This window comes from Cytobacillus sp. Bac17 (genome assembly GCF_024519925.1).
GTDB classification, from domain to species: Bacteria; Bacillota; Bacilli; order Bacillales; family Cytobacillaceae; genus Cytobacillus; species Cytobacillus pseudoceanisediminis.
In genome coordinates this window covers 1-57,671 of the sequence record NZ_JALJRC010000001.1, presented here as the reverse complement: position 1 = coordinate 57,671, position 57,671 = coordinate 1, and the positions used below count along the sequence as shown (strand labels likewise).

The window sequence follows — 57,671 nt, the reverse complement described above, 5'->3', positions numbered from 1 at the left end:
GGCTTTTGTTTGCTTTTACACTGATAATTTCAAGCATTTTCATGATTTTATATCCTTTTGCTTCAAAGGAAAAGGTGTCTTACTTTAAAGGAGAACATCCGATATTGTTTATGGGCAAACAGGCGGGCAATGCTTATATAGAAGGTGAATCGATCTACCTGCCATTAACGTTTTTGCAGGAATTTGTCGATGAAGGCATTATTCTTGATGAACACTCACAATCCATCATTATCGCCACAAAAAATAAAGTAGTGCAGATGCCATTGGAATCTTTGAGCTATTATGTGAATGATAAGCCTATGAAACTGGATTTTACAGCTGCTAAACAGATAGGAAAAGACAGATATTTGGCTATCGAGCCGCTTTTGGCTTTCTATCCTATTACTTATTCAATTCTCTCTGATACAGGTGCAATATGGGTTCACAAAGATGGAGAGTCAATGGTTTCCGGCAAGGTGAAGGAAAAAGATATTCATGAAGAATTGCTTCGGCTGAGGACGAAAGACAGTCTGGAATCTCCGTACACGGCTTCAGTATCTCCAAATGAAGAAGTTTTAGTAGAACAAGAAAAAGGAGACTACTATTTTATTAGAAAAGAAGACGGTACAGCTGGTTATTTGAAGAAACAATACATAAAAAAGGGTGAGAACAAACAGATTGCTATTTCCCTTGAAGAATCTGCGTATACAGTGCCGGAACTGGAAGGTCCTATACAGCTGACCTGGGAAGCGGTATATACAAAGAACCCTAATACTTCAAAAATACCGAAGATGCCGGGTATTAATGTCATTTCTCCAACATGGTTTGAGCTTGCGGACGGAAAAGGTTCCATCAAAAACCTGGGATCGAAAGAATATTCAATGTGGGCAAGAAAACAGGGATACCAAATATGGGGCTTGTTTTCAAATGCATTTGACCCTGATTTAACACATGAAGCATTTGGTTCTTTTGAATCAAGGAAGAATATGATTCGGCAGCTTATGCATTTCAGTCAAATGTATGAATTAAATGGGGTGAATCTGGACATTGAAAATGTTAATCCGGAGGATGGGCCATTAATAACACAGTTTGTGAGGGAAGCCACTCCGTACTTTCATGAAGCAGGTTTAGTTGTGTCTATGGATATTACATTCATTTCATCGAGCGGTAATTGGTCGGCTTTTTATGAAAGGGATAAACTTGCCGGGATAGCAGATTATTTGGTTGTCATGGCTTATGATGAACATTGGGGAAGCTCGCAGGTTGCAGGAAGCGTAGCGAGCCTGCCGTGGGTTGAAGAAAACCTGAAACATCTGCTGGAGATTGTTCCTAATGAAAAATTAATATTGGGAGTGCCTTTATATACAAGACTGTGGGAACAAAAATCAAACGGGGATGTTTCTTCTAAAGCACTTTCTATGAGCAAAGTAAAAGAGTGGCTCAGTCAGAATAACGTTACTCCAGTATATGATCCGGAAAGCGGGCAAAATTATGCGGAGCATTTCTCAGAAAAAGATAAAATCACATATAAAGTGTGGCTTGAAGATGAACTATCATTAACCAAACGGACTGAATTGGCAAAGAAATATAATTTGGCCGGTGTGGCAAGCTGGAGCAGGTACTTTGCAGATGAAACAGCTTGGGCAGCATTAACATTAGATAATAAGGAAGTCACTAAGAAATGAAATAAGGCTGGAGAAAACTCCGGCCTTATTTTAAAAGATAAGAATGTATAAATTCTGAAGTTAGATAATTGACTAGCTCCATGCGCCAGCGGGTCTCGGGTCTAAGCGTGTCTAGTTTCGACTCCTAGGGACTCGAGGTCATAAGCCGTTCCCTTCCAGAAGGAAAAACCGCCTTATGCTTGTCGTCCCTGGACAGTCGCCTCAACATTTCTATCAATCCGTCCAAATAGTTTAAGTGCAGCCATTTAGCCGGCTCGTCTTATGCTTGAGGCCCGCAGGACAAGGAAGGCTTCGTCAGCGTAATCTTCGCACGACCAAAAGCGGCAGCTTTTGGGAGGATGCGGGTCATGCAGACGCTGCCACAGGACAAGGAAAGCTACGGCAGCGATACATCGCACGACCGAAAGCGGTAGCTTTTGGGAGGACGTAGCGCTTTAAGTCTGGGTTCCTTTATAGGCGGGCAGCTTCCGCTTTTCTATGATTCTGCATTAATGTGGCTAAAGGAGCTGACGGAAAATAATCCTCTATCAGTTAACTTGAGCTCAGGTATTACTGGAAGCGCTAAAAATGAAAGCGTCAAAAACGGGTTGAATTCCATACTGCATCCGACTGTTCTAAGTGCATGATTCAACTCAGACAAACGTCCGTAAATAAATGAAGAATCCCGATCACTCATGAGCCCGGCAATAGGCAGGGGGAGTTCCGCAAGGATCTTTCCATCCTGGACAACAGCCAGGCCGCCTTTCATTGCTGCCGTATGCTTAATTGCCGCCAGTAAATCTTCATCAGAGGTGCCTGCTGCCACAATATTATGGGAATCGTGGGCAACCGTTGAGGCAATCCCTCCTCTTGTAATCCCCAGCCCCTTAATTATGCCAAGCCCGATGCTTCCAGTGAGGTGATGCCGCTCCACCACAGCCAATTTTAAATAATCTTTATCAGAATTAGGCTGGAAATAGCCATTAAGTGAATCGGCCTTTTCCACCAGGTGCCTGGTCACAATGCTGTTTGGTATAATGCCAATAATATTGGCATTCCCAGTTCCCATTCTTATGCTTAAATCCTCACCGTTTAGGCTGCCGATTTTGACACTGTCCCAAATGGCGGTTACAGGTTCGAGGCTCTCAGGAACTGGATCCTTAATGACCCCGTTTTCTGCAGCAAGTATTCCGCTTTTCATTACTTTCTCAACCTTTACATTCCTAAGATCACTAAGAAATATCAGGTCGGCTTCATAACCGGGAGCAATAGCCCCTTTATTTTTCAGGCCGAAGCATTCTGCTGCATTCAGCGTAGCGATTTGAACGGCAAGAATAGGATCCATCCCTTCCTTAATGGCCATTCTGACATTATGGTCAATGCTGCCTTCATTGATCAGGTCATCCAGATGCTTGTCATCCGTTACGAATAAACAGCGCCGTGCATTATGTTCGCTGACAGATTTGAGAAGTGCTAATAAGTCTCTGGCCGCCGATCCTTCCCTCAGCATAACATACATCCCTTTGCGCATTCGGTCCAGTGCTTCTTCAGGGTTTATGCATTCATGGTCCGTCCTAATCCCGGCGGCCATGTATATATTAATTTCATCTGCATTAAGTCCTGCTGCATGCCCATCGATACATTTTCCTTTGCTATGAGCGTCTTCCAGTTTTTTTAGCATTTCTGCATCATTGTTCATAACAGCAGGGTAATCCATTACTTCACCAAGACCGAGCACTCTCGGGTGACCGTAATATTTTTCAAGATCCTTGTAACTGAGAGAAGCGCCGGCATTTTCAAATGGAGTTGCAGGCACACAGGATGGAAGCATAAAAAATACATCAAGCGGGATCTCTTCTGAAGATTCCAGCATGAAATCAATGCCTATTGTTCCGCTGACATTGGCTATTTCGTGAGGGTCTGCAATGACAGTCGTTACTCCGTGCGGGAGAACAACATTGCTGAATTCAGCAGGGGTAACCATCGCTGACTCAATATGGACATGCCCATCAATGAACCCGGGGGCTATATAGCTGCCCCCAGCATCAATGATTTCCTTCCCTTCATAGCTTCCTAAGCCAGCTACGATTCCATCGGCAATGGCTATGTCTTCCTCAATGATTTCGCGTGTAAATACATTTATTACCTTCCCGTTTTTAATAACCAGATCGGCAGGAGTCCTTTTGGCTGCCACGTCTATTCTTTTTCGTAAATTTTCAATGGTTAGCTTCATGTAAACTCCTCGCTTTTTTTGAAAATGACAAACATCTTTTTAATGTCCGCCCATAATGAAATTAATGATAAAGGCTGTACTGACAAAATACATGATCCAGTGAATTTGATGATGCTTGCCTGTAAGAAGCTTAAGCAGTGTGTAAGAGATAAAGCCGAATGCCAGCCCCTGGGCGATACTGAAAGTTAAAGGCATAAGAACGATTGTTAAAAAAACAGGTATGACATCAGAGAAGTCATCGAAGCTTATATGTTTTATTTCACTGAGCATTAAGGCACCAACGAGGATGAGGATAGGTGCTGTTGCTACAGATGGTATGAAATAAATGAGCGGAGCAAAAATGAGCGACAAAAAAAATAAAACAGCTACAGTTAAAGCAGTTAAGCCAGTGCGTCCGCCTTCCGAGATCCCGGTTGCGTTTTCCACATATGCGTTTAAGGCAGTGCTTCCAAAGGCTGCACTTGCCATCGTGCCAACTGCATCTGCCTGAAGTGCACGATCCAGATTTTCAATTTTTCCATTTTCATCAGTGAGGCCAGCTTTTCTTGATAATCCGATGAGGGTAGCTAAATTGTCAAATAATTCTACAATAGTAAAGGAGAAAATGACTGAGATGATGCCATATTTTACTGCTCCCATAATATCCATAGCTAAAAACGTGTCAGACATGCTTGGAAGACTGAGGGATACGATATCACTTACGGCCTTTGGATAGGCAATAAAGCCAACAATCATGGCCAGCGCACTTGTACCCAATATGCTAATCAGCAGCGCGCCTTTTACTTTTTTCGCCATGAGGAGGGCGGCAATAATTAATCCAAAAAGGGCAAGAAGCGGGCCTTGGCTTGTTATGCTTCCTAAGCCGACAAATGTAGATTCATTTGCGACCACAAGTTCTGCATTTTTTAAGCCAATAAAAGCAATGAATAATCCAATCCCAACACCTATAGCTGACTTTAAAACATCCGGGACACCATCTACGATCTTTTGGCGGACTCCTGTAACTGTTAAAATTAAAAACACAATTCCCGATATAAATACAGCTCCAAGGGCTGTTTGCCAGGAAAGTCCCTGACCAAGGACTACTGTATAAGCAAAAAAAGCATTCAGCCCCATGCCAGGGGCAACCGCAACAGGGAAATTTGCCCACAGTGCCATTAGAAGAGTACAGAAGACACTTGCGTATATGGTTGCAGCCAGTGCGGCTTCTTTTGGTATTCCTGCGTCCGCTAAGATAATCGGGTTGACAAAGATAATATAACTCATTGTCATAAACGAAGTAACGCCCGCAAGAAGTTCTGTCTTTACATTGGTATTTCGTGCGGATAGCTTAAAGAGCCGTTCTAAGAGGTTCGCACCAGAGGCAGGCGGGAGGCCTGACCCAAGATCCTTTTCGATTATCGACATGAAAAGTCACTCCTTCTTCATGGTAAATGTCCATTCTGCCATACAAACTGACTTGACCATGGAATAGGCGGGAGTTATACATTATTTTGGTTAAATTGGTTCAATAAAGACATCCATAATTCCGCCGCAGATTCCTCCATCTTCAAAAAATAGCCCTTTCGTTAAATCAACGCGCTGTTGACTTGGAGTATTCGATTGGATGACTTCGAAGGCCTTCTCAATCACTTCTGCTTCACCGCAGCCCCCGCCAATTGTACCTTCAATTCTTCCGCAGGGAAACACAATCATTCGGCTTCCAGTTTTTCTCGGAGTGGACCCTTTGGTGCGAATAATTGTGGCGAGCGCTGCTTTCTCACCTCCTTTCCTGACTTCGATGGCTCGCTTTATGAGCTGCATTTGGTCCATTTGCCGGCCCCCTCATGGAAACCCATCTTCGCATACTTTTTAATCTGTGTACTTAAAGAATTTCCAGATTTTTGATTTTTTACTTTCAGAATTTCTGCCATAATACTGACTGCTATCTCTGCAGGTGTTTCTGCTCCGATATCTAGTCCTACAGGGGTGTATAAATTGTCAAAGCTTTCATCCGGAAAATCCTGCTGAAGTTCTTTAAAAACACCTGAAATGCGCCTTCTGCTGCCAATCATGCCTATATATCCTGCCTGACTGTTTCTTTTTAAAAGTTCATTCAAACTGAGCACGTCATATTTATGTCCCCTGGTAAGAAGGAGAATATAGGTTTTTTCCGAAATATCCACATCCCTGAAATAACGCAGATAGGATTGGCAAACCACTTCATTGGCAAATGGAAAGCGTTCCCTGTTTGCGAACTCTTCCCGATCGTCTATTACTGTGACGAAAAATCCCAGCATACGCCCCATTTCTGCCACGGGTTCACACACATGGCCCGCCCCGGCGACTATCAAATGGAGCGGAGCAGGGAAGTATTCTGCAAAACATTCAATTATGCTGTCCTTCCACACAAATTTCACTGCGCCGGACCGCTTTTTGGCGACAAGTCTACTGCATTGTGCTATTAATAGATCCTTCACATCCTGCGGCAGCAGTGAGTTTTCAGTACAGAGGCCTCCATCTGGCCATAATAACGCTTTGGCTCCGAGGATTTTGTTATCAGGATAGTCTGTAATGGTAAGGAGATATGTGTCTTTTCGGTTATTGATGGACTCTTCTAATTTGGCAAATAAATTGCGGCTCATCAATTGCATCACCTTGCAGATTGGACTTTTTGTTTTTTTAGGTCTTTCAATGCATTAAAAACTCTTTCAGGAGTAGCAGGCAGTTGAAAGATTCTAGCTCCTGTTGCATCATATATGGCCGACATGATAGCAGCGATAATCGGAATCATCACTACTTCACCAATTCCTTTTGCCCCAAAAGGCCCTGATTGTTCGGGCTCTTCAACAGGGAAGGTCTCAATTAAAGGCGTCTCGCGAATAGTGGGGATGATATAATCAGTGAAATTCCGTGTCTTATGATAACCATTCTCTATCAGCACATCCTCAAAAAGGGTATAGCCGATTCCCATTACTGCTCCGCCTTCAGCCTGGCCCTCTAACCCCTGCGGATTAATGACTTTTCCTGCATCAGGGATGGAAACAACCCGCAAAACATCCGTTTCACCAGTTAAAGTATCTACTTCAACCATCACGACATGGGTTAAATATCCGTATAAATGATGGGGGGCGCCGCCTGAGCCTTTGATTTCTTCCTTTTCTTTTGGAAGGTAGAAGTGTCCTTCTACTCTGGCAGACTGATGTTGATCATAAAGGTGCTTATATATAGACTTATAGGGTATGATTTGTCCATCGGCTGAAATATGGTTTGGTCTTAAGTCAATTCTTGATGCTTGTAAATTCAGCATTTCAGCAGCTGTTTGGATAAGAAGCTCAGTCATCTTGGGTGCTGCTGCCGCAACAGCTCTTCCGCCGGTGTAGGTGGAGCGGGAGGCAGTTACAGTACCGCCATCAAGTGTCTTCTGTGTATCTCCTTGAACGACCATAATATTGCTGATATCACAGTTCAGCATCTCAGCCGCTATCTGGGCGTACACAGTGCTATTGCCTCCGCCGATTTCCTCGCATCCGACACCTACAAGAAATTTACCGTCTGACTGAAGTTCGATAGAGGCGGCTCCATAATCAGGCAGGCCAATACCCATTCCAATGCCATGAAAGGAAGTTGCGAGGGACACCCCCCGTTTTTTCCATGGCTCACTCACTTCGGATTTATATTTTTCACGGTTCTTCCACAGATCGCAATTTTCTGCGGTTTCAAGTGTTTTATAGGTGCCCACACTGGATTTGACAATGTGGCCGACACTTGAAACTTCGCCCTGATGATAGACATTTTTTTTGCGAAGTTCAATTGGATTCATTCCCAGTTTTTCTGCAATCATATCCATATGGGTTTCAATTCCCATACATACCTGGTTGACGCCAAAGCCTCTGAAGGCACCGGCAATGCCATTATTGGTATAAACACAGAAGCCTTCGAGATCCACATTTGGAATTTTATAAGGGCCGCAAGAATGCTCGATTGCCAGAGCGATGACTGCCCCACCCAGGGAAGCATAGGCCCCGGTATCTCCTATGGCAGTTACCTGGTTAGCGATCAATGTGCCGTCTTTTTTGGCAGCTGTTTTCATTTTGACTTTAAATGGATGCCTTTTTATGCCGGCAATGACAGACTCTTCACGGCTTAAATGAATTTTTACCGGCCGCCCGTTTGTATGCATGGCAAGGAGAGCCAGATAAATTTGAACCGTAATCTCATCCTTCCCGCCGAATGCTCCTCCAATAGGACTTGAAATGACTCTGATTCTTTCAGGGTTATAAGCCAGGGACCTTGCAATCTGCATTCGATCACGGTACGCGTATTGGCCAGGGCAGCGAATCGTGAGGAATCCTTCTTCATCCATAACTCCCCAGCCGCCTTCTGTTTCAATAAATGCATGCATTTGGCGGGGGGAGTAGAAGGTATTCTCAACAATGATGTCAGCTTCTTCGAAGGCTTCCTCAATGTTTCCGTTTTTTATTTTCACATGGCTGTGCAAATTGCCATCAGGATGAAGCTTTGGAGCAGAATCGGTTAAGGCATATTCAGCATCAGCAACAACTTCCAAAGGCTCATAATCCACTTTGATTAACGTCAGTGCCTGTTCGGCGATTTCCAGAGTTTCTGCTGCAGCCAGTGCTACAGCATCCCCTGTGCACCGTACGACATCTGAGCACAGAACAGGCTGATCGGGAACAACAATCCCAAATCCATTAAAGCCGGGAATATCTTTATGGGTAAGTACACAAATAACACCTGGGAGGTTTTTAGCTGCTTCAGTGTCAATGGATTTTATTTTGGCATGCGGATATTCAGACCGCAGGACTTTGCCCCAAACCATATTGTCAAATTGGTAATCGGTCATATATTTTAATTCTCCTGTTACTTTTTCCGGGCCATCAATTCTTTGGACTCTTTTTCCAACCCATTTGGTGTTCATTGGTTTTCCCACCTCCTGATTAGACGATATAACCCTCTTTCCAGTAAAGCGCTTGCCATATCTCTTCTATATGTAGCAGTTGCTCTTCCATCTGAAATGGGCATGACCTCTTTCCAGGCAATTTTGGCGATATTCTGGATTAATTCCTCGTTAAGCTGCCCCAGGGTAAGCATTGATTCACACTTACGTGCACGGATAATAGTCGGCGCCACAGAACCGAAGGCAATTTTTCCTTCCGTGCAATTGCGGTCATTGTCCATTGTGAGTAAAATGGCTACATTCACAATTGAAATGGATTGTGCTTTTCGGGGGCCGAGCTTTTGGAAAATGCCTATACCATTTGGTTTTTGCGGCTTTATTAGGATATTTGTAATCATTTCATTTTCTTTTAAAACTGTCCTGCCGGGACCAGTGATAAACTCTTCGATTGGAATGGTCCGTTTATTCGTCAGCGAGGTGAGTTCGAGCATGGCACCAAGAACATACAAAGCCGGAAGGGTATCGCCTGCAGGGGAAGCAGTAGCAATATTTCCCCCGATTGTTCCCATATTCTGCATTTGGGTGGCTCCGACTTCACGGGCTGCTTCCACGAGAACATCTGCTTTTCTCTGCAGAAGCGGTGATTGAATCATATCGGTATGTGTGGTCAAGGGGCCAATATGGATAAAATCTTCACTTTCTTTGATATAGCGCAGCTCTTTTAAGTTTTTAATATTTATCCATGTATCAGGCCGCCATTTGCCTTCCTTCATCCGGACTGCTGCATCTGTCCCGCCGGCTATCAATCTATGTTTCCTGTCTTCCTTTGATAGCTGGGTCAGACATTCGGATAGTGAGGAAGGGGTAATCATATCAATTTCTGAAACGAGCATTGACTTACCTCCCAGGTCATTTTTTTAGGGCATTTATATAATCTGCCTCTTTATTCAGGTTGAGATGAATCTCATCATTTTCAACGGGCACCTCAAGAAGAGCTTTTTCATGCTTTTGAATTACAAATCTCAGGCCCATTCTTTCTTCCTTGATAGATAAAAGATCGCTTCTCAATTGGGCGGAAAAGAGGATAGGGTGACCTCTTTTGCCTTGATGGCTGGGAACTGCAATCAGGCCGCCGCTTTTTGCAAGAGATTCTGCAAGCCTGTTAACGGTGAAAGACTGAAGCGGCTGGTCAACAGATGTAATAAGAATCGTTTCTGCTGACTTGACTGCGGTTTTAACTCCGGAAATGATTGATGAGCATTTTCCTTCATGGAATTGTTCATTCATTATGATTTTGATAGGGTATTTCTTTGCGATAGGAATAAATTCTTCGGCTTTGTAACCCAAAACGACAACAATGTCAGAAAACACGGATTCCTTGAGGTTTTGCAGCTGATGCTCGAATAATGTCGTTCCTTGCCACGGCAGCAGTCCTTTTAAAGTGCCCATTCTACTGGATCGGCCTGCAGCAAGAACAATAGCTGTATGTGTCATGGACTATTTGGCTGCTTCCGGTTCGGATATTTTTTTTGAAGCAGCTGTCTGCACTGCCTTAATAATTTTTGTATAGCCTGTACAGCGGCATAGATTGCCGCCTAATGCTGTTTTAATTTCCTCTGCAGATGGGATCGTGTCAACTTTATCTAAAAATGCTTTAGCTGATACGATGATACCCGGAGTACAGTAACCGCACTGTGTTGCCCCTTCAGCAATAAATGATTCCTGAATTACATCGAGATTTGGTGATAGGCCGACTCCTTCACAAGTTGTGATCACCTGGTTTTCCGCCTGGCCAGCGAGGACTAGACAGGAGCATACAACCTCTTTATTGATTAGTACAGAGCATGATCCGCATTCTCCCTTGCCGCAGCATTCCTTGCTGGCAGTCAATCCTAAATCTTCCCTTAAGACATCCAGGAGTGTTTTAGCAGGCGGGCAAACGACCGTACGTTCCTTTCCATTAACAATAAAATTAATACTTTTCAAATCTTCGCCTCCTCATAGAACTTTGAAACTTAAAAATGACAATGAGAAATTGTGTGAGTATTAAGGGATAATAGTCTGGCGAGCAAGCAGAGGTATTTAAATTATGATATTATGCATATTCTACTAAATAGACTAATAAGCACAAAAAAATTCCTGCACAAAAGGTTCCTGGCTGCTGTCCACAGGAAAATGCCTTTCGTAGATAGGAATTCCGGTTCCCAGTAGAAACCCTCAAGCCGATTATTGAGGTTATACGAAAAATTCTATTTGATTTTTCAGTGTGCTGGAGGGAGGTATTATCAAGACAATTATAGAAATAGAGGGGGAGTTGATTTGTAGTGTAATAGTTAAGCTAATATTTTGTCAAGTAAGAATTTTCTGATAAATGGTATTGACTTATAAAACTGCCTTGTTTAATATAGTGAATAACAGGAGGACTACATGACTGTAATAACCTCAAAATTCCATCAATCATTAAAAAAAGATCTCGCTTTTCTTTATAATCGTGTCAATCAGGAGATCTACGGTACAGGCGTAAAGAAACAGCGTCTTGAAACTTTTGATGATAGAGTCATCATATTTGCTCAGCATAAGCGTGTACAGGCACTGCATATGCTAAGCCAGAATTTTCATCACCTGACCATATCGGTTGATTCAGCATTAATTGTTGAATTTAAATCGCTTTTAAAGGGTCTGATTGAAAATTCTCTCCATTTGAAAGTCAAAACGATTTTAAAAGATTACGATCCTGATACCGAAGAAGCATGCACAGTTATTTATTTTGAAGAATAGCAGTTTTACAATATGTTTGGGGAAGCTGTGCATGCCGCAGTTTTTCTTAAACCTGAATATCGGAGCGGTTCCTTTGCCTTTTGTTTAACGGAAGCTGAATGAAACCGCAGTAATAGAGCATCTATGTGTACTTTGATGTTATCTATTGCTGCGGTTTTTTTTATACTCATTTTTCTTTTGGGAGGTGATGCCTGTTTTTATCCGCTGGAGTCAGGCTGAGGCATAACAAAGAATTAAACCTGGAGGGGAAGTCTTTGGAAAAGCTAAATCCTTGGAAAGTAGGGACTTTGGGATTTCAGCATGTGCTGGCCATGTATGCAGGTGCTGTTATTGTTCCACTGATTGTTGGACCGGCAATAGGGCTCACGGCCCAGCAGCTTGCTTACTTAATTTCAATTGATTTATTTACTTGCGGGATTGCTACATTGCTTCAAGTAATAGGGGGGAGGCATTTTGGCATAAGGCTGCCGGTGATTCTTGGATGTACTTTTACAGCAGTCGGACCCATGATTGCCATCGGGAATTTGCAGGGCATTACAGCCATCTACGGGGCCATTATTGCTTCGGGAATCATCGTAATGATCTTATCTCAATTTATGAGTAAAATAATGAGATTTTTCCCGCCGGTCGTAACCGGTTCAGTGGTAGCTATTATCGGGGTTTCCTTGATCCCTGTTGCAATGAATAATGCTGCAGGAGGACTTGGTTCCCCAGAATATGGGAGTGCCCAGAATTTATTCCTGGCTGCATTTACACTCGTTCTCATTATTTTAATGAACAGGTTCTTTAAAGGCTATATGAGAGCTATATCTGTGCTGCTTTCATTGGTGGCCGGAACGATCACTGCTTATTTTATGGGGCTCGTCAGCTTTGCCGAAGTCAGCCAGGCTTCCTGGTTTCATGTCGTTCAGCCATTTTATTTCGGATTCCCGACATTCAATGCCTCGGCCATACTTACAATGACTTTAGTAGCTATTGTGAGCATGATTGAATCTACTGGGGTATTTCTGGCCCTCGGAGATGTCTGCGAGAGAAAGCTGGACTCCAAAGACATAAAAAAAGGGCTGCGTGCAGAGGGGCTGGCTGTGGTAATAGGAGGAATCTTTAATGCATTTCCTTATACGTCCTTTTCACAGAATGTGGGACTTGTAGCGCTAACTAAAGTAAAAACGAGAAATGTAGTTATCGCAGCTGGCGTTATATTAATGATTTTGGGGCTTTTGCCTAAAGTGGCAGCTCTGACCACGATTATCCCTATGGCTGTTCTTGGCGGAGCAATGATTCCAATGTTTGGAATGGTTATCTCATCCGGAATCAGAATGCTTTCTGTTGTTGATTTCAGCAAAAATGAAAACTTGCTTATCGTTGCCTGTTCCATAGGAATCGGACTTGGTTCGGCAGTTGTCCCGCAAATTTTTGAAAGTCTTCCAACAAGCGCACGCTTGCTGGTTGAAAATGGGATCGTGCTGGGAAGCATCACAGCAATTTTATTAAATTTGGTATTTAATTATAAAGATTTAAATATAAGTGAAAGTGAAAGAATCGAACAGCTGAAAGGAGATCATTCAGCTGAAGCGATTTAAATGCAATTGCTGAAACCATCTGCCTCTTTATCGGGAGGCAGAAATCCAAATAATAGATAGGAGCAGGAGAAATGGATTTAATTTTGAAAAATGCAAGCATTCCTCAGGGAGATCGTCAGGTTTTAACAAATATTCTAGTAAACGAGGGAAAGATTGTTGGCTACACTAATGACATTTCTTTTCTAAATGCAGCCAGGGTAATTGATATTAAAGGAAAATTAGTCGTTCCAGGCTGTATTGATCCGCATACTCATTTTATGGATCCAGGCTTCACTCATAGAGAAACCTTTGCTACTGGCAGCCGTTCTGCAGCAGCCGGAGGCTTAACAACCATTATAGATATGCCTTGCTGCAGCAAGCCATCCGTTCGTGATGGGGAGAGTTTCAATAAAAAAATCGGACCAATCAGGGATCAGGCCTATATTGATTACTGTTTCTGGGGAGGCATGACTGGAGAAGATGCACGTGAAGGCTGGATTGATAATATTTATCCGCAGATTGACCAGGGAGTTGTTGCCTTTAAAGTTTACATGACTCCTTCTGTACCTACCTTCCCTAAAGTATCGGACGCAGAGATGCTGGAAATATTCAGTAACGTTGCAAAAACCGGACTCCCAATTGGTGTTCATGCTGAAAACTATGATATCTGCACATTCTATTCCAAAAAACTTGAAAAAGAAGGTCGCCTTGACGGACCAGCATGGGCGGAAGCGCGTTCAAGCCTCGCTGAGAAGGTGGCCATTGAATTGATTCTCAGCTTTGCAGAAGCTACAGACGCACGTGTACATGTGGTACATATGAGCACAAAAGAAGGCGTCGAGCTGGTAAAAGCAGCCAAGAAGCGTGGTGTTAAGGTTACAGCAGAAACCTGTCCTCACTATCTTGTACTTAATGCAAAGGACTCCATGTCAGAGCGCGGTTCCTATGCAAAGATTGCTCCTCCTTTACGAGGAAAAGAGGATAACGAATCTCACTGGCAGGCTCTGGCTGACGGAACCATCGATTTTGTCGGTACAGATCATGCTCCATATGAAATTGCCACAGAAAAGGATTATCCTGGGGCAACGATCTGGAACACTTTCCCTGGCATACCCGGGGTAGAAACGATGGTGCCGATCCTTGTCAGTGAAGGTTTAAATAAAGGCCGTTTATCTCTATCAAGATTTGTCGAGGTAACGAGCCGCAATGCCGCCATTCACTATGGCATTTACCCTAAAAAGGGATCAATGGAAATTGGCAGTGATGCTGATTTCACTGTTATTGATCTTGAGAAAGAATATGTAATAGACGAGCAAAAAACAGAATCAATGGCTAAATATAACCCTCTGCATGGCATGAAGCTTAAAGGAAAGCCAGTCCAAACGATCATTCGCGGAAACGTGATTTTCGATGAAGATAAAGGCATCGTAGGAGAAGCGGGCTATGGTGAGTATGTTCCGCGCCAAAGCATTCAGAGGCTTGAGAGAACATTCAAGTATGAAAAATACGAAGCGGTAAAAGCAAAAACAAAAGACCCAGTAGCACAGCAATAAATAGTTAATAGAGGGAGGCTGACCGGATTGGAACTTAGGGGAAAAAAGCACTGTGTGGTCATTATTGATATGTTAAACGACTTTATCGGCGAAAAAGCAGCATTAAGGTGTGAAAATGGCGAAAAAATAGTTCCCAAAATTCAAGAGCTTATTCAATTCGCTCATGAGCACAATATCCAGGTTGTGCATGTTCAGGAAGCACACAGAAAAAATGACCGGGATTTTCGCGTGAGGCCTGTCCATGCAGTTAAGGGAACCTGGGGTTCGGAATTCATTCCAGAGCTTCAGCCTGATGAGAGCAAAGGGGATTATGTGGTCCAAAAGAGGCGGCATAGTGCGTTTAGCTACACCGATTTTGATCTCTTCTTGAGAGAAGAAGAAATTGATACCGTTGTGCTGACTGGAGTCTGGACCAATGTATGTGTTCGCAGTACTGCTTCTGATGCTTTGTATCACGGCTACAATGTCATTTGCATTTCAGATGCTACCGCTTCTCAGGATGAAGATATGCATGTATCAGGTTTAAGAGACATTGATATCTTCGGAGATATATTATCAACAGAAAATTACAAAATGCTTGCTAAAAAGAAATTCTCCCAAGACGAATCTGTTGTCTAACTCCTCGCTGGGGACTAGGAAAAAGCGGATTTTAGTGGGCATTACCGGAGCAAGCGGATCATTGTATGCTTATACATTGATCCGCGCTCTTCATCAATTAGAGATCGAAACGCATTTAATTGCTACGGAGATGGGAGAAAAAGTAATGCAATTTGAATGCGGGGTCAAGATGGACGAGCTGAAGGAGTATGCCACTATCCACAGCAACCAAAATCTTTTCGCTGCGGTTGCCAGCGGATCCTTTAAGACAGACGGAATGGTTATCGTGCCATGTTCGATGAATACATTGGGAGCTATTGCGAATGGGGTCGGTGATACGCTACTAAGCAGGGCTGCCAGTGTTGTCTTGAAGGAGAATCGAAAGTTCATTATTGTTCCTCGGGAAGCACCTTTTAATTTGATTCATTTGCGCAATATGACTCTTCTTGCTGAGAGTGGAGCATGTATAATGCCTGCATCACCAGGCTTCTATCATAAGCCGACGGAAATATGGGAGCTGGCGAACTTTATGGTGGCAAGGATCTTGGACATGCTGGATATTGACCATGAGCTGCTGGAGAGATGGGGGGAAAAGGCATGAACCCTGTAACAATGAGGGCATTGCTGGATAGATGGGAAAGCATGGGACTTCTTCATCGGGTGAAAAAAGAAGTGGATCCGATGCACGAGCTGGGGGCAGTGATTAATGCCAAAAAAGGAAAAGAGCCTTTTTTATTTGAAAAAATTAAAGGCTATCAATCTTCCATGGCGGCCGGTTTGGGAGGTGACAGAGAGCTGATGGCTGACAGCATGGGAATCCAGTCTGCCGAACTTATTCCTAAAATCATCGACTCAATTGTTAACCCTATTCCAACCACGTTAAGGCAAACTGGCCCTGTTCAGGAGAATCTGGTGAGCGGGGAATTCGATCTTGCAGACTTGTTTCCTATCCCAACCTATCACGCGGAAGACTCAGGTGCCTATTATGTTTCAGGAATATTGGTGGTTAAAGATTTATCGGGGAGAAAAAGGTATACCTCCATTCGCAGAATGCAATATCTTGGCGGGAATCGAACGAATATTCTCATAACCTCTCCAGAGCTGATGGAGCAATATGTCCATTATGAAAGCATTGGCGAACCGATGGAAGTGGCTGTTATGTTTGGAGTGGTTCCAGCAGTTGTATTAAGTTCTCAGATTAGTACACATTTGTATCATACCGACAAATTGGATGTTGCCGGTGCACTGCTCGGCCAATCCCTTGATGTTGTTCAATGCAAAACGGTCGATCTGGAAGTATTGGCTGAGGCGGAAATCGTTTTGGAAGGCAGAATGCTGCCATATGAAAGAGAACTGGAAGGACCGTTTGGCGAACTGGCAGGTTATTATGGCACCAGAACGCCTCAGCCGGTTGTAGAGTTTTCAGCCGTTACTTATCGTGATAATGCTATCTCACAGACTATTTTTCCATCAAGCTATGAAGAAAGGCTGCCGATGGCGCTTGTAAGGGAAGCTACGCTTTTAAGCACCGTCCGGCAAGTGGTTCCAAATATAAAAGCTGTACATATCCCGATGGGCGGGGTGGCTCGCTATCATGCAGTCATTCAAATTGAGAAGAAGCATGATGGTGACGGCAAGCAGGCAGCACTTGCAGCTTTTGCAAGCGATAAGGATTTAAAGCATGTGGTTGTCGTGAATGATGATGTCGATATTTTTGATTCAGATGATGTTGAATGGGCCATTGCGACAAGAGTCCAGGCTGGTGATGACATATTTATCGTTCAGGGTGCAAAGGGATCGCCGCTCGAGTCTTCCCATCATCTAAAAGGAGTCAGTGATAAGATGGGCATCGACGCAACCTATCCTCTTGGAAAAGAAGAGTTATTTAAAAGGACTTCAATCCCCATTGAAGTGAATCTCGAAGACTATCTTTAAGCTTCTGCAGTAGAGGAGGTCAAAAATGAAGGCAATAGGCTTGATTGAAACTAGGGGGTTGACAGCGGCTATTGAAGCGCTGGACTCAATGGCAAAAGCGGCAAATGTCAGTTTAGTTGATTTAAAGAGAGTCGGATCCGGCCTTGTCACCGTCATTATTGAGGGCGATGTCGCAGCAGTGTCTGCAGCTGTTGAGGTTGGGAAGACTGCACACACCATGACAGGAGGAGAACTGGTTTCGGCTAATGTTATTCCCCGCCCTCATTCAGAACTTCGCAAAATTCTTTAAAGGAGGTGCATAATGTGTGTCTGACTTTATTAAAAGTGTTGTAGAAGAAGTGATGAAGCCTTACGGCAAGTCAAAAGTAAATCCTATTAATGGGGTTTCCAACCAGTCCCCCCCAAGCAGGCAGCAGGGAACGAAGAAGAATATACCGGGCATTACCCGGCCAAATTACCAGAAGGAAAAAATGAATAAAAGAATATCAGTTCATCATTCAGTACCGGTCAAGACTGCAGAGCCACATCAAAACCTTAAAAGGCAACCAGTTTCTCATTCTGCACCCAAGTCTTCAGCTAAGGAAAAAATTGCACAGCTTCAAACCCTATCCCTGGTACAGGGGAAACATCCGGTTTCTTCCAATGCTGGCTTTGCTGATATAAAACCTGACCGTAATGCAAGAGAAAGCCAGCTTATCGGACAAACGCCGGAGGGTGTAAAAGTCTGGCTGTTCTCAGAGCTTCATCCAGCTCTTGAAAGCTCTTTTCAGCGGGAATTAAAAACAGCCTCAATCGGTGTAGTCATTTCAGAAAAATGCACGCCAGGGCAGTTATTTATGCTGAATGACCTTTTAAGAGAGTTTCCTTCTTTAAGATATTGCCTGACATGGGACAAAAACAGCGGGAAATCTTTTTCGCTGGAGCTATATGAAGAGAATCATGGGATACTATTAAACGCCTTAAAGAGCTTCTTTAAAAAACTTTCCCAAAAATCCTTTAAAACTACTCAAATCTATAGAGAAAAATCCCCCAGTCCATGGCTTACTAAACAATTGGGGCTGAACTCTTCAATCGGCGGTGTGGCTGTCATTGAAGGGATCGACTATTATTCGGGTATTTTGATCCTTGACCGTTACATGAAAAAAAGCACTTCTGAACATTTCAATTTTTTAATAGAGAAGAAATACTTGCTGCTTCATGGACACTATGATGATGTTTCACGCATCTCTGATCAGCTTCATAAGGAATTCGACAGAATTAATTAGTTGTAAGCCAGCATCTCTGTCACAGATCAGAAACTATTCATCCCGGAAGCATCTTATAGGCATGGAGAGATGATTTGTCTATTTCATAGGAGGGGGATTTACCAGTTGCAAGCATTGGGACTGATTGAAACCGTTGGTTATTCAACAGCAGTTTCTGCAGCAGATGCAGCCGTAAAAGCAGCAGATGTAGAAATTGTAGGAATTGAAAAAGTAATAGGAGTGGAGAGCTATCTGGGGGTTACAATCCATTTTAACGGGGATGTAGCGGCAGTGAAGTCTGCTGTCGATGCTGGTGTTAGTGCTGCAGAAAGAATTGGAAAAGTAATTTCTGCTCATGTCATCCCGCGTGCCCACAGTGAAGTAGCAGGGAAGCTGCTTCCGAATTTTAAGCTGGAAGATATGCATCCTGGAAATGATGCTCAAGGGGGTAACAGACTAGAGGTTAACCCGAATAGAAAAAAGCAAGCAAAAGAGAGCAGCAACTTTAATGTTAACGATACAGACAAATCATCAGGTTAATAAATTTAAGGAGGAAACACACAATGGGTGAAGCATTGGGATTAATCGAGACAAAAGGTCTTGTAGGCGCAGTAGAGGCAGCGGATGCAATGGTTAAAGCAGCTAATGTGGAGATCTGCGGATATGAAAAAGTGGGATTTGGTCTTGTAACGGTTATGGTCAGAGGAGATGTTGGAGCAGTTAAAGCAGCCACCGATGCAGGTGCGGAAGCGGCCAGCAGAGTTGGAGAACTCATTTCGGTACATGTCATCCCAAGGCCGCACAGCGAAGTTGAAAGAGCTCTTTTATCAAAAAATATCGGTGAATAAGCATGAGCAGCAAAAAGCAGAGTGTTATGGCAAAAAACACTCTGCAGGAGCTTTACCTGCGAAATGACAGCTGCAGAGACAGAAAACCTCACATCCTGGCTCTATTAACCTCTCATATGATAGGGATGGAACCAGGATTTTCTTACTTGAAAAAGTTAACAAAGAAAGATATTACACTCAGAATGGCTGCTGAGGAGGAAATGCTAAAACAATTTCCGCTTCAGGAGTTAGTTAATCTGACTGGAAATGACGATTGGATCTCTCCGACAGCGTTTCATGCCCAGCCAATTGATCAATTCGATGAGATCTTTTTGCCTATTCTATCCTTTTCTTTAATAACAGACATACTGTCCCTTAACGAAAAGAGACCAATTGTGCAGATCATCCTAAAGGGCTTATTGAAGGGAAAACGGATCACGGCTTTAAAGGCTGGAGGTGATCCCTTCAGCCAATATTGGAAACTGAAAGGAATGGATAAAGGCCCCGACATGTTAAAAAGGAAGCTCAATGAGCAGATGACAGAACTGAAGATGCTTGGAATCAGATTAATAGATTTCCATCAACAAGCAGAATTTGATGTTCAGCATGTGAAGAAAACGGTTATTACCGATGAATCAGTCCGGTTTGCCCGCTTTAGTAAGCTTGATCAAATAGCTGTTCCAAAAGGGGCTATCATTACCCCCCTTGCAAGAGATACAGCAAAGGAACTGAAGATCGAAATCATTCTACATTAAGGAGAAGGTCTTTATGCAAATGGGAATAGTGGTTGGTCGTGTAACTGCCACAAGAAAAGATGATAATCTTGTGGGCACAAAATTATTAATTACCCAGCCTGTAGGATTGGACGGCACGCTGTTACCGAACCCCATTATAACCGTTGATACTGTTGGTGCCGGAATAGGAGAGAAGGTCATATATGTGACTGGAAGCATGGCATCAAGAGCCGTCCAAAATAAAGATGCTCCTATAGATGCGGCCATTATCGGAATTATTGACAGTGTAGAAGGGGAGACAGGGGGTTAATAAATGGATGCAATAGACATAAAAAAGGCAGTGCAATACCGCAAGCTTATTGACGTGCTGCTTGATTCCAGCCAGTTTGCTGATGTAGTCCTGAAAGGAGGATACTTCATCAATGTCATCACCCGGGAGATCTATGAAGCAGACGTTGCGATGAAAGGTGAATATATTTTAATGGCGGGAGATGCAAAAGACTTAATCGGGCCAAAAACGAAAGTGGAAAACATTCAGGGGAAATTCGTATGTCCCGGGTTTATTGATTCTCATATGCATTTTGAAAGTGCAATGCTGACTTGCACGGAATTCTCCAAGCTTTCCATTCCGACTGGGACCACCACGCTGATTGGAGATCCGCATGAAATTGGAAATGTCCTGGGGGTTCACGGGATGCAGGCGATGATTGAAGAAGCAAAGACACTTCCAAACCGGATCCTTTTCACGGTTCCCTGCGCGGTGCCTGATGCTCCCGGACTTGAAACCTCCGGTTTTGATGTGACTTCCAAGGATATGAAAGAGCTATTGGCTGACCCAAATGTACAGGGAATTGGAGAGATACAGAGCTTCAGCAATATCAGGCCGGTATATGAGCATGCCCCGGAATTAATAGACGACCTTGTTGCCGCAGTTTCGTATGCAAACAGCATAGGAAAAACGGTTGAAGGGAATGCACCAGGATTGTTTGGCAAAGAGCTTGCCGCTCATATTATCAGTGGCGGGAACCATGTGTCCTGCCATGAGACTACGACAAAAGAAGAAACTGTCGAAAAGCTGCGCAATGGTGTAAGTGTGTTCATGCGTGAAGGCTCTTCCCAAAGAAATATGGCAGACTGTATCCGTGCCATAACAGAGGATGGGCTCGATTCCCGCCGTGCAATCCTTGTATCAGACGATATGGTGCCTGCTGATCTGTTAAATTACGGACATATGAATGATATTGTCCGCAGAACTATTGCTGTAGGCATTGATCCTGTGGAGGCCATCCAAATGGCGACCATAAATCCGGCTTCCCATTTTGGCTTTAAAGATGTTGGGGTAATTGCACCAGGCAAACGGGCAGACGTTGTCGTGATCAGCGACCTGAACAATATGACCGTTGACCAGGTATATCTTGCAGGAAAAAAAGCAGCTGAAAAAGGCGAATTAACCATAGATATTGCTCCTTACATATATCCGGAAAGTGTGAAAAAGTCAGTGAGGAGAAAACCTGTAACACTCAAGGAGCTGGCTATTGAGGCTTCAGGCAGCCGAGCAAAAGTAAGGGCAATTGAAGCTATACCTTTTCAGAACTTAACTGGCGGAAGCGAGTTCACTCTGAATGTCAAAGACGGCATTGTGCTGCCTTGCCTAAAGCAGGATGTGCTGCCGCTTCTGGTTGTAGAACGCCACGGCAGAACAGGAAAAATCGGTAAGACTTTCCTGCATGGCTTCGATTTGAAAAGCGGTGCCATTGCAGAAAGCGTCGCCCATGATACACACAATATCATCGTAACAGGGACAAACTACGAAGATATGGTAACTGCGGTGAACCGTGTAATTGCAATGGATGGCGGAATAGCGATGATAAAGGATAGCAAAGTAGTCGGTGACCTGCCATTGAGGATTGGCGGTTTAATGACAGACGAATTAACTGGAAAAGAAATGAGTGAAAAGGTAGACGAATTGTCGCAGCTTGCAAAAGATGTTCTTGGCTGTGGCATGGAGGTTCCGTTTATGCATTTATCATTCTGGTCACTGGTAACAAGCCCTAAGTGGAAAATTACAGATATGGGACTGATCGATGTAGATAAATTTGAGGTCATTCCGACCATTATTAATTGAACTTAAAAGCGGCGTTCTCTGCCGCTTTTCATATAGTAAAAAAATTAGCAGGCAAGGAGGAATAGCATGGGAGTTAAATTAGTCGATTTAACGCAGGAAATTTATCAGGGAATGCCTGTTTTTCCCCTTCATCAAAAAACAATGATCTTCCCAAATATCTCTCACGAAGAAAGTGAAAAGCAAGTGGGATTTATGTTTGCAACCAATAATCTATTAATCAATGAACATGGCCCTACCCATAGCGATGCAACCTATGAATATGATCCAAACGGCAAATACATCGATGAAATGCCGCTTGAATATTTTTACGGGCCCGCAGTTTGCCTGGATGTGTCCCACATCCAGCCTGATCGATATATTACAGACCGTAATCTCGAGGCGGCATTGCGGAAATCACAGCAATTTATTGAAAAAGGAGATATCGTTCTCCTCTATACCGGCCACTATAATCGCTCTTATGGTACAGACAAATGGCTCACAACCTACACGGGCCTGAATTATCAAGCAGCCAAATGGCTGGCTGAAAAAGGTGCGGTCAATATAGGCATCGATGCCCCGGCCATTGACCATCCGGATGATCCGAAGTATTCCGGGCACCTCATTTGCCGGGAATATGGGATAACCAATACGGAAAATCTCTGTAATCTCGATCAGATTGCAGGAATGCGATTTCTATATTTCGGACTGCCGCTCAGGATTCGAAAAGGAACGGGATCTCCAGTTCGTGCTGTTGCCGTTTTCATTGAATAACAACAAAGGTTGGTGATCAAATGAAAGAGGTTTTTAACAGGGGGAAGATCAGAGACGAAATGATTATCCCCCCTTATGAAGGAAGAAGCGCCCTGATTCACAAAGGAGAAGAGCTCATTATTATTGATATGGAAGGAAAACAAGTGGGGGATTTTGTCTGTTTTAACTATAAAGATCCTGAGGAACATGTTTCACCTGTTCATATGCGTGCCTCATTAAGCAGCATTCGGCTTAAAACGGGAGATTGGCTTTACAGCAACCGCCGCCGCCCGCTGATGCAGCTAGTGGAAGACACTGTTGGAAAACATGATTTCTTCTTTCCTGCTTGTGATTATTACCGCTATAAAGTTGATTTTGGCAAAGAGGATCACCCAAATTGCCATGATAATATTGCGGCTGCTTTGAAAAAGTATGATATTCACCCCCCTGTCATTCCGGATCCCATCAATATATTTATGAATAATGTCCTTGATGATGCTGGTGATTATGTCATTACCGAGCCTCTTTCCAAGCCTGGTGATTACATAAGGCTGAAAGCATTGTGCGATGTTGTCATTGCCTGTACAACCTGTTCCCAGGACATGGCACCGGTTAATGGGTTTAAAGTGACCCCTATTAAAATGCAAATAGTGGAGGCGGATTAATGAATGACATTCAGTTTCTTCAGCAGCTGCTTCAAATCGACAGCTCTAATCCGCCAGGAAACGAACATTTAGTGACTGAAGCTTTTATTAACAGATGCAAACAAAATGGTCTGCCGTTTAAAGTGACAATACTTGATGAGACTCGAAGCAATTTTGAAGTTACGCTTCCGGGAAAAAGCGGTAAACAGCTAGTCTTATGCGGCCATATGGATACCGTTTCTCCTGGAACGGGAGAATGGATTTACTCTCCATTTTCAGGTGAAATCGCAGATGGACGCATATATGGCAGAGGAGCATCTGATATGAAAAGCGGTCTTGCAGCGATGTTCCTGGCATTGGAAGAGCTGTATCTCACGAGTACTGTACCCCCTGCTGGCGTTACTTTTTTGGCAACAGCCGGGGAGGAAGTCGACAGCTGCGGGGCAAGGGCTTTTATAAAGGAGAATGACTGCAGAAAAATCGATGCACTAATCATTGCCGAACCGACAAATGAAAAAATTGTGATTGGCCATAAGGGAGCTCTTTGGCTTGAAATAACAGCATATGGAAAAACCTCTCACGGTTCGATGCCCGAACAGGGAATAAATGCAGTAGATCACATGCTTAAAATAGTCCGGCTATTGGATGAAATGAAAATTGAATGGATGACAGATAGGAAGCCACTCGGACAAAGCAGCCTGGCTGTTACCATGATTGAAGGCGGAGTGCAGACCAATGTCATTCCAGATAAATGCAGCATCAGAGCAGATATAAGAACCGTCCCTCCTCAATCCCATTCCAGTTTTATAAACATGCTTAAATCCAAACTTGATCTGCTGATGGATCAGGAAGAGATTTATAAATACAGTGTTGAAACCATCCTGGACCGTCCATCTATTTTAACAGATCCTGCTGAGGACATTATTCAAATAGCGCAAATGATTAAGGGCGAATCGCCAGCAAACCATTACGGGGTGTCCTACTATACAGATGGTGCCGTTCTTAATCCAAGGAGTGAAATTCCTACCTTGATTTACGGCCCAGGAGACGAAAAGCTTGCCCATCAGCCAAATGAGTGCGTGAGTCTGGCGGCTTATCAGCGCTCCATTCAATTTTACAAGCAGCTTATCATGACTTATGGAAAACTGGAGCCCGGAGAAGCAAGTCCTGTACAAGGGGGAGGAAGAAGTTGAGCAGTATACTGATAAAAAATGCTGAAATCATCACGATGAACGCAGCTGAAGAAATCGTTTTCGGCGACCTTTATATTGTGGATGACCGCATCGTGGAAATTGGCCAGAGTTTAACACATAAAGCTGATAAAGTAATGGATGCTTCAGGAAAAACAATCATACCGGGATTTATCCAGACACATATACATCTATGCCAGACATTATTCCGAGGACAGGCTGATGATCTTGAACTGCTTGATTGGCTGAAACAGAAAATCTGGCCGCTGGAGGCTTCGCATGATGAAGAATCCATCTATTATTCTGCCATGCTGGGGATTGGTGAATTGCTTCAAAGCGGAACAACAACTGTGGTGGACATGGAAACGGTCAATCATACCGAATATGCATTTCAGGCCATTGCCGAGAGCGGCATACGGGCACTTGCCGGAAAGGTCATGATGGATAAGGGGGATGAAGTTCCAGTTCCGTTAAGGGAAAACACCTTAAAGTCCATCCAGCAAAGCGCAGATCTGCTTGAGAAATGGCATAACAGCGATAATGGACGAATACAATATGCCTTCTGTCCCCGTTTTGTAGTTTCCTGCACAGAGGAATTGCTGAAAAGTGTCAGGGATCTTTCTGCACAGTACAATGTAAGAGTCCATACGCACGCATCAGAAAATGCCAATGAAATTCTGCTTGTTGAAAGAGAATTAGGCATGCGGAATGTAGTTTACTTGGACAGCATTGGGCTTGCCAATGAAAGGCTGATTCTTGCGCATTGTGTTTGGCTAGATGAAGAAGAAAGAAGGATCATCAAAGAGCGTGGTGTAAAGGTCAGCCATTGTCCAGGATCCAATTTAAAGCTGGCATCAGGTGTAGCAGAAATTCCTTCTTTATTGGATCAGCAGGCTTTTGTCAGCCTGGGTGCTGATGGTGCTCCCTGCAATAACAATCTGGATATGTTCAATGAAATGAGATTGGCTGCAATCATTCAGAAGCCTGTACATGGACCAACAGCAATGAATGCCAGAACAGTCTTCAGAATGGCTACGATCGGCGGAGCTAAAGCAGTTGGAATGGAAAAGGAAATCGGAAGCCTTGAGCCCGGAAAGAAAGCAGACCTTGCTATTCTTAATCTGAATGATTTTCATGTGTATCCGTCATTTGATATCGACACCATCTCGAGGATTGTCTATTCAGCCACTCGAGCAGATGTAGAAACAACCATTGTAAACGGGAAAATCGTCATGGAAAATAGGAAGCTAAAAACGGTTGATAAAGAAATGGTGTTAAGAGAAGCGAACATCAGCATAAAGAGGCTGCTTAAAAGATTAGAGACAGCCGTTTATTAATCTTCTAATTCGGCTGAAAGCAAATCAGCCGTTTTTTTATGGTAAAATATAGTAAAGAGGAGTGATGATGTGAAAGCCGGCATTTTGGATCATGCAAATCTGGTGCAGGCATCCGAGTTTATTGCGGGAATGAACTCTCTGCGCCAGTGTCATATAGGGTATTTGGGGACCAGCCAAAACGATATTCTTCATAGTCTGGAAGAAATGAATAGTGATGCCGAATCAGCTGCATTTATTGTCTGGAAGGATGGCGCAATTGCAGGCTTTCTGGGAGTAGATGCTGATCTTAATAAAGGGACAGCAGAATTATGGGGTCCTTTTGTTCAGGAATTTGAATTTATGAGACTTTTATGGGAAAAAGCACTTCATTATTTTGAAGGAAACCTGCATTCTTACTTTCTGTTTGCGGATACAGCCAACCATACTGCTGCCGAATTTGCTTTAAGTAACGGATTCAAGCCGCAATCTGCTCAGACATACATGGAACTGAAAGGAAATCCCAGTAATGAATTAAGAGATATCAGTTTATTGCCGCCTCACTGCCATAGCGAGTTTATCCATTTGTATGATACATTGTTTCCCCATACATATTATTCAGGAAAAGAGATTATCGGAAGATTGAATGACGAACACAAAGTTTATACATCTGTTGATGCGGATGGATTAAATGGCTATTTATATGCAGAATACAATCGTGATGAAAAAGAAGGAAGCATTGAATTAATTGGTGTGAAATTCTGTAAACGCAAGAAGGGCATTGGACGAAAATTGCTTGATATGGCGGTTCATGACCTTTTTGTGAATGCTGGAGCCGCAAGCATTAAGCTTTGTGTGGAAACAACCAACCAGAAAGCCCTGTCTCTTTATAAAAAAGCAGGATTTAAAGTTGAAAGGTCATTGAGTTTTTATAAGCTGTATATTTGGGAATAAGAGCAATAAGTTAGTGCGCTTTTAAGATTTTAGGTAAAATATAATTAACCAGAAAAATTGGAGGGAACAAAATGGCTATTGAAAATCCAAGCAGGGACCAAATCGGTGTGCTATTAAAAAAGGCAAAGCGGATTGCTGTTGTGGGGTTAAGCGGAAATCCTGAACGCACATCCTATATGGTGTCAGAGGCGATGCAAAAAGCCGGCTATGAAATTATCCCGGTTAATCCGGCTGTTGAAGAGGTACTTGGTGTAAAGGCTGTAGCAAGTCTTAAAGAGATCGAGGGGCATGTAGATATCGTCAATGTATTCAGGCGTTCAGAGTTTCTTCCGGAAATTGCTCGGGAGTTTGCCGAAATAGATGCTGATATCTTCTGGGCTCAGCTTGGAGTGGCAAATCAGGAAGCATATGATTTTTTAAAAGAAAAAGGCTGCACTGTCATCATGGACCGCTGCATTAAAGTTGAACACGCACTAACGAAGTAAACTCAGCATGAGGTCTGCTTAAGATCTCATGTTTTTTATTTTTTATAGAATCCCTGTAAATAAAGGGTTTGTGTAACGGAAATAATCAGGATAAATCTTTTAAATCCCAAGATCTTATTTGCCAAAACCAAATAAATAGATAAAATAAAGCATAGACCATCCTAAATTATATGGTAAAATATGAATACAGAACATCTGTTCTAGCCTTGGGATATCAAAGGAAATGGACTTAAAAGCCGAATTCTCATACGGGTGTTCTTAGTGCCGAGATTTTGACGGCATGTGTTTTTGCAGGAAATGAAAGGGGTATGTTCGTGGCAAGAAATCAGGAAGCTTTTGACTACAATGATGATGCCATACAGGTACTCGAAGGGCTTGAAGCTGTTAGAAAACGCCCTGGGATGTACATTGGAAGTACGGATGCAAGGGGTTTGCACCATCTTGTATATGAGATTGTCGATAACGCTGTCGATGAAGCGCTGGCAGGTTACGGGGATCATATCATTGTCAAAATACATAAAGATAATTCAATTAGTGTTCAAGATAAAGGACGCGGTATGCCTACAGGTATGCACAGAATGGGCAAGCCGACTCCAGAAGTCATATTAACTGTCCTTCATGCAGGGGGAAAGTTTGGCCAGGGAGGCTATAAGACAAGCGGCGGACTGCATGGTGTTGGTGCATCCGTAGTCAACGCCCTCTCAGAGTGGCTTGTTGTTAAAATTAAACGTGATGGCTTTGTGTATGAACAGCGTTTCGAGCTGGGCGGAAAGCCGGTTACAACGCTCGAAAAAGTGGGCAAGACAAATCAATCAGGAACTACCATCCACTTTAAGCCAGATCCGTCGATTTTTTCGACTATCACGTATAATTACGAAACACTCTGCGAGCGGCTTCGTGAGTCTGCATTCCTTCTAAAAGGAATGAAAATAGAAATCATAGATGAACGTAATGACTTTCATGACGTTTTTCACTATGAAAATGGCATAGAAGCATTTGTTGAATATTTAAATGAAGAAAAGGATATTCTTCACCCTGTAGTAAGCTTTGAAGGCGAGAGCAATGGAATTGAAGTGGATTTTGCTTTTCAATTCAATGATGGATATTCGGAAAATGTCCTTTCGTTTGTTAACAACGTCCGCACAAAAGACGGCGGTACGCATGAGGCTGGGTCCAAAACAGCGATGACAAGGGCTTTTAATGAATATGCCCGCAAAGTGAATTTTCTGAAGGAGAAAGATAAAAACCTGGATGGAGCGGATCTGCGGGAAGGATTCACGGCTATCGTCTCTGTTCGTGTTCCGGAGGAGCTTTTGCAGTTTGAGGGCCAGACGAAAGGCAAACTGGGGACCAGTGAAGCACGGTCTGCTGTTGATTCAGTTGTTTCCGAGCATTTGTCTTATTTCCTTGAAGAAAACCCTGAGACAAGCTCTCTATTAATTAAAAAAGCGATAAAAGCTTTCCAGGCGAGAGAAGCAGCCCGCAAAGCACGTGAGGAAGCAAGAAGCGGGAAGAAGCGGAAAAAATCTGAAGCCATGCTTTCAGGAAAACTTACACCAGCACAGTCGCGCAACCCGCAAAGAAACGAATTGTACCTGGTTGAGGGCGATTCTGCCGGGGGATCTGCTAAACAGGGCAGGGACAGGCGCTTCCAGGCTGTGCTCCCGCTTAGAGGTAAAGTAATCAACACGGAAAAAGCAAAGCTCCAGGATATCTTTAAAAATGAAGAAATCAATACCATTATCCATGCAGTGGGAGCGGGCGTTGGCGCAGATTTTAATCTGGAAGATGTCAACTATGATAAAGTAATCATCATGACAGATGCCGATACCGATGGAGCACATATCCAGGTGCTTTTGCTCACTTTCTTTTACAGGTATATGAAACCGCTGCTTGAAGCGGGCAAGGTATTCATTGCGCTGCCTCCTTTATACAAAGTCAGCAAAGGTTCAGGCAAAAAAGAAGTGATTGAGTATGCATGGAGTGATGATGATCTTCAGGATACCATTAAAAAAGTGGGTAAGGGATATATGCTTCAGCGCTATAAAGGGCTTGGCGAAATGAACGCCGATCAGCTATGGGAGACGACTATGGATCCAGAGTCGCGCACACTGATCCGCGTTAAGATTGATGATGCAGCAAGAGCTGAACGCCGTGTGACCACATTGATGGGTGATAAGGTTGAACCGCGCCGCAAATGGATCGAGTCCAATGTGGCATTCGGCCTTGAAGAAGATGGAAGCATACTTGAAAATGAGAATATTTCAGTGCTAGAGGAGGAGGGTGATGAATCATGAGTTCTGCTGAAAAATTCCGGGACCTTCCTCTTGAAGATGTATTAGGCGACCGCTTTGGGCGTTATAGTAAATATATTATTCAGGATCGTGCCCTTCCCGATGCTCGTGATGGATTAAAGCCTGTTCAAAGACGGATCCTTTATGCCATGCATGTAGAAGGCAATACACACGAAAAGGGCTTTAGAAAGTCTGCTAAAACAGTCGGAAATGTAATCGGCAATTATCATCCGCATGGCGATACTTCTGTATATGACGCCATGGTGCGGATGAGCCAGGATTGGAAGGTTCGAAACCTTCTTGTTGAAATGCACGGCAATAACGGGAGCATCGATGGAGATCCTCCGGCAGCCATGCGTTATACAGAGGCTCGATTATCGGCCCTTTCTTCCGAATTGCTGAGAGATATTGAGAAAAGAACCGTTGAATTTATCCCGAACTTTGATGATACTTCCAGTGAGCCAACCGTTTTGCCCGCTGTCTATCCGAATTTGCTAGTCAATGGCTCAACAGGTATTTCTGCTGGATATGCAACGGATATTCCGCCTCATCATTTAAATGAGATTATTGATGGGGTTATTTTACGGATGGATAAGCCGGATTGTTCTATCGATGATCTGATGGAGCATATTAAAGGACCTGATTTCCCTACTGGAGGCATCATCCAGGGAGTCGATGGAATTAAAAAAGCTTATGAAACAGGAAGAGGAAAAATTATTGTCCGCGGAAAGGCCGAATTCGAAGATTTGCGCGGAGGCAAAAAGCAAATTGTCATAACTGAAATTCCTTATGAAGTGAATAAAGCCAATCTGGTAAAGAAGATTGATGAATTCCGACTGGACCGGAAAGTCGAAGGCATCGCCGAAGTCCGTGATGAAACGGATCGGACAGGCCTTCGGATTGTGATTGAGTTAAAAAAGGATGCAGATCCTGAAGGCGTCCTTCATTATCTGTACAAAAACAGTGATTTGCAGATCCCTTATAACTTCAATATGGTTGCTATCCACAATCGTCACCCGAAATTAATGGGTTTAAGAGAGCTTCTGGATGCCTATATCGGCCATCGTAAAGAAGTTGTTACACGCAGATCTCAGTTTGAGCTGCAAAAGGCTGAGGCGCGTCAGCATATCGTTGAAGGCCTGATGAAGGCTCTTTCCATCCTGGATGAAGTGATTACGACAATCCGGGCATCTAAAGATAAGCGGGATGCAAAAGATAATCTGATTGCAAAGTTTGAGTTCACTGAACCTCAGGCTGAAGCAATTGTTTCCCTCCAGCTTTATCGCTTAACCAACACAGACATTACTGCCTTAAGAGCAGAAGCTGAGGAGCTTGCTAAGCTAATCGGCGAACTGAAATCCATTTTGGAAAGTGAGAAGAAGCTATTCTCTGTTATAAAAAAAGAGCTAAGAGATGTCAAAAAGCGTTTTGCCGATGAACGCCGTACGAGAATTGAAGCGGAGATCGAAGAAATCAAGATCAATCTTGAAGTTCTGGTAGCCAGTGAAGATGTGATTGTAACGGTAACAAAGGAAGGCTATGTCAAGCGCACAAGCCAGAGGTCGTTTGCCGCCTCAAACGGACAGGATTTTGGCATGAAGGATTCAGACAGGCTGATTGCAAAGCTTGATATGAATACGACCGATGTTCTCCTTGTGTTTACGAATAAAGGAAACTATTTATACTGTCCAGTACATCAGCTGCCGGATATCCGCTGGAAGGACCTTGGACAGCATATTGCCAATATCATACCGATCGACCGGAATGAATCGATTGTCCGGGCTATTCCAGTTAAAGATTTTGAAACGGAAGAATACCTGCTCTTTATGACGAAAAATGGAATGGTAAAGAAAACCGAGCTAAAAGCTTATAAAGCTCAAAGATATTCCAAGCCGCTTGTGGCAGTTAATGTAAAAGGCACTGATGAAGTTCTTGACGTTTATTTAACAGATGGCACGAAGGAAATATTCCTTGCCACTCACCAGGGATTCGGCCTCTGGTTCCATGAAGAGGAAGTAAGTATCGTTGGTGCCCGGGCAGCAGGCGTTAAAGGCATTAACCTTAAAGACGGCGATTTTGTCGCAGGTGCTCAGCTAATTGAGGATCAGAAAGAGCAGTCTGTCGTGATTGTTACACAGCGAGGATCTATAAAAAAAATGAAGATGAGCGAATTTGAACGGACTTCCCGTGCCAAGCGCGGTGTAGTGATGCTTCGTGAATTGAAATCTAACCCTCACCGTATTGTTGGGTGTGTGATTGTCAGAAGCAAAGATGAAATATACATTGAAACGGAAAAAGGCCATATTGAAGCAGTTATTGCTTCATCCATCCGCTTTAATGACAGATATTCCAATGGATCGTTCATCATTGACGAATCCGAAAGCGGTAAAGCAAAATGCATCTGGAAGGCTGAAGTCAAGGAAGTAGATGACAGCCACGTGACTGAATAAGATTAAAAAACCCCTGTTAATGCAGGGGTTTTTTGTCTGCTTATAATTATGTTAAAGGGATAGTAGTTCGTGCTCTTTAATGGCTCCCGATTATTTAGAGGGACTGAATCCGATAGATTCTTGTAAATTAATAATTCAGAAAAAATATTATTCCTTAGAAAGTTAAAGTGTATAAAAAATTTATTCAAACTCAAATGAAAACGATTAAAAATATTTAACTTAATTGGCAAAATCGATTATTTTTCGCTTAATATCAAGGTTTTTAATGTATTTTATCGAAATGGAATGAATATTCGACTTGTCTATTAAAAATTCTTTTGATAGATTATAAGGAGTGTGTTGTTTTTGTGAAATAACAAAAGAATTGATTAGGGGGAATAGTATGGGCTTTTTGGAATCAATCGTAGGCTTTCTGAATGATCTATTATGGACTTACATTTTGATTGCCGCATTAATCATTTTAGGTTTATATTTCAGCTTCAAAAGCCGGTTTGTCCAATTAAGATATTTAGGTGAAATGTTCAGAATATTGGGCGATAAAGCGATGGTATCTGCAGAAGGCAAGAGAGGGATATCATCATTTCAGGCTTTTACTATTAGTGCAGCATCCCGTGTAGGTACTGGTAACATAGCAGGTGTAGCAACTGCCATAGCGGCAGGCGGACCTGGTGCAGTTTTCTGGATGTGGCTCATTGCACTCATTGGCGGGGCTTCCAGCTTCATTGAAAGTACTCTGGCTCAGATTTATAAAGTGAAAGATAAGGATGGTTTCCGCGGAGGCCCGGCCTACTATATGGAAAAAGGGCTAAATAAACGCTGGATGGGAATAATTTTTGCAATCATTATTACATTCTGTTTTGGGTTGGTTTTTAACTCTGTTCAATCAAACACCATCTCATTAGCCTTTAGTGAAGCATTTGGTGCCAGCCGTCTATCTATTGGACTTGTACTGGCGGCATTAACAGCGATCATCATTTTCGGCGGTGTTAAACGAATTGCATATGTATCTCAAGTCGTTGTGCCGATTATGGCGGTTATATACTTGGCGGTTGCCATTGTAATTGTCATTATGAACATTACAGAAATCCCTAATCTGATTGGCAGCATAATTAAAGGAGCTTTCGGGCTCGATCAGGCTGCTGGCGGAGCAATGGGTGCCGCAGTGATGATGGGGATTAAGAGGGGTCTCTTTTCAAACGAAGCAGGAATGGGAAGCGTGCCAAATGCGGCTGCTACAGCTTCAGTATCCCATCCTGTAAAACAAGGATTGATTCAAACCCTTGGGGTATTTGTAGATACGATATTAATCTGTTCTGCTACAGCCTTTATTATTCTGCTATCAGGTGAATATGCTAATTCTGACCTTACAGGCATTGAATTGACACAGGCAGCCCTTAGCACACATGTTGGATCATGGGCACCAATATTTATAGCTGTTGCTATTTTCTTATTTGCGTTCACATCTGTAATCGGAAATTATTATTATGGTGAAACGAATATTGAATTTATTAAAGAAAGTAGCTCTGCGTTATTTATTTATCGCATTGCCGTACTGGGAATGGTTATTTTCGGATCTGTAGTAGATTTAGCAATTGTTTGGAGCCTTGCAGATTTATTCATGGGTATAATGGCCATCATTAACTTTATTGCAATTGTATTGCTCGCTAAAATTGCCTTTGCAGCCCTGAAGGACTATAAGGCACAGAGAAAAGAAGGAAAAGATCCTGTGTTCTATGCTGACTCTATTCCGGGTCTAAAAGGGATTGAATCATGGGAAACCAAGGAAAATGCATTAAAGAAGAAGGCAGCTAAATAATTTATTTCTGCAAAACCTCTTATCCTTAGGATAGGAGGTTTTTTGTGGTTTTACATGTTATTTCCATAAATGGGCAAGATAATAAAAAATTAGGGAGGATTAGTAAATGAAAAAAGAATTGCTTTTTGCGTTTGCGGCTTTCTTTTTTATGTCTCTATCCGCCATAACAGGTGTATATGCTGGTGAGGAAGAACAAAGAGCTGTAACGGTGTCAAAAGATAAAGTGGATGTAACAGGTGATAATAAGGCGGATACCGTCTATATTAAGGGTGTTTATTATGAGGAAGGCGCGTCCTTTTTAAAGGAAATATCACTCGAAATAAAGGCTTCAGACGGTAAAATATATAAAGCAGAGCTTGCAGGAGGCTATGAACCTCAAATACAGTTTGAGGATTTAAATCATGATTCCATTAAAGATATGTTTATAAGTATTCCAACAGGGGGAAGCGGCGGTCTGTCGAATTTTTATTTATATACGTTAAAGGACTTCATGTTAACAGAACTGGCAGTTCCAGACCCTTTAGTGATCAATAGCCAATTCGAAAATGGCTACAAAGCCAATATTAGCATTCAAGAAACCAAACAATCATATACGTTTGATTTAAGGGACCGGAGCGAGGAATATGAACGGCTTGGTCTGTATTTAAACGGAAAACTAAGTGAACCCACTGAACTAATGGTAAATCCTTATAGCACGCTGAAGATCATCCCTGTTGAAGGACAAAACGGATTATTGGGAGTTCAGAGAATTAGCGGTGCTTATAATGCAGATACAATCGCATTTGTAGAATCTTTCTGGCTGTATGAAGAAGGGAAATGGATGTTAAAAGACACCAAAGTGATGAAAATGAATTCCCGCAAGCGTTAACGATATGGGCATTTGTCACGTTTCTTTCAGCACCCCATATACTGGGCATATGGAAATTTGTATATGGGGGCGCTTATTATGAGTAATTTTAATCCATCTAAGCTGTCGGTTAAATATTTGCCTCCTGCGACGGAATTCAGGCCCGTAGACAGCAGGAAATATACACTTACACACTCAGATGCAACAGGAGAATTATTTTTGGCGATAGGTGAATGCTATGATTTTAATGCAGTCAATCGTAAGTTCCGCGATGAAGCATTTGCTGAATGGATTCCCCAAATGGGGCAGTATGTTCTGAGCGGAAGGGTGTATATCAGCGGCGGAGAATTCGATCAGCAATACGCAAAAATAAGGTTTCTTATCTTCCAAAAAGAATTGGATCTGGCGCTGACAGCGATGGTTTATGGAGATAGATGCTTTTTTACCAATTATCCCTGGCTGCTTGATTCGCCAATCTTTATATATTTTGAATCCGTTTACCCGGAGTTCAGCAAGCTGCTTTATTACGGAACTCCCAGAAAATATTTAAGTGCTGCATTGCAGCCAGTATGAAAAAAATGCGCGTGATGGAACGTGTGTTCCGTTTTGTGAAAAATGGCTCTAAACGCAGCAACAAATGTAAAAGAAGCTGTATTTTATCATAAAAGCAAAGGAGCGATTAGAATGAAGAAAGAACAGGAGAAAACATTTGGATTGAGTTATGAATCGGATGGAGAGATGGGGGAAAAAAACAAAAGCAATATTAAGGATAATAAAGAACAAGATGATATGTTTTTTAATATTACACAGGATAGTGAATAAATTAAATGGATTTAGACATATGGTTGTGTATAAAAATGTTATGTAAACTAGATGAAAAAAGTATCAGTTAAGAGGGATCATTGAATATCTGTGAAATATCGTTTTTTAAGAATTGATTGAACAAATATTTATCCATAGCTTCAGCAAGAAAAACATGAATTAGTTCTTTAAAAATAAATTTGAAAATGATTCAATTCAATTTTCGCAGATTAAACCATTTAAGTAATATTTGACTGAAAATTTTCATGTTGTCTCACTATCTTAAGTATACTTCGATAATGAGACAACAATTTCATTTCAACCCACTACTTCCTATAATATATATTATGTAAACTAGAAAAAATTTATTGTCCCACATAAATCTCTCTTAATAATCTTTATTGGGCATTACTCTCCTCCATGCTGACAATATATTCTTGTATCAATCCCAATGTTTTAACCCTTCGATAATGATGGATTTCAAAAAGAATACATTAATTACAAAAAAATAAGCATACTGATAGTAAAGTTTCTGTTGGTATTATAACCAAAAATTTGTGTTTTTGTTTTGATCTAATAATGGGAATGAAATATGGTTGGATGCTGGTTAGATGATTAATATACCTTGACGCCCTCTCCTCTTTTATTTCCTTTTTGTCTCATTATTATTTCTTTGAATAGCAATTGAGAATCAAATGCTCCCGCCTCAATTTATTTATTGCATAAAGTTAATATAGACTATATTTCAAAGCGCAGGTGAAAATTGTTGATTCGTTTGCTTCCTTGTATAATAGCTATTTCTATTCTCCTATTCGGCTGCGCCAGCAGTGGTCAAAATTCAAATGAACAGGATAAGAAAGCAGCTGCTATTCAAACAGAAAGTCAGTCTTCACCTAAAGTTATACTTCTTGTTATCGATTCGTTGATGGATGAGCCTTTAAAAAAAGCAATACAAGAGAAAAAAGTTCCTGCTCTGGCCTTCTTTTTAAAACACGGACAATATAGTAAAAATGTAGTAAGTTCCTATCCAACCATGTCGGTTACAATCGACAGTTCTTTAATAACTGGTGCTTACCCGGATGAAACTAAGATTCCTGGACTCGTTTGGTTTAATAATGATAAGAAGCAAATCATCACTTATGGAAATGGGCTTTTTGAAATAATGAAAATTGGGGTTTCCCAATTTGCTGAAAGTATCATACATCAATATAATAATGTTGACCTCAGTCCAAATGTAAGCACCATCCATGAGGATCTGGACAGAATTAAAAAGGAATCAGCATCCATTAACGCATTTATTTATCGGGGAAATTATCATCATACCCTTAAAGTACCCAAGTTGATAACAAAAGTGAGTAATTTACCTGGGGAATACGAAACTGCTGGGCCGAAAATGCTGTCTTTAGGTACATTTATTCAACAGGACAAAAAGAATAATCACATTGTGAATCGTTTAGGACTTAATGATGCCTTCGCGGTTCAAGAATTAAAATACCTTTTGGAAAAAAATATTATCCCTGAATTTACAATCCTGTATATTTCAGGAAATGACTTTACTGTACATAGGAAAGGGCCAAAAACAATAAAAGGAATTGAAAAACTTGATAAGTATCTTCAGGAGGTCTTGAATAGTTTTCCGAAATGGGAGGATGCCCTTAAAAATTATAATTGGGTTATTGTTGGAGACAGTAAACAATCACCTGTCATTGAATCGAAAAAAGAAGCTTTAATCGATTTAAAAGAAATCCTTTCTGAATATAGGATTTTAAAGCTCGGCAAGCCTGCTGGAAAAGAAGATGAAATTGTCATTACAGCAAATGAACGAATGGCTTATGTCTATGAAATTAATGGAAGTATTTCAGTAAAAAACATTGCCGAAAGGTTAAAAAAAGATCAGAGGATTGCCTGGATTGCATGGAAGGAAAAAGAATTAATACATGTGATATCTGGGGATCATGAGGGTTCCTTCGATTTTAATTCAGGTGGAACCTATCGTGATGTTTATAATCAAGCATGGTCTATAAAAGGAAATACCTCCATTCTCGATTTAACCTTAAAGAACAAGAATATTCATTATGGGGATTATCCTGATGGATTAGCAAGGCTATATGGAGCTATGTATTCTCAGGAAGGTGAATTTCTTGTCGTTGACGCAAAACCCGGGTATGAATTCATTGGTGAAAGTTCACCTGAACATTCCGGTGGCGGTGCCCATGGCTCCATGCATAAAGATGATTCACTAATCCCCATCATTGTTACAGGAACCAATAAAAGTATCGAGCACCTGCGGATTGTAGATTTGAAACAATGGATTATGGATTTTTGGAATTGAAAAAACATAAACCTGCTCTCAGCAAATACCTGAGCGAAGGTTTATGTTTAGTTTAAATCACCAGTTATTTTGAATCAGTTCAGTATGCTAAATTTAAAATGATTCATTAACCTCCCAGGATTCCACCAGTTTATATGCTGTTTGCGGATTATAGCCTTTTCCCAGCAAGTACGCAATGGCTGCAACCTCAGTCATTGCATGGGAAACTGAAGTGAATTTTGCTTCTGTTAAGCCATAATTCACAAATGGCTTTACCATCATTAAGGTTTCGTTTTTTATATCTCTGTATGGAATATAGTAACCATAATTCATATAGTGCATTTTTACAGCTGCCTCCCCCATTTTTTACCTTGATGTTATTTTATGTTGGATTCTTCAGAAATGATTTTTGTCCAGGTGAATACATTTCTTTTCAAAAATATAAGCATACTGAAATTAAGGCAGCCGCGAATGATTAGGGATATAGGCAAGGAGCAATTTTATGCGCAGATGGTGGATTGGATTAGCATATGTCATTTTATTGATCGTTGGAATGACCAATAAAGATTACTTATTAGAATGGCTGCGAACAAGTGATCCATCTTGGCTTCCTGCAATGTTTTTACTTTCTGTACTGATTGCGTCTATTCCTTTCTTGCCATTTACTCTTTTTGCAGGAATAATGGGAGTCAAATTTGGTGCGATGGTTGGTCTGCTGATCAATTGGTTTGGCATTCTTTTGACTTCGTTAATTTACTTTTTTTTATCAAGATACTATTTCAGGAATTATTTCACCGCCTACTTGGGAAAGTATAAAGCCATTAATAAATTTCAGTACCTGTTCGAAAATAATGCATTTATGGCAATTTTGTTTGGCCGAATGATTGTTATCATCCCTCCTCAGGTGTTTAATATCTATTGTGGAATAGCAGATATTCCATTTAGGCATTTTTTTATAGCTACTGCAATTGGAATGCTGCCTCCTATGTTTATGCTTGCATATAGCGGCGAGCAATTGTTTTTATCACTTCATAATTTTTTGCTGGGAGTAATTTGGTACCTTCTATTTCTCCTCTGCTTGTTCCTTTGTTATAAATTATGGTTCCATAACAAGCTGGATCAATCAAAAAGATGATCTGATCGAATGCTGAAATAAAAATTATGAAAATAAAAAAAAGCCCACAAAATACGTGGGCTGCTATGCGTTATTTGTTGTTTATCGGGTTCTTATTCGATGTTAATTTCTCCGCAAACTCAGTTACCCCCGCCATATTTGGCTTCTGGAAGTTTTTCGTTTGGGCTGTATTATTGAATTTGTTGTTTATCGGGTTCTTATTTGATGTTAATTCCTCTGCAAACTCAGTTAACCCCGCCATATTTGGCTTCTGGAAATTTGTCATTTGGGCTGTATTATTCATTAAATTTTGAAACGGGCGAGCCATATTTCTGCCGCGATTTCTAGTAAAGCCATATGCAGCTGCACTTAAACCCAGGCTAATTAAAGATCCCCACAGCATTCCTCTGTTTCTTCTTCTCTTTTTGCCAAACATATTTAAAAACGGCTGCATTTTGCCCGTATTAAAAATCGCATTTATCCAGTTATTCAAGTTTAAGCACTCCCCTTTAAGTAATAAGAAGGAATCATATGTCTCCTCCCTTATATAATTTTTACTTTTAGGGATTCGAATATGCTGGCAAAAATTTTATTGGGTTTGTAAATAATATTTGTGTATACCTATATAGTACTGATTGTACATGGTTATTATACGCCTAAAACCCTTGCCTATTGCAATGGCAAGGGTTTTAGAATGTATTATGATATTTCATGATAAGTGATTTCAGGTCGGCTGCCGATACGGATATTGACCCCTGTCTGGCCTAGTCCCTCACTTATATAAAAAGGTTTTCCGCTATGATAATGAAGGCCTTTCACCATTTTCATCCGGACAAGCCTGCCCATTTTTATCAAATGATATGGCTTTGGCCAATGAATCTGTCCGCCGTGAAAATGCCCTGATAATAAATAATCAAAAGGAACATTTTCCATCTCTAATACAACATTGGGATCATGGGTCAAAACTAGATTACAGCCTTCAATTACTCCTTCATAGGCCTTTTTTACATCACTGTGTCTGGTGCTGTAATTATCAATTCCAATGATGTTTAATTTTTCCCCATTAACCTGTATCGACACATGCTCATTTTGAAGTGTTTTACAGCCATTTTCTTCTAGAGTGTTTTTCAATGTTTCAAAGTTATGACCTTTTAAGACATAATCATGATTGCCAAAGACTGCATAGATGCCATGCTTTGGATTTGTCTTGTTCAGTGCATGGAGATAGCCCGCAAGCTTAGGAATACTTCGTTTGCGGTCAAGAAAATCGCCTGTAAGGGCAATTAGGTCCACTGGTTGCTTTGAGATCATCTCAAATAATTCATCCGGACTGACAGAAATATTTTCGAGGTGCATATCAGATATATGAAGAATTTTTATGTTATCTCCCGAAACTGAGATATTAGGACGGGAAACAGAAATTGAATTTATAGTTACATTCTTAGTGTTTTTATTGGCTTTGTAAATAAGATAACAGAAAACGGTGAACAAGATTAAGGTGAAAAATAATGCCATATTCATATCCCCTCCCTCCTTCAAAGTATAAGGGGATTGAGGGGACAGTCCTAGTGGGAGTTAGAGGAAACAGTCTGCATCATTTATTTATATTTATTAATCAGGTTTTCTTTAGACATCAATAAGTAAACAGTGCGATGCTTTTTTAAATTTGCAGCAGAAATTTTTGAACACGATAAAAAATATATAGGCAATTGAAATGTTTTTTTAAACCAGCAGTATAATTTATTTTTTGGAGATATACATTCAAATCCAAGCGTGCTGAATCCCTTGTTTATAAGGGTGATGCCAATAACCCCTTTTATTTTCGTTTCTTCCGGATGGCTGAGGATAAATGCAGTCAAAAGCGGCATAGATTCCTTAACACGTTTATAGATGGCTCTCCCTTTTAATAACTCATTTTTCATATAGTTAAAATCTTTTAACAGCCTGACATTATGCAGATGGATTTTAAGTAAAAGATCATTTTTTCTTATGATAACTCCGTCAGATAATTGAATGTCATTTCCTTTATATTTTGTCAGCCTTACACGAAAAACTCCTCCCTTTTCCGGATCTGCTGTAAGATGCTGTAGCCGGGTAAAAGGATAATAAAGAGGATCCAGGAATACCCATATTGATAATAAAATATTGCGGAACATGTTTTTTAGGTCTCCTCCTTCCTGCGCTATAGTAAATAGGATGTTAATCTAATGGAAATTTTAATTATGGAAATGAACGGATATAGTGCCTTTTTAAATATGGCAGCTCGCAGCCGGGTCATACAAAGCGAGATCCAGATCACCTTATATGATAAGTTACTGAATTTGGTATGAAGTTTATTACATAAGCATTCAATAAAAAGTAATAATACATTGTGTAGTTTATTTTTCATTTGAAAGAAGGAATTAAATATGACAGTTGGAACTCAAGTAAAGCAAGCAATTGTTGGCTTGAAGAGCGCTCAGGCCAGCTTTGAAACGTTTGCACTTGCTACGGAAAACCAAAATGCTAAACAGCTGTACCAGAATGCCGCACAGCAAACACAATCGATCATTGACAGCCTTGAACCAAGGCTTCAAGAGATTCAGCAAGAGGAACCTCAATATAATCAATAGACATTCAGGCTGGCATATGCCAGCCCTATTACAATTATAAATTTAAATCTTGAAATGGTGTGATCTCAATGACAATTGCTTCGAATGTAAATCAATGTCTTGCAGCAATTCGTTCTATAGAAGCACAGTTATCAAACCTGGCTTTAACCTCAATGGATGAAGAAGCAAAGCGCCTATTCCATGAATCAATGCTGGAAATTAGCGAGATAAAAACTGATCTTGAACACCGAAAAAAGGTTATAGAGTTTGAGGAACCCCAATATAAACCAAATTAACTGAACATGGAGATGAAAATATGCCTGAATGGCTTCTTATTGGTGCACGTTCTATTTTATTCGCAGGTGTTTTATTCGCTATAACCAAACTGATAGGAAAAAAACAAATATCAGAGCTTTCATTTTTTGAATATGTATCAGGAATTACAATCGGAAGTATAGCCGGTGAAATAATTATGGGGCTTGATAACCACTGGGCCAGCGGAATCCTTTCTATTTTGATTTTTGGTCTTGTTACATTATTTGCTGATATTCTTTCGCTTAAGAGTAAAAGCTTCCGTGATTTCTTTGAAGGAAAAGGAACAATCTTTATTAAAGATGGGAAAATATTAGAAGATAATTTAAAAAAAGAAAGATACTCGATTGATGATTTATCCTCCCTGCTTCGCCAAAAAAATGTCTTTAAAACAGCAGATGTGGAGTTTGCTGTTTTAGAGCCGCGCGGAGATCTAAGCATCATGCTGAAGAAAGAAAACCAGCCGCTTACCCCAAAGGATCTTCAATTGAATTTACCTCAGGAAAAAGAGCCGCAAACGGTTATTATGGATGGGAAAATTCTAAACGATCCCCTTGCTGAGTCAGGGAAATCGAGAAAATGGCTTGACATGGAGATAGAAAAACTGGGTTTGACCATTGATAACATTTTTTTGGGTCAAATTGATTCTTATGGAGAACTGACTGTAGATATATTTGATGATTCACTTAAGGTTCCTGCACCACAGCAGCGTCCTCTGCTTATGGCAATGATAAAAAAGTGTGCTGCTGACCTTGAAGTGTTTTCCCTGCAGACTGATTCCAAAAAGGCACAGGAAATGTATGAAAAAAATACTCAAAAGCTGAATCAAATCATACAGAAATTATCCCCATATTTAAAGTAAGCTTGTCCATCAGCAGGACTTCAAAAACATAGTCCGCACTCTCCCTATATTAGAATTCTGCAGTGAATTCCTTTAATCACCCTTTTGGTCCTTGCTGATTTTAAATAAACCGACCGCCTATTTATAGGGCTACTTAAAAAGGAATAAGAAAAAACTTAATTACAGCGTCTAAAAACTGAACAAACACCAGAATGAAGACTGGTGTTTGTTTTTTATTGTTAACAGCTGCTCCCGCCTTCTTTTTTCCATACTTTTTTTTGCATGATTAAGGCTACAATCGCTATTAATGCCACAAATATTAAACTGACAAAAAATCCAAACCTTATGGACTTTTCAATTAATGTGCCGCTTACCGCAGCCAGGATCAGAAGCAATCCCACCGCAGCCATTATCTTTCCGAACACTTTATTTTCCAAAATCCGAAGAGCTGAAATGATGATGAATGACCAATTGAATAAAATTAATATACCAGCAGCAGTAGTGATATACTCATATATTTTGCCAGGCAGCAATAAGGCGGTTACGATGGATGCAATTAAACCCGCTGTAGCCAGTCCCAGCGAAGGTAAAGGAAGGTCCTTCCACCTCTTTATCTTTTTTGAAAATACCGCTGGAGCATCGCCGTCATCAGCCAACGTAACCAGTAATGCAGTTACTCCAAACAGTGAAGCTGTCATCGTAGAGAAGCCGGCAATAATGATTGCTGCATTAAAAACGTGCGGGAAGAAGGCCAGATTATACTTATCCATTGCAGTTACAAATGGGCTCTCTTTTTCATTAAAAGCACCATGTGAAGCCATATAAACGGCTAAGCCAAGGGAAATGACATAGATGATGACAAGGACGATAAGCATGATGATGCCCGCCTTAGGTGCATCCTCCTTCTTTTTTAATCTTGTTGCCATTAGCCCAATCACTTCAATTCCTCCGTATGCATAGAAAGCATAAATCAACGATGACCAAAAGCCCCTAAAGGCTTCAGGAAACCATTCCCCAGAAGAACCGGGGAATCCGGGATGCCTGGCATCTCCATTAATCACTCCGGACAAAGCAGCTGCTGCGAGGATGATAAACATAATAATGGCTGCTGTTTTAATAACTGCAAACAGGTTTTCCACCTTATCAAAGCCTTTGTTTCCTGTTAATACCACTATAATGGAGAGTATGGCATAACCCGCTGCAAAAACCCAAAGGGGCACATGAGGAAACCAAAATCTTGTCAAAATGGAGAGCGCGGTTAATTGGCTTCCCATGATAAGTATATTTGAGCACCAGTAATTCCAGCCGCAGCTAAAACCTGCCCACTTTCCATAGGCTTTATTGGCGTAATAGCAAAAAGATCCTTCCTGAGGGTCTTCAGCTGTCATTTTAGCCAAAAGGTTATAGACGATATAGGTTCCAAGTGCCGCTAACATAAATGAAAAAACGATGGAAGGTCCGGTGATCTTAATGCCAATGGCTGAACCGAGAAAGAAACCGGTCCCAATGGTACAGCCAACACCAATTAATGATAATTGCCACCATTTTAGGTCACCGGATTCACTTTTTTTTGAGGAATTTCCGCTGGGAAGAAAAAAGTCCATGGTGTACCTCCTGTTTATCTCCTATAGCTGTTAAACGTGCTATTGCTTTCATTCAAATAAATAAGCCGATTCCTTTTGGTGATCGGCTTCCGTTCAAATCTGCAAAGGATGGTGCCAAAGCATTTATTTCTTTTGTTCTGAACTGTCGCTTTTTAATCCTGTAACAGATCTGAATAGCTGTGTGTTCATGCTGCCCTGGACAATATCCTCAAGGAAGAATTGTTCGATTAGCTTTTTATATTCTTCATCTTCAAACATCTTCCTGTTTTGAAGCTCCATTTCAGCAAGACCTTCATATTTGGAAAGAAAAGCATAGGTATGGTCTTGTCCTGAAATGGGCGATAATAGCTCAACCTCATGCTGATAATTCTCGTTTCGGTAGCTTTGGATCATTCTCACGTTTTTTAACGCTTCAACAAAATTGTCCTGCTTCACTTCAAATGTCTGGTAAACGAAAACTGACATAATAATCCCCTTCCCAAGAGTTTTCAGAATGTGTTATTTATCCTCTTCGCTTCTTACATCCGGTCTTACAGGTGTTAAATCCTCGGAAACTTCAGTATTATAGCGAAGGTTTCCTTGGTTAATAGTGCCTTTTTCATTACTTGCTTCTGTCATATTTCTAAGCAAATATAAGTGGAATAGATATTCAAATAATGCGACTCCAAGAGCTGCGGCTATTGACATTGCAATAAGATTATCACCATTGGTTAGAATTGAACTCAAAAACCAAATGAGCAAAAAAGCCAATCCAAAGTCGGCTGCCGTTGCGATCATATTGCTGCTCCTTGGGAGTATCACCATATCACCAAGGATATAAGCTGTAATGCCCAGAATGGCTGTTATAATAAATACATTTACAAAGCTCATTCCAAAGAATAATCCGAGAATGATATATAAGAGAACAAGACTTGCGAGAAATTTTAGAGCCAATGCCTTGAAATGCTGCATAATCTCCCTCCTTTAATTGTTAGTTTGTTTATAAGCACAAAAATTATTCCCATATATAGCTGTACATCAATTTAAGAAAAAGATTCCTTTTATTGATTTAATTTTCTAGTGTGAAGGTGATGGGCAAAGTGAAATAGATCAAAGGGGCAAATGTCCCTGAATAATTATTAGGAGGCTGTTAATATGCATACAACTCAACATGGAGTACAGCAGGCAAATCAAGCCAGGCAGCTAGCTCAGCAGCTGATTCAGCAGACACAGCAAGGAAGCCAGCAATATCGTATGATGCTGTAGCAGGAACAGCAGAACATTCAGATGCTTGAGCAGATTCTTCAGCGTGAAAAGCAGGCTGCCCAATTAATTGAACAAAGCCTGCAAAGCCATGACTTAGCCATTCAGCGATGCCAGGAAGTCGTACACATTTGCAATCAAATGCAGGGACAGCTTACTGGGCAAGAAATGGCTGGAGGAAGTCTTTCAGCAATGCAGCAGCCTTTTAATAGCCAGAGCCAATTTCAGACTGGTTCTCAATTCAACTATGCAGGAACTTTCCGCCAGCAATAGTTGAGTACAAAAAAACAGCCCGATTGATTCGGGCTGTTAAAACGGTATGTTAAACCATTACTTTGCAAATATCATTCGTAAACTCAACAGGATCACTGATCGGAAGGCCTTCTATCAGCAAAGCCTGGTTATATAGGAGGTTTGTATACAGATTTAATTTGTCTTTATCGTTTTCTAAAGCATTTTTTAAGGCTTGGAAGACTTCATGGTTTGAATTGATTTCCAAAACCTTATTTGCTTTTACGTCTTGATTATCCGGCATGCTGCTAAGGACTTTTTCCATTTCAATGGTAACTTCTCCATCAGCTGTCAGGCAAACCGGGTGGCTTTTAAGCCTTTTGGAAATTCGTACATCCGTCACTTTTCCTGACAAAATTTCTTTCATGCTGCTGAACAATTCCTTATGTTCTTTTTCTTCTGATTCGGATACCTTTTCATCCTCATTCTCTATGCCGAGATCGCCGCTTGATACAGACTTGAATTCCTTGTCTTTATAGGTCATAAGCATCTTAATGGCAAACTCGTCAATATCTTCTGTAAAATATAGTATTTCATAACCCTTGTCAGCCAAAAGTTCAGTTTGTGGTAGTTTTTCTATTCTTTCATGTGACTCTCCTGCTGCGTAATAAATATATTTCTGGTCATCCTTCATCCTTGATATATATTCATCAAGTGATGCCAGTTTCTTTTCTTTTGAAGAATAGAACATCAATAAATCCTGGAGCATTTCTTTATGGGTTCCGAAATCGCTGTATACACCATATTTTAATTGTCTTCCAAACGACTTATAAAATTTTTCATATTTTTCCCGCTCATTCTTCATCAGGCTTTGAAGTTCGTTTCTTATCTTTTTGCTGATGTTTTTAGCAATGAGCTTCAGCTGCCGATCATGCTGGAGCATTTCTCTTGAAATGTTAAGTGATAAATCTTCAGAGTCCACCATCCCCTTTACAAAACTGAAATAATCTGGAAGAAGGTCTCCGCACTTATTCATAATTAATACGCCATTTGAATAAAGCTCCAGGCCTTTTTCATATTCCTTTGAATAATAATCAAATGGAATATTCTCAGGAATATATAAAATTGCATTATAGCGGATTGTGCCATCCACATGAATATGGATATGCTTTACCGGCTTGTCAAAGCCATAATGCTTCTCCTGATAAAATTTTTCATAATCTTCGTCTGTCAGTTCACTTTTATTTTTCCGCCAAATCGGAACCATGCTATTGATGGTCTGCTCTTCGGTGCTTTCTTTATATTCATTCTCAGCACCTTCTATTGGTTCTTTGATTGCTGCATCCATCTTAATTGGATAGCGGATGAAGTCTGAGTATTTCTTTATGATCGATTTTAAGCGGTACTCTTCGAGGTATTCATCAAAGCTTTCATCTTCCGTATTTTCTTTTATTTTAAGGATAATATCAGTACCGACTGCCTCTTTTTCACATGGCGTAATCGTATATCCTTCCGCCCCATGTGATTCCCATTTGTACGCCTGCTCACTGCCAAGGGCTTTGCTGATCACAGTTACAACGTCAGCGACCATGAATGCCGCATAAAATCCTACTCCGAATTGGCCAATAATATCATGGCCATCTTTAATCTCCTGTTCTTTCTTAAAAGCGAGAGAACCGCTTTTAGCAATGATGCCAAGGTTATTTTCCAGCTCTTCCTTTGTCATTCCAATGCCAGTATCTTTGATTGTTAATGTTCTGTTTCCCTTATCAGGAACGACCTTTATGTAGTAACTCTCTTTGTCAAACGTTAAGGAATCGTCTGTAAGTGCTTTATAGTAGATCTTATCGATCGCATCGCTGCTGTTGGAAATAAGCTCCCTCAGGAACACCTCTCTTTGAGAGTAAATGGAGTTGATCATCATTTCCAATAATCTCTTGGATTCTGCCTTAAACTGTCTCGTTTCCATGTTAGTCTCTCCCCTTTCAAATTTTCATTACATTAGCACTTAAACCTTAAGAGTGCTAAACAATATTTAAATATCATATTAGTCAATTTGTGTCAATCAGCATGAACTGACTTTCGTTCTAAATGATTTCTTCTGCACATTCAACAAGATTGTGTATTGTCTCTTTTAATTGCCTCGACAGCTGTTCTGGAGTCCATTTCGCTCTCTGATTGTCCAGATCTGATTGTATTAGCATCATCATCCAAACCGAAAAAACAGCTGAAAACACATAATATTCCTGTTTGAACTTCTCCCTGTCTGGAGCAGAAATTTGAATTTCTTTACAATAACAGTCCAGAATCATATTTCGCATAGTATGGTTATTAGGCTTAGGGAAATCCGGATGTGAAATATCGATTAAATGAAACAAATCCCAAAAAGGTGTGTTCATGTGGCAATGTTCCCAGTCCAGAACCACCGTCTTATCGCCCGCATACCCATAATTCCCCTGGTGCAAATCCCCATGGCAAAGAACTTTCACAGTGGAAAAGGGTTTACTGGTAAATGCGCTGAAAATTTTATTGCCTAAACGATCTGAAATATTATGTAACTTGAAAATAGAAAACACTTTCTCTTTGTTCTGCAGGATTTGGTCTGCCATCTCCTCAATAGGCGGTTTAGGACCTTTCAGCTGTGCATGGGAAAACCGCTCAGCGGGCAGAGAGTGCCATTTGGCCATTAATGCAGTTAGTTCCAGTGCAATATTTGAATCAAATGTATGTGTAATGGTGCCAAGGTCTTCTAAAATAATCCAATTATCGCTTAGTTTGTTTTGGACGGAGTACGACAGGATTTTTGGAAACTTTAGCGGGAGTTCTGACAGTACATTTTCAAAAATCCACACTTCTTTTCCCAGCTGAGTATTGTTTGTCAGAGGTTTGAAAATAAAGCTTTTTGACGCATCAATAAAAAAACGCTCGACAAACCGGCCGTTCGCTCCCTGATATAAGTTCTCTCTTCTTAAAATGTAACGGTCATTTAGAGTCCCGTTTTCAGTCACAATATTAGTAAACAAGCTGGAGCTCCCCCTTAATAGGCATCCTATCTCCACAATATATATCAATCTGCTTTAAAAAAATACTGCTTTTTTCACTGCACAAAAAAAGTATCCTGCGCAAGGATACTTTTTAGAGCAAACTGAATTCATAGCCTTTATTTCGGATCTCAGCAATTAAAGCAGGGAGAGCTTCAACAGTCTGGGTTAATTCATGCAAAAGAATGATCGCTCCCTCTTCCAGGTTCTCTATGACGTTTGCGATAATTTGTTCAGGCTGTTCTTTTAGCTCCCAGTCCATTGCCGAGATTCTCCACATGATGGTTGATAGCCCAAGCTGTTTGGCTGCGGCTATAGTGTGTTCATTGTACTGCCCAAATGGGGGCCGAAATAGCTTCACTTCCTGGCCGATGATCGACTCAATCTTAGTTTTGCTGCTGCTGAGATCCTGGACTTGTTCATGTGGACTCAAATTAACATAATTGGAATGCTTTGAAGAGTGGGTACCTATCTGATGACCTTCTTCTATGACTCTTTTCCACGGACGCTGAGGGTATAAAAGCCTGGATTGCCAGAAGAATACAGCTGGAATATTCTCTTTCTTCAAGATATCCAATATTTCCGGAAGAACTCTACCGGGTCCATCATCAAAGGTCAACACCACTGTTTTCTTCGATGCATGGCCCTCATTAAATAGTTTGATATCAGGGTCATTCGAAACGTACACGACGTTCGAGCTATCCACAACTCATGGACAATTGGCCATTTCCTCTGCCTCCTTTTTTAAGTAGAACGGATATATGATTTCTCGCCATAACTTTCTGCATCATATGTAAATACATACATATCGTCTGTAAACTGCTCTGGTTTATCATCAAAAACGACTTCCCCATCTTTTAAAGCGATAATGCGGGTTGCATATCGTTTAGCTAACTGAACATCATGGACATTAATAATGGTTTGAAGCTTATGCCGCTCATGCATCTCCTGAAGCAAGCTGAATATCCGGTCTGAAGTTCCAGGATCCAGGCTTGCAACAGGCTCGTCGCCTAGAAGGAAACTTGGATTTTGAAGGAGAGCCCTTGCAATGCCAACTCTCTGTTTTTGCCCTCCGCTAAGATGCTCGACCCTGCGATCGGCAAAATCGGCTAAGCCCACCTCTGCAATGACTTGTTTAGCCTGTGCCTTTTCTTCATCTGTGAACCATCCAATAAGATTCTTGAAGCTGCTCCTGAAGCCGAACATGCCTGTCAGAACATTTTGCAGTACAGTCAATCGGGGAATTAGATTAAAATGCTGAAAGATCATTCCCATCTCCCTGCGGATTTTTCGAAGCTGTTCATCACTCAGTGCAGAAAAGGATTGGCCATCCCAGATGATTTCCCCGGATGATGGTGTCTGCAAGCCGTTTAAACAGCGGATCAAAGTGGATTTTCCAGCACCGCTTTTACCTAACACACAAACAAAATCACCAGGATGAATGGTCAGGTTTATAGAATTCAGGGCATTATGCTTCATGCCGGGATAACGGACTGTTATATTTCGAATCTCAAGCATTTCAGGCCTCCTTTATATCACTCGGTTCCTAACATAGCTTCCGAAAAGATCCACAAGAACAACGATGATCATTATAACCAGTACATCGAGCGAAACTGAACTGTACTGGAATGTTTTAAAATCATTAAAAAGTCTCTGGCCAATACCTCCACCGCCAATAAACCCCAATATAAGAGAAGTTCGAATGGCAACCTCAAACCGGTAGAAGTAATTCGACAATACATTTGGCCATATTTGAGGCAGGATGCTGAACAGGGAAGCAAACCAGCTTTTAGCACCAACTGCTTTCATGGCCTCCTGCGGGCCGGGATCGGATGCTTCAATGAGTTCTGAGATCAGTTTTCCCAGAACCCCAATATTATGAAACATAATGGCCAGGACAGCAGGAAAAGGACCAAGTCCAAGAGCCGTAAGAAGAATCAGACCGAAAACAATTTCAGGGATGGAACGGACAAAGCTGAGGCTGACTCTGGTTAAATGGTAAATAAGTTTAGAGCCGGACGTGTTTTTGGCTGCCATAAAGCTTAAGGGGAGTCCGATGATAAGCCCGAAAAAGCTTCCCAAAAAAGCCATGGCCAATGTTTCCAGACTGTCTTCAAGTATCTTTGGAAGAAGAGAAAAATCCATCGGGAACCAATGGGACAGAAAGTCAATCATATTGCGGAAGTCTTTGAATTTCGATAAATCGAATTCCGTTAGCCTCATGCTAAGATAAACGAATAAAGCCAACACGAAATATGTTAATATGCTGCGTTTTTTAAACCACAATCTTATCAGCCCTATTCTTTAATAAGTCCCTCTTTTAGGGCAGCCTGGCGGATGCTTTCATAATCTTCATTGCTTGCCTCTGTAAATCCGCTTGCCCCGAAAGCATCCAGAATTTCCGGGTCTTCAATCGCCAGAAATGCTTCTTTTAATGCTTTAATCGTTTCTTCATCGGTGTTCTCATGTACAGCCCATGGGTACTGAAAAAGCTTTTCTGATTTCCAGATCGTTTTAATCTGATCTCCATCTACTTTTCCTGAATCCACTAATTGATTGTAAATGGCGCTGTCGATCGCACCTGCATCAACCTGCTTATTTTGAACTGCCAATGCAGTAGCATCATGCGAGCCTGTAAATCTGACGGACTTAAAGCTGTGGTCGTCCTCTGATTTGTAAACTTCGCGGTCCTTCAATTCAATGGATGGGATTAGAGATCCTGAAGTTGAATTGATATCACCGAAAGCAAAGTCAGATTCACTGCTGTTTTTCAGTAAATCTTCAAGTGAATTCCATGGATTGTCTTTATGTGTGATGATATATGAATAATAGAATGGCTCTCCATCAATCAGCTGTGTAATGATGGCTTTTGCGCCGCTCTTCTCATGTGCAACAACATATGTTAACGGGCCGAAATAAGCCATATCAATTTTATCGTAGTTCATGGCTTCCACTACCCCGTTATAATCCGGATATACTTCGACAGCTACATCCCTATCGAGTTTTTCAGATAAAGTGGACTGAAGTTTCTCCATGGCAGCTTCCATGGATCCCTCTGTTTGAACTGGAATGACCCCAATGGTGAACGTTTCTTTCGATTGTTCTTTTCCGTTTCCGTCTGTGTTATCTGTTTCATTTCCGCCGCATGCTGACAAAAGCATCAGTGAAAAGATAGTTATGAGCATTAAGAATTTTTTCATGTTTGCACTTCCTTGTTTTTGATTTTGGCTCTATTGCTACAAAATGTCGGTTAGCTTGTGAATATTGTTCGTTGATCTTTGGCTGCATGCACGCAGCGAACCCGCGGGGAGAGATGAGATCCTCTTCGGCTACGCCTGCGCCTCTCACTTCCCTGGCTTCCCGCAGGACATTGAATAAACTTCCCTGAATCAACACCGCACGAAGAAATGCGGATGCATTTTCGAGGATCAAATGCCCTCCGCTACAATCAACTCTATTGTTAGATTTAGTTGCAAGTAAAAACTCTAACGAAAACAGCCTTAATTTTGTAAAGGTAAAAAAGGACTCTTTTCGAGTCCTTTTTTCAGATAACAGTAATCTTTCCAGGATTCTGATCTGTGACAGTCCCAATGATGGAAGCCCATTCTACTCCTTTTACCTTAAGATCTTTAAGGAGCAATTCAGCTTCTGTTTCAGGAACGGTTATTAAAAGTCCCCCTGAAGTGATGGCATCACAAAGGATCACCTGGTCCACATCATCAATATTTTCATATTGAATTCGGCCGGACAGCCATTTATGATTCTTTTTGGAGCCTCCAGGAATAATATTCTGTTCAGCAAGCTCTCTTGTTTTTGGAAGGATTGGAACGGCTTTGCTTTCAATGGTAATGCCTGTGCCGCTTCCTTCCGCAATCTCCATTGCGTGGCCTAGAAGGCCAAAACCGGTAATGTCTGTACAGGCATTGACCTGGTAGTTATCCATAGCTTCAGCTGCGTCTTTATTTAAGGCAGCCATGACTTCCATTACACGGTCAATTCCTTCCTGATCCAGCATATCCCTTTTAATCGCTTGAGTAAGAATGCCCACGCCAATCGGCTTGGTTAAAATCAGTTTGTCACCAGGTTTGGCTCCTGCATTTGTTCTAACTCGTTCAGGATGTACTGTTCCAGTCACAGATAAACCGAATTTTGGCTCCTGGTCATCAATGGAGTGCCCTCCAACTAAAACAGCACCGGATTCTCTAACTTTATCTGATGCGCCAGCCAGAATGTCTGCAAGGATGTTTTTATCCAATTTGCTGATTGGAAAACCTACAATATTCATAACGGTTATCGGCTTTCCGCCCATAGCGTAAATATCGCTAAGTGAATTGGCTGCGGCAATCTGCCCGAACATATACGGGTCATCCACGATAGGAGTAAAGAAATCAAGTGTCTGCACCAGGGCAGTTTCATCATTTATTTTATATACACCTGCATCATCAGAAGTATCCAGTCCTACTAAAAGGTTGGGGTCAGGTACAGACTTTGGCAAATGACGCAGAACCTGCGCCAGGTCTTCAGGACCAATTTTGCATCCTCAGCCGCCTTTTGTAGATAAAGAAGTTAGTTTTATGATTTCTTCTCTCGACATATTTCTCTCTCCTTGCCTATGATTATTTACTTGGGACTTTTCTAAAATGGTTTTGTACATTTTTTGAAGTGTTTTAGCTTCATATTCTGAAGAATGGCTGCATTCAACATAGAATTTGGCAGCACGCCCCAATTTTATCCTCAACTCGTAATTATTCACTAGTTTGTCTGCATAATCAAGAAATTCGACCGGATTTGTATAGATTAAACCGGTTTCCTGATGGTCAATGATATTTCGATTTCCCAGGTTATTGGCTGCAAGTACTGGAAGGCAATATCCCATTGCTTCTAAAATAGCAGCAGGCTGGCCTTCAGAATGGGATGTATTCAATACGGCATCAGCTTGCCTGTATAGTTCCCCCATATGATGATGGGGGATTTGACCAAGATATTGAATCCACTCTTTATTCTCTTCTGCAAGGGACTTTACAATATACCCCTCTTCTTCTTCAATAATAGGGCCCGCCAGCCAAAGTCGTATCTCAGGATTTTTTTCGTAAATGATTTTAAGCTTTTCTATGGCAAAAGGAATATTTTTCACCTTGCGGATCCCTGCCGGCAGCAAAAATAAAAAAGTGCCAGGTTCTTTCTTATAATCACCTCCAGGTTCAGGAAATATTACAGTGCCCTGATGGATAACGCTGATTTTATCTCTTGCTTCGGGAAGTTCTTTTGAGAGTACCAGCTTGGCTTCATCATCAAATACGTGTATAGCTTCGGCATGGAGGATGGTTTCCGAAACAACGGCTTTTTTTTCCGGATCATAAAGATCGATATTTAAGTCCGTCCCTGTCATGGTTACGACATATCTTTCAGGCCTTTTAGCAAGCCTTTTAATAAATTGGCCAAACCTGTAAGCGTTAAAGCCATGCACAATATCAGCTTTTGGCAGGTAGGTGAATTCGTAATCGTTTGTGATATTAATGATTTTAGTCTCGATGCCAAGCTTATTAAGTCCATCAGAAATACGCTGAACGGTAACCGTATTTCCTCTTGCCTGGTGAAAATTTGGGCTTGCCAGTATTACTTTCATCCTTTCATCCTTCACAATTATATTTGCACTATCTTCGTTTTAATTAAAGTTTGCATCAATTATTGCAGGAATATTTCATCCTGTCCATTAATTGTATTTCAGCTAGCTGTTCTTTTAATTATGACAGTAAAAAAGCCTGTTTCTAAGGCAAGAAACAGGCCGGATTCTTCTATTGGTTTCCGAATTCTTCTACAAGTTCTCTGAATTTCCGAAGTGAGTTTTCAATTGGATATGGGGAAGTCAGATCCACTCCGGTTTTCTTTAACAGCTCAAGCGGATAATCGGAACTTCCGCTTTTTAAGAACTCAAGATAGCTTTGCAGCGTTTCTTTGTCCCCTTCAAGAATTTTCGCTGCCAAATGAATGGCAGACGCAAATCCGGTAGCGTACTTATAAACATAAAATGGACGGTAAAAATGAGGGATCCTAGCCCAGCCGAATTTTACCTCTTCATCAAAGACTATTTCATCCCCATTATATTCGCGGAATAAGCGTTCATAGATTCCGCTGAAAACTTCAGCGTTAAGCGGTTCTCCCTTTTCAGCTAATTCGTGCGTTTTTATCTCAAATTCAGCAAACATGACTTGAGTGAAGAAGGTTCCTTTAAACTGATCAATAAAATGATTAAGGAGATGCCTGCGGACTTGTTTATCCTTTTCCCTGTTCAGCAAATAATTAATCAGCAGCACTTCGTTTACTGTTGAAGCCACTTCCGCTACAAAGATGCTATATCGGGCGGTAATCTGCGGCTGGTGCTGAGAGCTCAGCTTACTGTGGACACCATGTCCGCATTCATGTGCAAGTGTGAAAAGGCTGTCCAGATCATCCCGGTGATTCAGGAGGATATAGGGATGAACGCCGTAGATGCCCAGGTTATACGCCCCTGACCGCTTCCCTGGAGTTTCCCGCACATCAATATAGCGCCCTGACTTAAACTCCTTGAGAATATTAATATAATCCTCTCCAAGAGGCTCCAATGCTTTACACATCGTTTCATAAGCTTCTTCATATGATATATCAGGTTTTACACCCTCTGCTAATGGAACACTCAAATCATATTGCCTCAGCTCGTCAAGGCCTAACTGTTTCTTGCGGATCCTGGTATACTGATGCATTGCCCCGATATTTTTTTTAGTGGTCTCAATAAGATTTACATATACTTCCTTGGGCACCTTATCTCCAAATAATCCTTTTTCAAGGGCTGAAGGATAATTCCGGATTTTGGCCATGCTCACATTGTTTTTTATCGCAGCAGAAAGGGTGGAAGCAATGGAATTCTTTAGCTGCACATAAGGCTGGTAATAGGCCCTATACGCTTCTTTTCTCTTTTCCCGGTCTTCCTCTTCCATAATTTTTGCATACATGCCGCGTGTCAGTTCAACCTTTTCGCCATCGTCTTTTGTTACATCGCCAAACTTTATATCAGCATTATTCATCATTCCAAATGTATGACTTGGAACCGAAAGTGCTTCGCCAAGGCGGGACAGAATTTCTTCCTGGTCCTTATTAAGGACATGAGGCTTATAGCGGAAAGATTCGAGCAGATCTTCCTCAAAGTATTTCAAGCCCTTTTCCTCAGCAATATAGCTTTTTAGGGTTTCTTCATCCAGACTTAAAAGAAAAGGCATAAAAAAAGAAGTGGAAGAACTGATTTTAACGCCTAATTGCTTTGCCCTGTCCACAAAAGCCTGTGAATCAGACACCCGTGTGTCTTCATCTGTTTTTAGCATCGCATATGCATATAGCTTATTAAATATGTAAGAAAGTTTTTCTTTTTGCTCAAGATATTGATACAGGGAATAACCATCTTGAATCTGCCCATCAAAGGTCTTCAGCTTATCAGCTAATTGTTCAATCCTCTGGTAATCTTCCTCCCATTTTTCCAAACTGGAATAAATGTCTTCCAGATTCCATTTTTCATTTAGCGGAACATCATTTCTGTTTTTGTATGTCTTCATCTTATAGCCTCCTTTACAGCAAAACTGTCATTCATTTATTAACTATATTCAAAAGTTATCGGAAAAACCCTTCCTCATTTTTGATTTTATCATGAACGGCCATTAAAATAATCTTGAAAGGATGTGGACGGATTGGCAATAACTCTGCCTCATATTGAAGACTCAAACAATACGGTATATTTTCCTCCAGTGGGGAAATTTGAAACGTTTCAGGATGATGCTCATTATGAAGAGAAAGTCAGGGAATGGGGCTTATCAACTACAAGGGAAGTTAAGAAGGAATTCTGGTATAAAGAAAAATCACAGCAGCGGCTTGTAACTGTGAAAGGTTATCAGGCATACGGTGAGTCTGATGATTATTATACAATCATAATCGAATTTCAGGACGGAAATCTGAGCTGCATACACCCGGCTTATCTTAAAGAGATGCAGTCGCCAAGCTTTGGAAAAGCATTGACTGCTGGTTTCTCTGCTCCTTCTGAAAAGGAAGCACCTAAAAAAGACAGTGAGAAGTCTGAAGACGTTACTAAGAATCCGTCTGAAAACAGCAATAAGACAAAGCCTTCAGCAAAAAAAGCCAAGAAGGAAAAACAGCCTGCATTGGAACTGCCAGCAGAAAAGGCCCACTTTACTGCTAAAGTAAAACAATTTGCCTTGAGCTGGAACCATTTCAATGAAGAAAATGATGAAGTCATCGTCTTAGAAGATGTTGTCATTGAAGAGAATGAACCGATTGAAGTGGGACTTGGCTGGTGCTCCCACTCAAAAACGCTGAAGAAATTCGAACTTAAGCCAGGGGAAAGCCTTGAATTTGATGGGAAAATTGTTAAAAAGAAACTGCCTAAAGGGAAAGACTGTGACGAGGAATTCATTGTAGAAGAAGCAGTGACATATAAGATTAATAATCCTTCAAAAATCAAAAAAAGCTAAGAGTGGACGCTCTTAGCTTTCAGTTTGTAGACAAATAGAGTTCGGAATAGTCTCATTCCGAACTCTTTTTTTGATTTTTTGTAGGACTTCAAGTAATTACAGAGAATTGCAGACCTCTCCGAGGTTATCATTTAGGCCATTTCTGGACCTTGCCAAGTCCAGTTGGCCATTTTCTTCAAATTCATGGCAGCGAAAGTAAGCATCGCCTGCATCGACA

The 57,671-nt window shown here is 41.3% G+C and carries 55 protein-coding genes, 2 pseudogenes and 1 riboswitch (1 of these 58 running past the window's edge); of the genes and pseudogenes, 33 read left to right on the top strand and 24 right to left on the bottom strand.

Annotated elements, in window-relative coordinates:
* Positions 1–1,664, top strand: the 3' portion of a protein-coding gene (locus tag NR125_RS00285; protein WP_256814598.1) for a glycosyl hydrolase family 18 protein. Its footprint begins 58 nt before the window's first position; 1,664 of the gene's 1,722 nt are visible here — the last part of the coding sequence; its start codon lies off the left edge, out of view; it ends in the stop codon at positions 1,662–1,664.
* Between the two features lie 475 nt (positions 1,665–2,139).
* On the opposite strand, the gene ade (NR125_RS00280) is transcribed toward NR125_RS00285, so the two are convergent.
* The 8 genes from ade (NR125_RS00280) to NR125_RS00245 form a co-directional block, all read right to left on the bottom strand.
* A complete protein-coding gene (gene ade / locus NR125_RS00280; RefSeq protein WP_256814597.1) occupies positions 2,140–3,876 on the bottom strand; it encodes an adenine deaminase in 1,737 nt (578 codons plus the stop codon).
* A 39-nt stretch (positions 3,877–3,915) separates the two neighbouring features.
* Entirely contained in the window at positions 3,916–5,283 is a 1,368-nt protein-coding gene (locus NR125_RS00275) for an NCS2 family permease (protein WP_071159009.1), read from the bottom strand.
* Positions 5,284–5,373: 90 nt separating this feature from the next.
* Positions 5,374–5,688 carry an XdhC family protein gene (locus NR125_RS00270; protein WP_071159011.1) on the bottom strand — a complete coding sequence of 105 codons (315 nt, stop codon included), beginning with the start codon at positions 5,686–5,688 and terminating at the stop codon, positions 5,374–5,376.
* Entirely contained in the window at positions 5,667–6,500 is an 834-nt protein-coding gene (locus NR125_RS00265) for an XdhC family protein (protein ID WP_256814595.1), read from the bottom strand. The genes NR125_RS00270 and NR125_RS00265 overlap by 22 nt, the downstream gene beginning before the upstream one ends.
* Before the next feature lie 8 nt (positions 6,501–6,508).
* Positions 6,509–8,797: a xanthine dehydrogenase family protein molybdopterin-binding subunit gene (locus tag NR125_RS00260; protein ID WP_256814594.1), complete on the bottom strand. Its 2,289-nt coding sequence runs from the start codon at positions 8,795–8,797 to the stop codon at positions 6,509–6,511.
* Entirely contained in the window at positions 8,794–9,669 is an 876-nt protein-coding gene (locus tag NR125_RS00255; protein WP_009334698.1) for an FAD binding domain-containing protein, read from the bottom strand. The genes NR125_RS00260 and NR125_RS00255 overlap by 4 nt, the downstream gene beginning before the upstream one ends.
* Before the next feature lie 16 nt (positions 9,670–9,685).
* Positions 9,686–10,270, bottom strand: a complete 585-nt coding sequence (locus NR125_RS00250) for a nucleotidyltransferase family protein (protein ID WP_009334697.1) — start codon at positions 10,268–10,270, stop codon at positions 9,686–9,688.
* A gap of 3 nt (positions 10,271–10,273) precedes the next feature.
* The gene (locus NR125_RS00245) at positions 10,274–10,762 is read right to left on the bottom strand and encodes a (2Fe-2S)-binding protein (RefSeq protein WP_071159021.1); all 489 of its coding nucleotides are present in this window, start codon (positions 10,760–10,762) and stop codon (positions 10,274–10,276) included.
* Positions 10,763–10,941: 179 nt separating this feature from the next.
* Positions 10,942–11,039, bottom strand: a riboswitch (purine riboswitch).
* 164 nt (positions 11,040–11,203) lie between these two features.
* On the opposite strand from NR125_RS00245, the gene NR125_RS00240 reads away from it, so the two are divergent.
* From NR125_RS00240 to NR125_RS00115, 26 genes are all read left to right on the top strand, one after another.
* Positions 11,204–11,554 carry a Na-translocating system protein MpsC family protein gene (locus NR125_RS00240; protein ID WP_009334695.1) on the top strand — a complete coding sequence of 117 codons (351 nt, stop codon included), beginning with the start codon at positions 11,204–11,206 and terminating at the stop codon, positions 11,552–11,554.
* Between the two features lie 254 nt (positions 11,555–11,808).
* The gene (locus NR125_RS00235; protein WP_009334694.1) at positions 11,809–13,137 is read left to right on the top strand and encodes a nucleobase:cation symporter-2 family protein; all 1,329 of its coding nucleotides are present in this window, start codon (positions 11,809–11,811) and stop codon (positions 13,135–13,137) included.
* Between the two features lie 71 nt (positions 13,138–13,208).
* Positions 13,209–14,669 (top strand): allantoinase AllB, encoded by a 1,461-nt coding sequence (allB, locus tag NR125_RS00230; protein ID WP_019379981.1) that lies wholly within the window; start codon positions 13,209–13,211, stop codon positions 14,667–14,669.
* Positions 14,670–14,696: 27 nt separating this feature from the next.
* Positions 14,697–15,287, top strand: coding sequence for a cysteine hydrolase family protein (locus tag NR125_RS00225; RefSeq protein WP_256814591.1), 591 nt, complete (start codon positions 14,697–14,699; stop codon positions 15,285–15,287).
* 34 nt (positions 15,288–15,321) lie between these two features.
* On the top strand, positions 15,322–15,867 hold the full coding sequence (locus tag NR125_RS00220) for a UbiX family flavin prenyltransferase (RefSeq protein WP_009334691.1): 546 nt from the start codon (positions 15,322–15,324) through the stop codon (positions 15,865–15,867).
* The gene (locus NR125_RS00215) at positions 15,864–17,201 is read left to right on the top strand and encodes a UbiD family decarboxylase (protein ID WP_251266493.1); all 1,338 of its coding nucleotides are present in this window, start codon (positions 15,864–15,866) and stop codon (positions 17,199–17,201) included. The genes NR125_RS00220 and NR125_RS00215 overlap by 4 nt, the downstream gene beginning before the upstream one ends.
* Before the next feature lie 25 nt (positions 17,202–17,226).
* On the top strand, positions 17,227–17,490 hold the full coding sequence (locus NR125_RS00210; protein ID WP_009334689.1) for a BMC domain-containing protein: 264 nt from the start codon (positions 17,227–17,229) through the stop codon (positions 17,488–17,490).
* A 16-nt stretch (positions 17,491–17,506) separates the two neighbouring features.
* Positions 17,507–18,466, top strand: a complete 960-nt coding sequence (locus tag NR125_RS00205; protein WP_019379978.1) for a hypothetical protein — start codon at positions 17,507–17,509, stop codon at positions 18,464–18,466.
* A 105-nt stretch (positions 18,467–18,571) separates the two neighbouring features.
* Positions 18,572–18,985, top strand: coding sequence for a BMC domain-containing protein (locus NR125_RS00200; RefSeq protein ID WP_009334687.1), 414 nt, complete (start codon positions 18,572–18,574; stop codon positions 18,983–18,985).
* A gap of 23 nt (positions 18,986–19,008) precedes the next feature.
* Positions 19,009–19,293, top strand: coding sequence for a BMC domain-containing protein (locus NR125_RS00195; protein ID WP_009334686.1), 285 nt, complete (start codon positions 19,009–19,011; stop codon positions 19,291–19,293).
* A 2-nt stretch (positions 19,294–19,295) separates the two neighbouring features.
* The gene (locus NR125_RS00190; protein WP_019379977.1) at positions 19,296–20,027 is read left to right on the top strand and encodes a hypothetical protein; all 732 of its coding nucleotides are present in this window, start codon (positions 19,296–19,298) and stop codon (positions 20,025–20,027) included.
* Between the two features lie 13 nt (positions 20,028–20,040).
* Positions 20,041–20,316: a EutN/CcmL family microcompartment protein gene (locus tag NR125_RS00185; protein WP_019379976.1), complete on the top strand. Its 276-nt coding sequence runs from the start codon at positions 20,041–20,043 to the stop codon at positions 20,314–20,316.
* A gap of 3 nt (positions 20,317–20,319) precedes the next feature.
* Positions 20,320–22,131, top strand: coding sequence for an adenine deaminase (gene ade / locus NR125_RS00180; protein WP_019379975.1), 1,812 nt, complete (start codon positions 20,320–20,322; stop codon positions 22,129–22,131).
* Positions 22,132–22,197: 66 nt separating this feature from the next.
* Positions 22,198–22,881: a cyclase family protein gene (locus NR125_RS00175; RefSeq protein WP_256814587.1), complete on the top strand. Its 684-nt coding sequence runs from the start codon at positions 22,198–22,200 to the stop codon at positions 22,879–22,881.
* Positions 22,882–22,901: 20 nt separating this feature from the next.
* Positions 22,902–23,525 (top strand): DUF1989 domain-containing protein, encoded by a 624-nt coding sequence (locus NR125_RS00170; RefSeq protein ID WP_009334680.1) that lies wholly within the window; start codon positions 22,902–22,904, stop codon positions 23,523–23,525.
* Positions 23,525–24,697 carry a M20 family metallopeptidase gene (locus NR125_RS00165; protein ID WP_251266489.1) on the top strand — a complete coding sequence of 391 codons (1,173 nt, stop codon included), beginning with the start codon at positions 23,525–23,527 and terminating at the stop codon, positions 24,695–24,697. The genes NR125_RS00170 and NR125_RS00165 overlap by 1 nt, the downstream gene beginning before the upstream one ends.
* Positions 24,694–26,031 carry a 5'-deoxyadenosine deaminase gene (locus NR125_RS00160; RefSeq protein ID WP_251264884.1) on the top strand — a complete coding sequence of 446 codons (1,338 nt, stop codon included), beginning with the start codon at positions 24,694–24,696 and terminating at the stop codon, positions 26,029–26,031. Before NR125_RS00165 ends, NR125_RS00160 begins: the two co-directional genes overlap by 4 nt.
* A gap of 69 nt (positions 26,032–26,100) precedes the next feature.
* Complete coding sequence (locus NR125_RS00155) at positions 26,101–26,961, top strand: GNAT family N-acetyltransferase (protein ID WP_256814584.1); 861 nt, start codon at positions 26,101–26,103, stop codon at positions 26,959–26,961.
* Between the two features lie 71 nt (positions 26,962–27,032).
* A complete protein-coding gene (locus NR125_RS00150) occupies positions 27,033–27,446 on the top strand; it encodes a CoA-binding protein (protein ID WP_192908573.1) in 414 nt (137 codons plus the stop codon).
* Positions 27,447–27,760: 314 nt separating this feature from the next.
* Positions 27,761–29,743, top strand: coding sequence for a DNA topoisomerase IV subunit B (gene parE / locus NR125_RS00145; protein WP_372675445.1), 1,983 nt, complete (start codon positions 27,761–27,763; stop codon positions 29,741–29,743).
* On the top strand, positions 29,740–32,190 hold the full coding sequence (gene parC, locus NR125_RS00140) for a DNA topoisomerase IV subunit A (protein WP_256814582.1): 2,451 nt from the start codon (positions 29,740–29,742) through the stop codon (positions 32,188–32,190). Before parE ends, parC begins: the two co-directional genes overlap by 4 nt.
* Positions 32,191–32,572: 382 nt before the next feature.
* Positions 32,573–34,006 carry an alanine/glycine:cation symporter family protein gene (locus NR125_RS00135; RefSeq protein ID WP_009334666.1) on the top strand — a complete coding sequence of 478 codons (1,434 nt, stop codon included), beginning with the start codon at positions 32,573–32,575 and terminating at the stop codon, positions 34,004–34,006.
* Positions 34,007–34,112: 106 nt separating this feature from the next.
* Positions 34,113–34,874: a hypothetical protein gene (locus NR125_RS00130; protein ID WP_019379968.1), complete on the top strand. Its 762-nt coding sequence runs from the start codon at positions 34,113–34,115 to the stop codon at positions 34,872–34,874.
* Between the two features lie 78 nt (positions 34,875–34,952).
* A complete protein-coding gene (locus tag NR125_RS00125; RefSeq protein ID WP_019379967.1) occupies positions 34,953–35,426 on the top strand; it encodes a staygreen family protein in 474 nt (157 codons plus the stop codon).
* A gap of 42 nt (positions 35,427–35,468) precedes the next feature.
* Positions 35,469–35,675: a hypothetical protein gene (locus tag NR125_RS00120; RefSeq protein ID WP_162271988.1), complete on the top strand. Its 207-nt coding sequence runs from the start codon at positions 35,469–35,471 to the stop codon at positions 35,673–35,675.
* Positions 35,676–36,420: 745 nt separating this feature from the next.
* A complete protein-coding gene (locus NR125_RS00115) occupies positions 36,421–37,986 on the top strand; it encodes an alkaline phosphatase family protein (protein ID WP_256814581.1) in 1,566 nt (521 codons plus the stop codon).
* 93 nt (positions 37,987–38,079) lie between these two features.
* Here the strand turns inward: NR125_RS00115 and NR125_RS00110 are convergent, their stop codons facing one another.
* Positions 38,080–38,298: a hypothetical protein gene (locus NR125_RS00110; RefSeq protein WP_256814579.1), complete on the bottom strand. Its 219-nt coding sequence runs from the start codon at positions 38,296–38,298 to the stop codon at positions 38,080–38,082.
* 169 nt (positions 38,299–38,467) lie between these two features.
* Here NR125_RS00110 and NR125_RS00105 point away from each other — a divergent pair, with 169 nt between their 5' ends.
* Complete coding sequence (locus tag NR125_RS00105; protein WP_009334657.1) at positions 38,468–39,100, top strand: TVP38/TMEM64 family protein; 633 nt, start codon at positions 38,468–38,470, stop codon at positions 39,098–39,100.
* Positions 39,101–39,170: 70 nt separating this feature from the next.
* On the opposite strand, the gene NR125_RS00100 is transcribed toward NR125_RS00105, so the two are convergent.
* The 3 genes from NR125_RS00100 to NR125_RS00090 all read right to left on the bottom strand — a co-directional run bounded on the left by NR125_RS00100 (position 39,171) and on the right by NR125_RS00090 (position 41,235).
* Positions 39,171–39,572 (bottom strand): hypothetical protein, encoded by a 402-nt coding sequence (locus tag NR125_RS00100; RefSeq protein ID WP_009334656.1) that lies wholly within the window; start codon positions 39,570–39,572, stop codon positions 39,171–39,173.
* 206 nt (positions 39,573–39,778) lie between these two features.
* Entirely contained in the window at positions 39,779–40,600 is an 822-nt protein-coding gene (locus NR125_RS00095) for a metallophosphoesterase (protein WP_009334655.1), read from the bottom strand.
* A gap of 77 nt (positions 40,601–40,677) precedes the next feature.
* Positions 40,678–41,235, bottom strand: a complete 558-nt coding sequence (locus tag NR125_RS00090; protein WP_009334654.1) for a YkoP family protein — start codon at positions 41,233–41,235, stop codon at positions 40,678–40,680.
* Positions 41,236–41,487: 252 nt separating this feature from the next.
* Between NR125_RS00090 and NR125_RS00085 the strand changes: the two genes are divergently transcribed.
* The 3 genes from NR125_RS00085 to NR125_RS00075 all read left to right on the top strand — a co-directional run bounded on the left by NR125_RS00085 (position 41,488) and on the right by NR125_RS00075 (position 42,844).
* A complete protein-coding gene (locus NR125_RS00085) occupies positions 41,488–41,691 on the top strand; it encodes a DUF1657 domain-containing protein (protein ID WP_009334653.1) in 204 nt (67 codons plus the stop codon).
* A 68-nt stretch (positions 41,692–41,759) separates the two neighbouring features.
* Complete coding sequence (locus tag NR125_RS00080) at positions 41,760–41,966, top strand: DUF1657 domain-containing protein (RefSeq protein WP_009334652.1); 207 nt, start codon at positions 41,760–41,762, stop codon at positions 41,964–41,966.
* 20 nt (positions 41,967–41,986) lie between these two features.
* Positions 41,987–42,844 (top strand): DUF421 domain-containing protein, encoded by an 858-nt coding sequence (locus NR125_RS00075; RefSeq protein ID WP_217034967.1) that lies wholly within the window; start codon positions 41,987–41,989, stop codon positions 42,842–42,844.
* 218 nt (positions 42,845–43,062) lie between these two features.
* Here the strand turns inward: NR125_RS00075 and NR125_RS00070 are convergent, their stop codons facing one another.
* The 3 genes from NR125_RS00070 to NR125_RS00060 all read right to left on the bottom strand — a co-directional run bounded on the left by NR125_RS00070 (position 43,063) and on the right by NR125_RS00060 (position 45,378).
* Positions 43,063–44,427 carry an amino acid permease gene (locus NR125_RS00070; RefSeq protein WP_256814576.1) on the bottom strand — a complete coding sequence of 455 codons (1,365 nt, stop codon included), beginning with the start codon at positions 44,425–44,427 and terminating at the stop codon, positions 43,063–43,065.
* Between the two features lie 123 nt (positions 44,428–44,550).
* On the bottom strand, positions 44,551–44,892 hold the full coding sequence (locus tag NR125_RS00065) for a hypothetical protein (protein ID WP_009334648.1): 342 nt from the start codon (positions 44,890–44,892) through the stop codon (positions 44,551–44,553).
* Between the two features lie 33 nt (positions 44,893–44,925).
* The gene (locus NR125_RS00060) at positions 44,926–45,378 is read right to left on the bottom strand and encodes a YndM family protein (protein ID WP_256814575.1); all 453 of its coding nucleotides are present in this window, start codon (positions 45,376–45,378) and stop codon (positions 44,926–44,928) included.
* A gap of 183 nt (positions 45,379–45,561) precedes the next feature.
* Here NR125_RS00060 and NR125_RS00055 point away from each other — a divergent pair.
* Positions 45,562–45,942 (top strand): annotated as a pseudogene (locus NR125_RS00055) (hypothetical protein).
* Between the two features lie 49 nt (positions 45,943–45,991).
* On the opposite strand, the gene htpG reads toward NR125_RS00055, so the two are convergent.
* The 9 genes and pseudogenes from htpG to pepF all read right to left on the bottom strand — a co-directional run bounded on the left by htpG (position 45,992) and on the right by pepF (position 56,524).
* Positions 45,992–47,869 carry a molecular chaperone HtpG gene (gene htpG / locus NR125_RS00050; RefSeq protein WP_192908583.1) on the bottom strand — a complete coding sequence of 626 codons (1,878 nt, stop codon included), beginning with the start codon at positions 47,867–47,869 and terminating at the stop codon, positions 45,992–45,994.
* 118 nt (positions 47,870–47,987) lie between these two features.
* Positions 47,988–48,923: a phosphotransferase gene (locus NR125_RS00045; protein WP_009334644.1), complete on the bottom strand. Its 936-nt coding sequence runs from the start codon at positions 48,921–48,923 to the stop codon at positions 47,988–47,990.
* A gap of 112 nt (positions 48,924–49,035) precedes the next feature.
* The gene (locus NR125_RS00040; RefSeq protein WP_256814573.1) at positions 49,036–49,647 is read right to left on the bottom strand and encodes a polysaccharide deacetylase family protein; all 612 of its coding nucleotides are present in this window, start codon (positions 49,645–49,647) and stop codon (positions 49,036–49,038) included.
* A gap of 38 nt (positions 49,648–49,685) precedes the next feature.
* Positions 49,686–50,459, bottom strand: coding sequence for a phosphonate ABC transporter ATP-binding protein (gene phnC / locus NR125_RS00035; RefSeq protein WP_009334642.1), 774 nt, complete (start codon positions 50,457–50,459; stop codon positions 49,686–49,688).
* Positions 50,460–50,471: 12 nt separating this feature from the next.
* Complete coding sequence (phnE, locus tag NR125_RS00030) at positions 50,472–51,227, bottom strand: phosphonate ABC transporter, permease protein PhnE (RefSeq protein WP_034297068.1); 756 nt, start codon at positions 51,225–51,227, stop codon at positions 50,472–50,474.
* An 11-nt stretch (positions 51,228–51,238) separates the two neighbouring features.
* Positions 51,239–52,141, bottom strand: coding sequence for a phosphate/phosphite/phosphonate ABC transporter substrate-binding protein (gene phnD / locus NR125_RS00025; RefSeq protein WP_009334640.1), 903 nt, complete (start codon positions 52,139–52,141; stop codon positions 51,239–51,241).
* Between the two features lie 344 nt (positions 52,142–52,485).
* Positions 52,486–53,535 (bottom strand): selenide, water dikinase SelD, encoded by a 1,050-nt coding sequence (selD, locus tag NR125_RS00020; RefSeq protein ID WP_226280773.1) that lies wholly within the window; start codon positions 53,533–53,535, stop codon positions 52,486–52,488.
* 78 nt (positions 53,536–53,613) lie between these two features.
* Positions 53,614–54,330 (bottom strand): annotated as a pseudogene (locus NR125_RS00015) (glycosyltransferase); the annotation flags it as partial.
* Positions 54,331–54,736: 406 nt separating this feature from the next.
* Complete coding sequence (gene pepF, locus NR125_RS00010) at positions 54,737–56,524, bottom strand: oligoendopeptidase F (protein WP_256814570.1); 1,788 nt, start codon at positions 56,522–56,524, stop codon at positions 54,737–54,739.
* A gap of 132 nt (positions 56,525–56,656) precedes the next feature.
* Here pepF and NR125_RS00005 point away from each other — a divergent pair, with 132 nt between their 5' ends.
* Positions 56,657–57,454: a hypothetical protein gene (locus NR125_RS00005; RefSeq protein WP_019379952.1), complete on the top strand. Its 798-nt coding sequence runs from the start codon at positions 56,657–56,659 to the stop codon at positions 57,452–57,454.
* The last annotated feature ends 217 nt before the right edge of the window (positions 57,455–57,671 follow it).

Bases quoted from the DNA above. Each gene is read 5' to 3' on its own strand.
- NR125_RS00240 (WP_009334695.1), top strand. From the start codon at position 11,204: ATGACTGTAATAACCTCAAAATTCCATCAATCATTAAAAAAAGATCTC.
- NR125_RS00190 (WP_019379977.1), top strand. From the start codon at position 19,296: ATGAGCAGCAAAAAGCAGAGTGTTATGGCAAAAAACACTCTGCAGGAG.
- NR125_RS00085 (WP_009334653.1), top strand. From the start codon at position 41,488: ATGACAGTTGGAACTCAAGTAAAGCAAGCAATTGTTGGCTTGAAGAGC.
- NR125_RS00175 (WP_256814587.1), top strand. From the start codon at position 22,198: ATGGGAGTTAAATTAGTCGATTTAACGCAGGAAATTTATCAGGGAATG.
- NR125_RS00260 (WP_256814594.1), bottom strand. From the start codon at position 8,797: ATGAACACCAAATGGGTTGGAAAAAGAGTCCAAAGAATTGATGGCCCG.
- NR125_RS00060 (WP_256814575.1), bottom strand. From the start codon at position 45,378: ATGCAGCATTTCAAGGCATTGGCTCTAAAATTTCTCGCAAGTCTTGTT.
- NR125_RS00195 (WP_009334686.1), top strand. From the start codon at position 19,009: ATGGGTGAAGCATTGGGATTAATCGAGACAAAAGGTCTTGTAGGCGCA.
- NR125_RS00125 (WP_019379967.1), top strand. From the start codon at position 34,953: ATGAGTAATTTTAATCCATCTAAGCTGTCGGTTAAATATTTGCCTCCT.
- ade (WP_019379975.1), top strand. From the start codon at position 20,320: ATGGATGCAATAGACATAAAAAAGGCAGTGCAATACCGCAAGCTTATT.
- NR125_RS00110 (WP_256814579.1), bottom strand. From the start codon at position 38,298: ATGAATTATGGTTACTATATTCCATACAGAGATATAAAAAACGAAACC.
- NR125_RS00270 (WP_071159011.1), bottom strand. From the start codon at position 5,688: ATGGACCAAATGCAGCTCATAAAGCGAGCCATCGAAGTCAGGAAAGGA.
- NR125_RS00120 (WP_162271988.1), top strand. From the start codon at position 35,469: ATGGCTCTAAACGCAGCAACAAATGTAAAAGAAGCTGTATTTTATCAT.
- NR125_RS00275 (WP_071159009.1), bottom strand. From the start codon at position 5,283: ATGTCGATAATCGAAAAGGATCTTGGGTCAGGCCTCCCGCCTGCCTCT.
- NR125_RS00165 (WP_251266489.1), top strand. From the start codon at position 23,525: ATGAATGACATTCAGTTTCTTCAGCAGCTGCTTCAAATCGACAGCTCT.
- htpG (WP_192908583.1), bottom strand. From the start codon at position 47,869: ATGGAAACGAGACAGTTTAAGGCAGAATCCAAGAGATTATTGGAAATG.
- NR125_RS00135 (WP_009334666.1), top strand. From the start codon at position 32,573: ATGGGCTTTTTGGAATCAATCGTAGGCTTTCTGAATGATCTATTATGG.
- phnC (WP_009334642.1), bottom strand. From the start codon at position 50,459: ATGCTTGAGATTCGAAATATAACAGTCCGTTATCCCGGCATGAAGCAT.
- NR125_RS00250 (WP_009334697.1), bottom strand. From the start codon at position 10,270: ATGACACATACAGCTATTGTTCTTGCTGCAGGCCGATCCAGTAGAATG.
- NR125_RS00265 (WP_256814595.1), bottom strand. From the start codon at position 6,500: ATGAGCCGCAATTTATTTGCCAAATTAGAAGAGTCCATCAATAACCGA.
- NR125_RS00185 (WP_019379976.1), top strand. From the start codon at position 20,041: ATGCAAATGGGAATAGTGGTTGGTCGTGTAACTGCCACAAGAAAAGAT.
- NR125_RS00215 (WP_251266493.1), top strand. From the start codon at position 15,864: ATGAACCCTGTAACAATGAGGGCATTGCTGGATAGATGGGAAAGCATG.
- ade (WP_256814597.1), bottom strand. From the start codon at position 3,876: ATGAAGCTAACCATTGAAAATTTACGAAAAAGAATAGACGTGGCAGCC.
- NR125_RS00080 (WP_009334652.1), top strand. From the start codon at position 41,760: ATGACAATTGCTTCGAATGTAAATCAATGTCTTGCAGCAATTCGTTCT.
- allB (WP_019379981.1), top strand. From the start codon at position 13,209: ATGGATTTAATTTTGAAAAATGCAAGCATTCCTCAGGGAGATCGTCAG.
- NR125_RS00130 (WP_019379968.1), top strand. From the start codon at position 34,113: ATGAAAAAAGAATTGCTTTTTGCGTTTGCGGCTTTCTTTTTTATGTCT.
- NR125_RS00070 (WP_256814576.1), bottom strand. From the start codon at position 44,427: ATGGACTTTTTTCTTCCCAGCGGAAATTCCTCAAAAAAAAGTGAATCC.
- NR125_RS00090 (WP_009334654.1), bottom strand. From the start codon at position 41,235: ATGTTCCGCAATATTTTATTATCAATATGGGTATTCCTGGATCCTCTT.
- NR125_RS00150 (WP_192908573.1), top strand. From the start codon at position 27,033: ATGGCTATTGAAAATCCAAGCAGGGACCAAATCGGTGTGCTATTAAAA.
- NR125_RS00170 (WP_009334680.1), top strand. From the start codon at position 22,902: ATGAAAGAGGTTTTTAACAGGGGGAAGATCAGAGACGAAATGATTATC.
- phnD (WP_009334640.1), bottom strand. From the start codon at position 52,141: ATGAAAAAATTCTTAATGCTCATAACTATCTTTTCACTGATGCTTTTG.
- NR125_RS00105 (WP_009334657.1), top strand. From the start codon at position 38,468: ATGCGCAGATGGTGGATTGGATTAGCATATGTCATTTTATTGATCGTT.
- NR125_RS00075 (WP_217034967.1), top strand. From the start codon at position 41,987: ATGCCTGAATGGCTTCTTATTGGTGCACGTTCTATTTTATTCGCAGGT.
- NR125_RS00255 (WP_009334698.1), bottom strand. From the start codon at position 9,669: ATGCTCGTTTCAGAAATTGATATGATTACCCCTTCCTCACTATCCGAA.
- NR125_RS00065 (WP_009334648.1), bottom strand. From the start codon at position 44,892: ATGTCAGTTTTCGTTTACCAGACATTTGAAGTGAAGCAGGACAATTTT.
- NR125_RS00210 (WP_009334689.1), top strand. From the start codon at position 17,227: ATGAAGGCAATAGGCTTGATTGAAACTAGGGGGTTGACAGCGGCTATT.
- pepF (WP_256814570.1), bottom strand. From the start codon at position 56,524: ATGAAGACATACAAAAACAGAAATGATGTTCCGCTAAATGAAAAATGG.
- NR125_RS00095 (WP_009334655.1), bottom strand. From the start codon at position 40,600: ATGAATATGGCATTATTTTTCACCTTAATCTTGTTCACCGTTTTCTGT.
- parC (WP_256814582.1), top strand. From the start codon at position 29,740: ATGAGTTCTGCTGAAAAATTCCGGGACCTTCCTCTTGAAGATGTATTA.